The sequence below is a fragment of the Crenobacter cavernae genome (assembly GCF_003355495.1).
Lineage (GTDB): Bacteria > Pseudomonadota > Gammaproteobacteria > Burkholderiales > Chromobacteriaceae > Crenobacter > Crenobacter cavernae.
The window spans coordinates 507,949-564,379 of the sequence record NZ_CP031337.1; the positions used below are offsets into that span (position 1 = coordinate 507,949).

Below are 56,431 nucleotides of genomic sequence, written 5' to 3' on the forward strand. Positions count from 1 at the left end.
AGGACCTATTCGAAGCCCTAGAAGACGAAGGCGCGCGGGCCCTTGCGACGCGCTCACGCACGATGAAGCACAGCCGGCGAGCTCTCGACCGCCGGAACGTTGGCCGAAGCGCGGCGGCGCCGTTCATCACGCCGAGCAGGCTCATGTCGACCAGAAGGTGCGCCGTCCCGGCAGTCAGCTAACCCGTGCGCCCCCTTGTCGTCGCCGGCGCGCACACGCGCCGGCCGCGACTACCGCTTTCTCCCTAGCAGCGATTCGCGCAAGTCGGGCTCGCTCGTCGCCGCGTCGAGCCAGATGCCGAAAAAACGGCGCGCGAACGCCGGCTCGTTCACGCGCCCGAGAAAGCGGCCGTTGTGCCAGAACGCGACGCCGCCCGCGTCCATCGCGCCGACGATCACGTCGCCGGCGTTCAAGCTGGGAAACAGGCGGCGTACCGCCGCCGACCAGCGCGAACGCTGGTCCGGCGTCGGCCGGACGCGGTCGATCTCGCCGCGGCTCACCTCGGCGATCTGGTCGCCGTCGAAGTCGCGCGCGCAGCGCAACTCGAGCGCGAACGGCCGCGCCCAGTCGAACACGCCGCCCGCTTCGGTATAGAGCGTCGCTTCGTAGAGTTTGAACCCGGCCCAGCGCATATCGCCGCTGCCGCGCGCCTTCAGCGACGGCTGACGGCCGGCCAGCGGCGGAGGCAGCGCCGCCCACACGGGCGTGATCGCCGCCACGAGCGCGAGGCTAAGGACGATGGATTTCCAGCTACCAGACATCGGTACGTCCGCTCGAGAAGCCGGCCTCGCAGCAAGCCGGGTAAAAGCGCCACAGCGGCACGAAGGCCTCGTCGAAACCGCGCACATGCACGCTGGGCAAGGCGTCTTCAAAGGCCTGCGCCCAGCGGCGCAGCGTTTCGGCGTAGTCGTGGCCGAAGGCGAAACGGTTGACAAGGCTGAGGCCCGCCGTGGCGATCTCGTTCGCGAGTACCGTCGGCGACGGCAGCATGCCGCCCGGGAAGAGGTACTGTGGGATGAAGCCGATGCCGCGCCGGTAGCGCGTGAAGTGTTCGTCGGCGATGGTGACCCCCTGCCCCCGTGCGCTACCGCCCGGCTTCATCCATTTGCGCAGCACGCCGAAGCCGGTCGGCCACCCCCGCTCGCCGGCCGCTTCGAGCATCTCGATCGACACGACGTGGTCGTAGCGGCCCTTGATGTCGCGGCAGTCGATCTGACCGGCGCGGTAGGCCTCGGCCAGACCGATGTCGCCCGATAGCACGCTGTGCCGGACGGCCGCCCAGTCACGTATCGTCAGTTCGGCGCTACGCCCGGGCAGGCGGCCGGTAAAGCGGTGGCTGCCCCTGTCCGGCGTCAGCAGCGCCAGCTCGCCGCGCAGCATCCGCTCCAGGAGGGGGCGCGGCGCGTGAGAGGCGACGAGCGGTCGGGTCGAAGGGGGGCTCATCCAGTCCTCCGCTTGAATGGGGTTTCGTCTGCCGAAAAATGGGCACCCGTTTCGCGAGCGGCCACAGCGCTTGCCGGTGATCCTCAGCCAGACGGTGAGGGGCAGGCGAACATCAGCCGCATGAGTACAAGCTTAATCAACGCTTGCGGCCGACCGGTGACTCGTGGCCGGCCCGGGCAAGCACGACAAGCCGGCGATGCCGGACCCGACAAGGCCACTCTCGTAGCAGGCCTTTCCGACGCTTTTCGACGAACGGGCCTCGACGATCCGGTTTTTGGGGCGGTGCTTATCTTGTTATCCGACCCGCCTCCGGCCTTGTCAACGAGTCGTCCTATACAAGGGACGGGCACAAAAAAACGGCAGCGGGAATCCCGCCGCCGTTCTTAAACCGTTCCCGACACCCTAATCTCGGGCCTACACCACCCGCCTCAGGCTCTCCCCCGCGACAAACGCCTCGATGTTTTCCGCGACCTGCGTCGCCAGCGCCCGCATCGCCTGCTGGCTCGTCCACGCGACGTGCGGCGTGACGATCAGGTGCGGCAGCCGCGACTTCAAGAGCACGTTGCCGTTGCGCGGCGGCTCTTCAGACAGCACGTCGACGCCGGCGCCGCCGAGCTGGCCGTACTTGAGCGCGGCGATCAGCGCGTTCTCGTCGATCAGCCCGCCGCGTGCGGTGTTGATCAGCACCGCGCCCGGCTTCATCGCGACCAGCTCGGCCTCGCCGATCAAGTGCTCGGTCGCCGCGTTGAGCGGGCAATGCAGCGAGATCACGTCGGCCGAGGCCAGCACCTCGTCGAACGCGGTATAGCCGTCGCGTACCGACGTCGCGCCCTTGTGCTCGGCAAAGAGCACAGTCATGCCGAAGGCGCGCGCACGCTCGGCCAAGGCCTGGCCGATGCCGCCCGCGCCGACGATGGCGAGCGTCGCGCCGGCCAGGTCGCGCACCGGCGCGCCGAAGTGACAGAACTGCGGCGCGTTCTCCCACAGCCCGGCGGCCACGTCGCGCTGATACGCCGGCAGGTTGCGCATCAGCGCCATCATCAGCATGAAAGCGTGCTCGGCGACCGCCTGGTCGCCGTACTGGCGCACGTTGGCGACCGCGACACCGCGCTCTTTGCAAGCGGCCAGGTCGATCATGTTCACGCCGGTCGCGGCGACGGCGAGCATCTTCAGATTTGGCAGTTGCTCGAGCGTCGCGCGACTGAACGGCACCTTGTTGGTGATGACGATGTCGGCAGCGGCGAGGCGCTCGGCCAACTCTTCGGGGCGGCTCGCCGGGTAGTCGCGATATTCGTGGGGGAAGCCCGAAATGGAAATCGGGACAGGCAGGCTGTCCCGATCGACAAAGACGATACGGTGTGGAGTCATCGGCGGCTCATTGGTCGAGTTCGTAGGCGATCAGATCCCGGTAAGCATGCCAAGAGGCCAGAGCCACGATCGGGATCAAGAACAAGAGGCCGACATAGTAGGTCAAGAAGCCGATTACCGTCATCGCGACGATGATAGCGGCCCACAGCAGCATCGTCAGCAGGTTCTTGTAGACGGCGACGAGGCTGGTGACCATCGCGCTGATGGTGTCGATCTCCTTGTCGAGCATCATCGGGATCGACACCGCGCTGATCGCATACACCAAGAGGGCGAAGAAGAAGCCGGTGCCGAAATAGGCGACGAGGAAACCGATGTTATCGACGGTGAACGATGCCGACACGACCTGGTCGAGCGAGGGCAGCGGGCCTTCGAAGAACAGCGCGAACATCAACAGCGACACGCGGAACCAGCCGAACACCAGCACGGTGAGCAGGGCCGCGTACAGTGTGAACGCCGGCATGTTGACCCGCCACGAGGTGATGGTATGCATCAGGTTGACGCGACCGCCGAACGCTTCGAGCTGGCGTGCCACGTCGTAGAGCCCGAGCGCGAGGAATGGCCCTGCCAGCAGAAAGATCGTCGAGAAGGTGATCACGTACTCCGGCGCCTGGTCGAAGTAGAACGCCAGGAAGAAGCCCATCAGCACGAAGATGATGCCGTAGAACGCGCAGTCGGCCGGCGCGCGCTTGAAGTCCTTGTAGCCCATCTTGAGCCAGCGCAGCGTGTGCGCCGGCGTGACATGACGGACGACGGGATGGTCGTGCGAAGGAAGGTGCGTGATGTCCATGGAGGTTCCCCTTGCAGAAAAGTACGACACGGTGGGTAGGCCCGAACTTCTTTCCTTTATAAGCAAGCGCTCATCCGATTGCCATCAAGAGCGATATGCAGATTGCGCTGCTACAATGCCGGCAGGACCCACCATGAGGACAAGAAGCAATGAGCACTGAACTGATTATCGAAGACCTGATCGTCGGCGACGGCGCCGAAGCGAAAGTCGGCCAGGAAGTCACCGTGCACTACACCGGCTGGCTGACCGACGGCACCAAGTTCGACTCGAGCAAGGACCGCTCGCAGCCGTTTAGCTTCCCGCTCGGCGCCGGCCACGTCATCAAGGGCTGGGACCAGGGCGTGCAGGGCATGAAGATCGGCGGCAAGCGCAAGCTGACCATCCCGGCCGAACTCGGCTACGGCGCGCGCGGCGCCGGCGGCGTGATCCCGCCGAATGCGACGCTGGTTTTCGAAGTGGAGCTGCTGTCGCTCGGCTGAGCCGGCACGACGTCCAAATAGAAAAAGCCACCCGAGGGTGGCTTTTTCTATCGAATCAAACGGGGGCGCTTTCTTTAGAAAGCTCGGCCAACGTGGGATTATTTATGGATGGTGTCGGAAGCCGTTTCACGCGCGCGGTGTTTCTTCCAGATGAAGACCGCCAGCGCGATCGCCATCAGGCCGACGGCGATCAACAGCCCGGACTGGCCGCGGTGCACCATCGTCATCAGCCAGTCGCGGTTGTACGCGCCGAAGTGACCGAGGTAGACCCACACCGGGACCGAGATCAGCGCGGCGAAGCCGTCGAGCGCGAAGAAGCGCCAGACCGGCACGCGGCGGGTCATGCCGGCAGTCAGGAAAATCGGCGAGCGCAGGCCGGGCAGGAAGCGCGCGACGAACAGCACCCAGTTGCCGTACTTGGCGAATTTTTCCTGCACCTGGTGGAAGCGCTCTTCGGTGAGGATCTTGGCCACCGGCCGGATGCGCAGCACCTTGTGGCCGTAGATACGGCCGAGCGCGAACATCACGCCGTCGCCGATCAAGACGCCGGCCATACCGACGACGAACATGGTGTGGACGTTGGCGTAGCCCAGGCCGGAGATGATGCCGCCGGCGACCAGGGTGATGTCTTCGGGGATGGGGACGCCAAAGCCACAGGCCAGCAGGACCAGGAACACGGCCAAGTAGCCGTAACCGGTGAAGAAGTCGATGAGAATCTGCAGGATATCCATTTTGTCCCGGCTGTCGCTGCCGCTTGGGCCCGGTGCGCGGGCCCGGTATTGAGCCCGGCTTGAGCGGCCTATAATAGCACACCTCGTTCCGGGACCAATCTCATGACGCGCCCCATCCGGGTCGAAATCTTCCTCGACGCCATCCGCCACAACTATCTGTTCGCCAAGCAGAAAGCGCCGAAAAGCCGCGCCTGGGCGGTGGTCAAGGCCGACGCCTACGGTCACGGCATCCGCCGGGTCGCCGCGGCGCTCGCCGACGTCGCGGACGGTTTTGCGCTCTTGAACGTCGAGGACGCGCTCGCGCTGCGCGCTGACGGTGTCACCGCGCCTATCATGCTGCTCGAGGGGCCGTTCGACGCGGGCGAGGTGAAAACGATGGCCGATTACCTGCTGTCGGGCGCGGTGCACGGCGTGCATCAACTGTCATGGCTGGCGGCCGCCCCGGGCCCGGTCGAGGTCTGGCCCAAGGTCAACAGCGGCATGAACCGCCTGGGCTTTCGGCCGGCAGAACTGGCCGCCGTGTTGGCCGAGCTCGCCGCGATGCCACAGGTCAGCATCGGCGCGCTGATGACCCACTTCGCCACCGCCGACGATACGGCGGGGGTCGAAGAACAATGGGCGACGTTCGAGCCGCTGGTGCGCGGGCTCGGCCTGCCGGTCAGCGCGGCCAATTCGGCGGCGCTGTGGGACTTCCCCGCCACGCACTGCGACTGGGTGCGCCCCGGCATCTGCCTCTATGGCTGCTCTCCGTTCGCCGACCGGCTCGGGGGCGAGATGGGCCTGAAGGCCGCGATGCGGCTGTCGGCCGACGTGATCGCCGTGCAGACGCTGGCGGCCGGCGAAGCGGTCGGCTACGGACGTCGCTTTATTGCAGACAAGCCGATGCGCGTCGGCATCGTCGCCTGCGGTTATGCCGACGGCTACCCGCGCGTGGCGGACAACGGCACGCCGGTGGCGGTCGACGGCGTGCCGTCGGGCCTCGTCGGCCGCGTGTCGATGGACATGCTCGCGGTCGATCTGAGCGATCTTCCGACCGCCGGCGTCGGCAGCACGGTCGAATTGTGGGGACCGAACGTGCCGATCGAGACGGTCGCCGCATCCGCCGGCACCATCGGCTACGAGCTGATGTGCGCGATCGCGCCGCGCGTGCCGCGAGTGTACTCGGATGCGGGGCTCGGCCAAGCATGAGTCGGTCCAAGCTTTGTGTCCGCCCGCACACACAAAAAACCGCAGCCAGGGCTGCGGTTTTTTCATGGGCCTAAAGCTCGGCCAACGTTGGCCGAGCCTCCCGAATCAGGCCGCATCCTCGATCGCGCCGGCGATCGCCTTGGCCCAGCGGTTGGCAAGATCGGCCTCGTCGGCTTCGACCATCACGCGCACCACCGGCTCGGTCCCGGACGGGCGCAGCACCACGCGGCCCCGACCGGCGAGCGCGGCCTCGGCTTCGGCGAGCGGCGCGGCCGACGCGGCCTTCCAGTCCTGGCCGTTCAGGCGCACGTTGATCAAGGTCTGCGGGAACGGCTGCCAGTCGCGGCCGATGTCGGCGAGCGTCATGTCAAGTTCCGCCAGGCTCTTCAAGACCTGCAGCGCCGAGATGATGCCGTCGCCGGTGCTGTGCTTGTCGAGGCACAGCACGTGGCCGGACGCCTCGCCGCCGACTTCCCAACCGCTGGCGTGCAGCATTTCCAGCACGTAGCGGTCGCCGACCTTGGCGCGGCCGAAGCCGATGCCGCGCGCCTCGAGCGCCAGCTCCATCGCCAGGTTGGTCATCACCGTGCCGACCACGCCGCCCTCGAGTTCGCCCTTCGCGGCCCGCGCCTTGGCGATGGTGTAGATCAGCATGTCGCCGTCGTAGGCTTGGCCACGGCTGTCGACCATGATCAGCCGATCACCGTCGCCGTCGAGCGCGATGCCGTAGTCGGCTTCGTGCTGCAGCACCGCCGCCTGCAGCGTCTTCGGATAGGTCGCGCCGACCTTCTCGTTGATGTTGAAGCCGTTCGGCTCGCCGCCGATGGTGATCACCTCGGCGCCCAGCTCGTGGAACACCTTGGGCGCGATGTGATAAGTGGCACCGTTCGCGCAGTCGATCACCAGCTTCAGGCCCTTGAGGTCGCGCTCGTTCGGGAAGGTGCTCTTGCAGAACTCGATGTAGCGCTCGGCAGCGCCCTCGATGCGGCGCGCGCGGCCGAGTTCGCGCGACGACAGCGTAGTCAGAGGCTGCTCGAGCATCGCCTCGATGTCGAGTTCGACCGCGTCGTCGAGCTTCTTGCCGCCCTCGGCGAAGAACTTGATGCCATTATCCTGGTACGGGTTGTGCGACGCCGAGATCATCACGCCGGCCGACAGGCGCAGCGCGCGCGTCAGGTAGGCGATGCCCGGCGTCGGCAGCGGGCCGGTCAGCAGCACGTTCACGCCGGCGGCGGTAAAGCCCGCCTGCAGCGCGGCCTCCAGCATGTAGCCGGAGATGCGCGTGTCCTTGCCGATCAGCACCGTCGGGTGCGCGTGGCGTTCGCGGTCGACCAGCACGCGGCCGGCGGCGTAGCCGAGTCTCAGCACGAATTCCGGGGTGATCGGCGACTTGCCGACCTCGCCGCGGACGCCGTCGGTGCCGAAGTATTTTCTGCTCATGGGTATCTCCTTCGCGGCCGGCGCTCGGCCAACCTCGTTCTTCGTGTTCAGAGGGTGCCGCGCCACGCCTGCCACACGTCCAGCGCCTGGCGCGTCGCCTTCACGTCGTGCACGCGCACGATGCGCACGCCCCGTTCGGCCGCCAACAGGGCACCTGCGACGCTCGCGCCGAGCCGCTCGGCCGGCACCGCTTCGCCGGTGATCGCGCCGAGCATCGACTTTCTCGACAGGCCGATCAGTATCGGCACGCCGGCCGCTTCTTCAAGCGCCGGCACGTGTTTCAGCAGCGCAAGATTATGCTCCAAGGTTTTGCCAAAGCCCAAGCCCGGGTCACCTAGCAGACGCTCTCGCGCGATGCCCGCATCGCGACACAGCGCCACGCGACGCGCGAGATAGGCGCCGACCTCGGCGACCACGTCGGCATAGTTCGGATCGGCCTGCATCGTATCCGGGTTGCCCTGCTTGTGCATCAGGCAGACGGCGACGTTGGCCGAGGCCAGCAAGTTGAGCGCGCCGTCGTCCTCGAGCGCTGACACGTCGTTGATCAGGTCGACGCCGCCGGAGGCGAGCGCCTCCTTCATCACCCGCGTGCGCCGCGTATCGAGCGAAATCGGCACGCCGAGCTCGGCCAACCTCGGCAGCACCGGCAGCACGCGCGCGAGCTCTTCCTCGGGGCTGACAAAGGGCGCATTAGGGCGCGTCGATTCGCCGCCGATGTCGATGATGTCGGCCCCCTCCCCCAGCATCTGGCGCGCGCGCTCGAGCGCCGCGCCGACGCGGTCGAAACGACCGCCGTCCGAGAAGGAGTCGGGGGTCACGTTGAGGATGCCCATCACCAAGGGGCGATCGAGCGATAGTCGGAAACGGCCGCAGAGCAATTCGGGCATGGGAAGTGGAAAAAGAGAAAGGCGGCAGCGTCGCTGCCGCCTCGTTGCGGGACGTCGACCGGCGGCGCCGGATCAGACTTCTTGAGCCGGGGCCGTCGTCGGCGCCGGAGCCGGACCGGACGGCGTGTCACCGCTCTTAGGCGTCGTCACGTTGTTGCCGTTCGGCTTCGGCGGACGCGGCGGGCGACCCGCCATGATGTCGTCGATCTGCTCGGCGTCGATGGTTTCCCACTCCAGCAGCGCGGCGGTCATCGCCTCGACCTTGTCGCGGTTCTCTTCGAGCAGGCGACGCGCGAGGCCGTACTGCTCGTCGATGATGCGGCGGATCTCGGAGTCGACCTGCTGCATCGTCGCTTCCGACACGTTCTTGTGCGTGGTGATCGAGCGGCCGAGGAAGACTTCGCCCTCGTTCTCGCCGTACACCATCGGGCCGAGCTTGTCGGACATGCCGTAGCGGGTCACCATGTCGCGCGCCATCTGCGTCGCGCGTTCGAAGTCGTTCGAGGCGCCGGTGGTCATCTGGTTCATGAACAGCTCTTCGGCGATGCGGCCGCCGAACAGGATCGCGATCCGGTCGAGCAGGTAGCCGCGGTCGTAGGCGTAACGGTCCCCCTCCGGCAGCTGCATCGTCACGCCCAGCGCGCGACCGCGCGGGATGATAGTGACCTTGTGCACCGGGTCGGACTTCGGCAACAGCTTGGCGACCACCGCGTGACCCGACTCGTGGTAGGCGGTGTTCTTCTTCTCTTCCTCGCTCATCACCATGCTGCGACGCTCGGCGCCCATCATGATCTTGTCCTTGGCGGCCTCGAAGTCGAGCATGTCGACCAGGCGCTTGTTGCGGCGCGCGGCGAACAGCGCGGCCTCGTTCACCAGGTTGGCGAGGTCGGCACCGGAGAAGCCCGGCGTACCGCGCGCGATCACGTTGCCGTCTACGTCGGCGGCGATCGGCACCTTGCGCATGTGCACGTTCAGGATCTGCTCGCGGCCACGGATGTCGGGCAGCGGCACGACGACCTGGCGGTCGAAGCGGCCCGGGCGCTGCAGCGCCGGGTCGAGCACGTCCGGACGGTTGGTCGCGGCGATCACGATCACCGTACTGTTGGTATCGAAGCCATCCATTTCGACCAAGAGCTGGTTCAGCGTCTGTTCGCGTTCGTCGTTGCCGCCGCCGAGGCCGGCGCCGCGCTGACGGCCTACCGCGTCGATCTCGTCGATGAAGATGATGCACGGCGAGTTTTTCTTCGCCTGCTCGAACATGTCGCGCACGCGCGCCGCGCCGACGCCGACGAACATCTCGACGAAGTCGGAACCCGAAATGCTGAAGAACGGCACCTTCGCTTCGCCGGCGATCGCCTTGGCGAGCAAGGTCTTGCCGGTACCCGGCGAGCCGCACAAGAGGATGCCGCGCGGGATCCGGCCACCGAGGGTCTGGTATTTGGACGGATCGCGCAGGTAGTCGACGATCTCCTTCACCTCTTCCTTCGCCTCGTCGCAACCGGCGACGTCGACGAAGGTGACGGTGTTGGTGTCCTGGTCGAGCAGGCGTGCCTTGCTCTTGCCGAACGAGAACGCGCCGCCCTTGCCGCCGCCCTGCATCTGCCGCATGAAGAAGATCCACACGCCGATCAGGAGCAGCATCGGGAACCAGCTGATGAAGATGTTCATCAGCATGCTCGGCTCTTCTTCGGGCTTGGCCGAGAAGCGCACGTTGTTCTTGATCAGGTCGTCGACCAGTTGCGGATCGTACGGGGAGTAGGTCGCGAAGGTGGTGCCGTCGGTCCGTTTCCCTTTGAGCCATTGGCCGCGCAGCGGATGGCCTTCGATGGTCAGCGACTGCACCTTGCCCGTCTCGACGTCGCTGATGAACTGCGAATACTCGATCTGGTTCTGGGCTTCCTGGCGCTTGTTGAACTGGTTGAACACCGTCATGAGCACCAGGCCGATGATGACCCAGATGGCGATGTTTTTGAGGATGCTATTGTTCACGCGAACGGACTCCTATGTGCGCTGACGTTGCTTGCCCGTATATATGTGTTTCGATTGTAAACCCGACCCATCCGCTTGTCAGCGCCGCCCCTTGCCCAACAGGTAGATCTCGTTGGAACGGTCGCGCGACGCCTTCGGCTTGCGGGTCTGCACTTCGGCGAAGGTTTCCCGCATCGCTTTCAGGTAGGACTGGAATTCACTTCCCTGAAAAACTTTGACGAGGAAGTGACCGCCGGGTTTCAGATGCTCACGCGCAAATTCGAGCGCAAGTTCCGTCAGGTGAAAGCTTCTCGCCTGGTCGATGGCGTTCATGCCGGAGATATTGGGGGCCATATCCGAAATTACAAGATCGAGCGCGCGCCCGTCCAGCAGGCGCACGAACTCGTCGAGCACCGCGTCTTCACGGAAGTCGCCCTGGATGAAGTCGACACCGGCGATCGCGTTCATCGGCAGGATGTCGAGCGCGAACACGCGCCCCTTGTCGCCGACGAGGCGCGCGGCCACCTGAGACCAGCTGCCCGGCGCGCTGCCGAGGTCGGCGATGATCCCACCCGGACGGATCAACTTGTCCTTCTCATTGATTTCGAGCAATTTGTAGGCGGCGCGCGAGCGGTAGCCGTCCTTCTGTGCCTGGTGAACGTAGTGGTCGTTCACGTGTTCCTGCAACCAGCCCTTGCTGGTCTTGCTGCGTGCCATAGTGCGCCTTCGTTCGATCTGCCTTGAGCGGCGGCGACGCGCGCCGCGCCTCGCCCCACGCTGACATGATACCCGTGGAGCGCCGCCAAAACAGCACGCACCGAGCGGCGATGCACGCCCATTGTTGGGAAAAACCCGAAAAAAACGCCGAAGTTTAGTAAAATCGACTTTTGCCTCGAATACCCAGCCATGAAAATCGAACTCAACCCGGTCGAGCGTAAGTACCTGAAAGCGCTCGCCCATCACCTCGACCCGGTGGTCACCGTCGGCAACAACGGTCTGACCGAGTCGGTCGTCCGCGAAATCGCCATCAGCCTCGACGCCCACGAACTGATCAAGGTCCGCGTCGCCGGCGACGACCGCGAAGCGCGCGTCGCCCTCTATGAGAAGATCTGCGACGAACTCGGCGCCGCACAGGTCCAGCATATCGGCAAGCTCTTGGTGCTCTGGCGCCCGTCGGACAAGCAGCGCATCGTCCCGCCCAAGACCAAGAAGCAGGCCAAGTAAACCCGTCTGCACGTCGAAAAAAAACGGTGGCCAAGGGCCACCGTTTTTCATGCCCGCTGCCAGCGTCGTGTTGGCGCGTGCAGGCGCCGGGCCAGCCGGTCGAGTTGTGGCACAAGCAGGTTGCCGGTGAGGATGGCAAAACACAGGCCGTCGGCGTAGAGCCCAAATTCGCGCACCATTTCCGTCACGGCACCGATGAGCACACCAAACAGGACGCGCCCAAGACGGCTATCCGGGCTGGTCACCGGATCGGTAGCAATGAAGAAGGCAGCGAACAGGTAACCGCCCAGTGTCAGGCTATGCAAGCCCTCGACAAAGCTATGGCCAGCCAGCATACACAACAGCGTCGAGCTGGCCATCATCGCCAGCGGAATTTCCAGACGGATCACGCGGATCACCGCGAGCAGCACGCCACCGGCCAGGTAGCCTATCCAGGACAGGTAGTGTGCCGCCTCGTCCAGCAACCCTGTGGCCAACGGGGTCGCGCTGCTGAGCGCATCCATCTGCAGGCGCGGCGCGAGCATCAGCTGCTGGGCCAGCACCTCGGCCAGGCCCAGTTCGCGCGTCCACGGCGCCAGCAACGAAGGGGCGGGATAGAGCAGTTGGTAGAAGCACACGGCGATCACGCCGAGCCCCGCCATCACCGGATTCAAGCGGTTGCGCCCCAAACCGCCGCTGCCGTGTTTGACGATCCCCAAGGCCACCACCATCGCCAGCAGCATCATCCATACCGGCACCATGACCGGCAGCGCGCGGGCCATCAGCCATCCGCTGACGAGCCAGCTCAGGTCGGCCAAGCCGCGACGCAACGGCAGCCCGCGCAAGCGCAGACAGCCCGCCTCCACCAGCCACGCAAACAGCACGCACCAGGCGGTTTGCATCAGCACGACCGTGCCGAATTGCCAGGCGTGCAGCGCGGTACCGGGCAACAGCGCCAGCACCACGGCCAGCATGATGCCCGGCACCGTGGCAGGCCGCCAGCTCATTGCCGTGCCCCCAAGTAGATCGTGCGCTTGGCGGTACGGAAACTGTCGCGCAGCGGCAGATTGCTCGGGCAGACATAACTGCACGCGCCGCATTCGATACACGCGCCGAGTTGCTCCTGCTGCAGGGCTAGGCGGTCACCGCGCTCGAAGGCGTCATAGAGCTTGAGCGGCTGCAGCGCCATAGGGCAGACGTCCACACAACGGTTGCAACGAATGCAGTCGCCGGCCTCGGCGCGCTCAGGAAACAACGCGTCCGAGCGCGCGATCAGGCAAGAAGTGGTTTTGGCGATCACCGCTTCGGGGTGGGACAGCAGCCGCCCCATCATCGGCCCGCCGACCTGCACGCCACGGCCACCGTCGCGCGGAGAGGCGAGTTCCAGCAGCTTCGCCACCGGCACGCCGATAGCCACCTCGACATTGCCGGGATGGTCGACATGGCCGGTCACCGTCACCACCCGGGAAACCAGCGGTTCGCCGAGTAAGGCCGCCCGACCCAGGGCGTAGACGGTGGCGACATTCAGCACCATCACGCCGATTTCGGCGGGCAGCATGCCCGGCGCCAGGGTGCGCCCGCTCAGGCTTTTCACCAGCAGCGGCTGACCGCCGGCAGGATAGCGATGCGGCAACTCGCATACGTCGACCCGGCTGCCCGCCGAGGCCGCCGCCGCGCGCAGGCTGGCGATCGCCTCGGGTTTGTTGGGCTCCACCCCGATGCGCACCTGCCCGACCTCCATCACGTCGGCCAGATAGTCCGCCGCGGCGACGATGTCGGCGGCGCGTTCGCGCATCAGCCTGTCGTCGCAGCTCATGAAGGGTTCGCACTCGGCGCCGTTGATCAAGAGGACATCGGGGCTGCTGGCCCCTGCCAGCTTCAGCCCAGTCGGGAAACCCGCGCCACCGAGCCCGACCAAGCCCATCTCCAGCGCGAACTCGGCGAACTCGGTCGGGCTGACCTTGCTGCCCAGTGCGCGCCTCGTTCCCCATTCGTCCAACCCATCCGCTTCGATGCTGACGCAGGGCACCGCTTCGTCCGCATCCGCCAGATGGCAGAGGCCGATGTCGCAGACCGTGCCGGATGTCGACGCATGCACCCAGACCGTACCGGCAGGACCGCGCCCGATCACCTCGCCCTTGAGTACCCGCTGCCCCACGCTCACACAGGCCTCTGCCCGACTGCGACCGTTGACCAGCGGAATGTCCAGCCGGTAGCCGGCTAGCGCCAGCGACTGGATCGGGGCCTGGCTGGAGAGCGCCTTGTGCTCGGGCAGCTTGACCCCGCCACTCCAGCCACGGCCTCGCCTGCGAAGGGGCTGCAGCAGGCGCTGCAGCCACGGAATGGCGCTGCCTTTGGCAAACAAGACTGGACTGGTAGACGGCACGGCAAGGTTCCACGACAAGGGTTTCGGATCGGTCTACGGCCCGCCGCGCGAACGGTGGACCGCAATTTTGCGAATAATATCTATTATCATTTGCAAATACAACCCATTCCCATTTTCACACTCGGCACAGACAACGAAAAAGGGGAAACCCTGAGGTTTCCCCTTTTGCATCCGGCAAGCCGCGCGCTATTCCTTGCGCAGCACGAACACTAGTCCCATCAGGCTTTGCACCAGGTAGATCAGGCTGGAGATGGTGTGCCAGGTGGCGAAGCCGCCGCCGAACGCGCCGGTTGCGGCCTGACTCATCTGCGCCTTCAGGTTGGCGATGATCGGCGTGACCGCGAAGTGGTTGATCAGCGTACACGCGAGCATGCCGACGATCAGCCAGAGCGCGAGCGTCTTGAACGCGCGCACGCCGTTCTGCCACACCGAATCGACCAGCAGCAAGGTGCCGCAGATCAGCCCTACCCACGCGATCGCGGCGAACAGTCGGCCGGCGACCATGCCGGCGGTGGCCTTGTCGAGGTGGGAAAACAACACCGGCGCCACCACCAGACCAACGACCCACATGCCGCCGATCCAGAAGGTGATCGCGATCGCCCGCACTCCGTTCATGCTCACTCCCCTTGCGCGCCAGCCGGTGCGGTGGCTCAGATGTAGTGGACGTCCAGCACTTCGTATTCGCGGATGCCGCCCGGCGCCATCACCTCGGCGACGTCGCCGGCTTCCTTGCCGATCAGCGCGCGCGCGATCGGCGAGTTCACTGAAACCATGCCGGACTTGATGTCGGCCTCGTCGTCGCCGACGATCTGGTAGCGGACGGCTTCTTCGCTCTCCAGGTCCATCAGCTGGACGGTCGCGCCGAACACGATGCGGCCGTCGGCGTCGAGCTCGACCGGATTGATGACCTGCGCGTTCGACAGCTTGCCTTCGAGATCGGCGATACGGCCTTCGACGAAGCCCTGACGTTCCTTGGCGGCGTCGTATTCGGCGTTCTCCGACAGGTCGCCGTGCGAGCGCGCCTCGGCGATCGCGGCGATCACGCTGGGACGCTCGACGCTCTTCAGACGCTGCAGCTCTTGCTTAAGAAGGTCCGCCCCGCGAACGGTCAACGGCACTTTGATCATGGTTCTCTCCCGAAGGCGGCCCGGCCGCCTTGCAAAAACGGAAGCCGCCGTACGGGACGGCGGCTTTGGAAATCGGTTAATTCGGCAGCATTCTAACGAGAAATCGCGCCCGGTTCAAAGGTTGGCCGAGCGCGACTCGTTTTTACGGGTTCAGGCGTTAAGCTGGGCGTGCAGTTCCTGCACGCTGTACACGTCGAAATCGTCGTGCGCGAGGCCCACCGCGACCGCCTTGGCACCGGCCAGCGTGGTGTATTGCGGGATGCGCGCCTGCAGGGCCGAGCGGCGCAGCGTGTGGCTGTCCTGGATCGCCTGGCGCTTCTCTTCGACGGTGTTGATCAGCAGCGTCACCTCGCCGTTCTTGATGAAGTCGGCGACGTGCGGACGGCCCTCGTTCACCTTGTTGACGATCTCGACCTCGACCCCAGCGTCGGCGAGCGCCTTCGCGGTGCCGCGCGTCGCGCACAGCTTGAAGCCCAGACGCGCCAGTTCCTTGGCGACGTCGACCGCGCCGGCCTTATCGCTGTCGCGTACCGAGATGAACACCTTGCCCTGTTTCGGCAGGCGGTCGCCGGCGGCCATCTGGCTCTTCACGAACGCTTCGGCGAAGGTCTTGCCCACGCCCATCACCTCGCCGGTCGACTTCATTTCCGGGCCGAGGATGGTGTCGACGCCCGGGAACTTGATGAACGGGAACACCGCTTCCTTGACCGCGTAGTACGGCGGGACGATTTCGGCGGTGAAGCCCTGCTCGGCCAACGTGATGCCGGCCATCGCACGCGCGGCGATCTTCGCCAGCGGCGCGCCGGTGACCTTGGACACGAACGGCACGGTACGCGACGCGCGCGGGTTCACTTCGAGCACGAAGATGGTCTCGCCCTGCACCGCGAACTGCACGTTCATCAGGCCGACCACGTTGAGCGCCTTGGCCATCGCGACGGTCTGGCGGCGAATCTCGTCCTGGATCGACGCCGGCAGGCTGTACGGCGGCAGCGAGCACGCCGAGTCGCCCGAGTGGACGCCGGCCTGTTCGATGTGCTGCATGATGCCGCCGATCACGACCTGCTCACCGTCGGACACCGCGTCGACGTCGACCTCGATCGCGTCGTTCAGGAAGCGGTCGAGCAGCACCGGGCTGTCGTTCGACACCTTGACCGCCTCGCGCATATAGCGCTCGAGGTCGGCCGGCTCGTGGACGATCTCCATCGCGCGGCCGCCGAGCACGTAGGACGGGCGGACGACCAGCGGGTAGCCGATTTCCTCGGCCAACTTCATCGCGTCGGCCGGCGTGCGCGCGGTGCGGTTAGGCGGCTGTTTCAGGCCGAGTTCCTGCAACAGCTTCTGGAAGCGCTCGCGGTCTTCGGCGGCGTCGATCATGTCCGGCGTGGTGCCGATAATCGGCACGCCGTTCGCTTCGAGCGCGCGCGCCAGTTTCAGCGGCGTCTGGCCGCCGTACTGCACGATCACGCCGTACGGCTTCTCGACGCGACAGATCTCGAGCACGTCTTCGAGCGTCAGCGGCTCGAAGTACAGGCGGTCGGAGATGTCGTAGTCGGTCGACACGGTTTCCGGGTTGCAGTTGACCATGATGGTCTCGAAACCCGATTCACGCAGGCTCAGCGCCGCGTGCACGCAGCAGTAGTCGAACTCGATACCCTGGCCGATGCGGTTGGGACCGCCGCCGAGTACCATGATCTTCTTCTTGTCGGTCGGCTGCGACTCGCACTCTTCGTCGTAGGTCGAGTACATGTACGCGGTGTTGGTCGCGAACTCGGCCGCGCAGGTGTCGACGCGCTTGTAGACGGGATGAAGGTTCAGCCCCCAGCGACGGGCGCGCACCGCGCCCTGCTCGGTATTCAGCAGTTGCGCCAGACGGCGGTCGGAGAAGCCCTTGCGCTTCAGGCGACGCAGTTCGGCGAATTCGAGGCTGTCGACCTTGCGGCCGGCCAAGGCCTTTTCTTCGCCGACGATGTCTTCGATCTGCGCGAGGAACCACGGGTCGATCTTGCTGACCGCGAAGATGTCGTCGCGCGACAGGCCGGCGCGGAAGGCGTCGGCGACGTAGAGGATGCGCTCCGGACCCGGCGTGCCGAGTTCGTGGCGGATCTCGGTCAGGTCGGTGGTGCGCTCGTCAAAGCCGGACAGGCCGGTCTCGAGGCCGCGCAGCGCCTTCTGCATCGATTCCTGCAGCGTGCGGCCCATCGCCATCACCTCGCCGACCGACTTCATCTGCGTGGTCAGCCGGTCGTCGGCCTGCGGGAACTTCTCGAACGCAAAGCGCGGGATCTTGGTGACGACGTAGTCGATCGACGGCTCGAACGACGCCGGCGTATTGCCGCCGGTGATGTCGTTCTTCAGTTCGTCGAGCGTGAAGCCGACCGCCAGCTTGGCGGCGATCTTGGCGATCGGGAAGCCGGTGGCTTTCGAAGCCAAGGCAGACGAACGCGACACGCGCGGGTTCATCTCGATCACGATCATCTCGCCGGTGTCCGGGTTGGTCGCGAACTGGACGTTGGAGCCGCCGGTGTCGACGCCGATCTCGCGCAGCACCGCTAAGCTAGCGTTGCGCATGATCTGGTATTCCTTGTCGGTCAGCGTTTGCGCCGGAGCCACGGTGATCGAGTCGCCGGTGTGGACGCCCATCGGGTCGAAGTTCTCGATCGAGCAGATGATGATGCAGTTGTCGTGCTTATCGCGCACGACTTCCATCTCGTACTCTTTCCAGCCGAGTACCGATTGCTCGATCAACAGTTCGTGCGTCGGGCTCGCCTCGAAGCCGCGTTCGCAGATCGCGAGGAATTCTTCGCCGTTGTAGGCGATGCCGCCGCCCGAACCGCCCATGGTGAACGACGGGCGGATCAGCGTCGGGAAGCCGACCTTGACCTGCGCTTCGAGCGCCTCTTCCATGGTGTGCGCGACGAAGGACAGCGGGCACGACAGGCCGATCTTGGCCATCGCCTCCTTGAAGCGGCCGCGGTCCTCGGCCTTGTCGATCGCGTCTTCGGTCGCGCCGATCAGCTCGACCTTGTATTTTTCCAGCACGCCGTTCTTCGCCAGATCGAGCGCGCAGTTCAGCGCGGTCTGGCCGCCCATCGTCGGCAGGATCGCATCCGGTCGCTCCTTGGCGATGATCTTCTCGACCACCTGCCAGTTGATCGGCTCGATGTAGGTGACGTCGGCCATGTTCGGGTCGGTCATGATGGTGGCCGGGTTGCTGTTCACCAGGATGACCTTGTAACCCTCTTCGCGCAGGGCTTTACATGCCTGTGCGCCGGAGTAGTCGAATTCGCAGGCCTGGCCGATGACGATCGGGCCGGCGCCGATGATCAGGATGCTCTTGATATCTGTGCGTTTTGGCATTGCTTCACTCAATAATCGGGTTAATTCATGCTGGCGGTGGCGAGCTTGGCGCCAAAGCCGATAAACATTGCGCCGACGCCGCCGCTCATCGAGGCGGCGAGCCTCTGGCGGCGTCGGAATTCGTCGGCCACGCGCACGCCGATGAAGATCACGGCGGTCAGGTACAGCGCGCTGAAGGTCTGCACGATGACGCCCAGCACCGCGAAGGTGAGCACCGGATGCGGATAGCCCGGGTCGACGAACTGGATGAAGAAGGACACAAAGAACAGGATCGCCTTCGGGTTCAACAGGCTGATGACGAGCGCCTTCCTGAACGGGTCGCTGCTGTCGACCTTGCCCGCGGCGACCTCGGCCAACCCTTGCGGATGGCGCAGGCGCTTGTACGCGCCGATCAGCATCTGGATGCCGACCCACGCGAGATAGGCCGCGCCGGCGTACTTCAGGACGAAGAACAGCCCCGGGTTGGCCTTCAGCACACCGGCCACGCCGGTCGCCGACAGCACCATCAGGATGAAGTCGCCCAGAAAGATGCCACAGGCCCCCTGGTAGCCCTTCTTCACGCCGCGCTGCGCCGCCACCGACAGCACGTACAGCGAGTTGGGCCCCGGCAGCAGGATGATCGCGATCGTTCCCAGAACGTAGGTGGCCAGGTCGGTGACGCCGAACATGTTTGCCTCTCTTTCGTTGAAGGTTGAATCCCGTCCCGCGCGGGGCCGCTTGCGCTTAAGCCTTGTCGTCCATCGCCTTGATGAAGCGGTCGAACAGGTAGGCGACGTCTTCCGGGCCCGGGCTCGCTTCCGGGTGGCCCTGGAAGGAGAACGCCGGGCGGTCGGTCAGCGCGATGCCCTGCACGGTGCCGTCGAACAGCGAGCGGTGCGTGACGCGCACGTTGGCCGGCAGGCTGGTCTCGTCGACCTGGAAGCCGTGGTTCTGGCTGGTGATCATCACGCGGCCGGAATCGAGGTCCTGCACCGGGTGGTTCGCACCGTGGTGGCCGAACTTCATCTTCGACGTCTGGCCGCCAGTCGCCAGGCCCAAGAGCTGGTGACCGAGGCAGATGCCGAACACCGGCAGGCGGGTCTCGACGATCTCCTTGATCGCAGCGATCGCGTAGTCGCACGGCTCGGGGTCGCCCGGGCCGTTCGACAGGAACACGCCGTCCGGATTGAGCGCCAGCACGTCCTTCGCGGGGGTCTCGGCCGGGACCACGGTCAGCTTGCAGCCGCGCTCGGCCAACATGCGCAGGATGTTGTGCTTCACGCCGAAGTCGTAGGCGACCACGTGGTATTTCGGCTCGGTCTGGGCGGTGTAGCCCTGGCCGAGGCGCCATTCGCGGTCGGTCCACGCGTACGGCTCGGTGCAGCTGACGACCTTGGCGAGGTCCTGGCCGGCCATCGAGCCGAAGCCCTTGGCCAGTTCGACCGCGCGCGCCGGATCGATGTCGTCGCCGGCCATGATGCAGCCGGCCTGCGCGCCTTTTTCGCGCAGCAGGCGGGTCAGCTTGCGCGTGTCGATGTCGGCGATCGCGACGACATTGTGCTGTTTCAGGTAATCGGACAGCGACACTTCGGCGCGGAAGTTGCTGTGCAGCAACGGCAGATCACGGATGATCAGGCCGGCCGCAAAAACGGCGCGGGACTCGGTATCTTCCGAATTCGCGCCGACGTTGCCGATATGGGGGTAGGTCAGGGTAACGATCTGCCTGGTGTAGGACGGATCGGTGAGGATCTCCTGATACCCGGTGATGGCGGTGTTGAACACCACTTCGCCGACGGTGTGGCCGGTGGCTCCGATGGCACTGCCGGTAAAGAGGGTACCGTCAGCCAAGGCAAGGATCGCGGGTACGGTTGACACTGGCTGGCTCCTGTCTGCTATCTGCACTGCGTGTATTTTTTCGGATTATGGATGTGAAGAACGGGACCGGGCATCGGCCCAATCCCGTTTGGTTAAACTTTTCAATCTTAACGCTTTTCTGCTTTTCGATCAAGGCCGAAACCCGTGACGCGCGCCGACCGCACCCCCACAACGGCGCGCCCCGAGCAAGGCCGAGGCGACGCTCAGAACGCCGCTTCGTCGAAGGCGAGCACCGAATCGGCGCCCTTGAGCACCGTCTCGGCGTACGCCGCCGCCTGCGGCAGCAGGTGCGCGCCGAAGAAGACCGCGGTCGCGCGCTTGGCGTTGAGGAACGATACGTCGGCACCGTCCTCGGCCAACCTTTCCTTGGCGATCAGCGCCGCGCGGCCCATCTGCCAGCCGCCGAGCAGCAGACCGAAGAACTTGAGGTAGGCGACCGATCCGGCGGCCGGGCGGCGCGCGTCGCGCGCGAACTCGTCGACGACGTAGGCGACGCAGGCCTCGGCCAACCTGGCGTTCCTCAGCAGCTCGTCGGCGAGCGGCTGCATTTGGGCGTCGGCAGACAGCGCCTCGGCGGTGCGGCACACCTCGCCGATCAGCGTGCGTGCGACCCGGCCGCCGTCGGCGGCGGTCTTGCGGCCGATCAGGTCGAGCGCCTGGATGCCGGTCGTGCCCTCGTAGATCGCGGTGATGCGCGCGTCGCGGTAGTACTGCGCGACGCCGGTCTCCTCGATGTAGCCCATGCCGCCGTGCACCTGCAGCGCCAGGCTGGTGATGTCGTTGGCCGCCTCGGTGTTCCAGCCCTTGACGATGGGGATCAGGAAATTCACCAGCGCCTGGTTGCGCGCCTTCTCTTCCGGGTCAGGGTGACGGCTCGCCCTATCCAGCGCAGTCGCGGCGACGCAGGTCAGCGCGCGCTGCGCCTCGATCTGCGCCCTCATCGTCAGCAGCATGCGGCGCACGTCCGGGTGCTGGATGATCGCGACCGGGGTCGCGTCGGCACCGGCGATGTCGCGGCTCTGCACGCGGTCGCGCGCGTACTCGACCGCCTTCTGGTAGGCGCGCTCGGACAGCGCCAGCCCCTCGACGCCGACGCCGAGCCGCGCGTGGTTCATCATCGTGAACATGTAGGTGAGGCCCTTGTTCGCCTCGCCGACCAGATACCCCGCCGCGCCGCCGTTGTCGCCGTAGCTCATCACCGCGGTCGGGCTGCCGTGGATACCCATCTTGTGCTCGAGCGACACGCAGCGCACGTCGTTGCGCGCGCCGACGCTGCCGTCTTCGCCCACCAAGAACTTGGGCACCACGAACAGCGAGATGCCCTTCACCCCTTCGGGCGCGTCCGGCAGGCGCGCGAGCACCAGGTGGACGATGTTGTCTGCGAGGTCGTGGTCGCCCCAGGTGATGAAGATCTTCTGGCCGGTGATCTTGTAGCTGCCGTCGGGCTGCGGCACGGCGCGGGTGCGCACCTGAGCGAGGTCGGAGCCGGCCTGCGGCTCGGTCAGGTTCATCGTGCCGGTCCACTCGCCGCTGGCGAGTTTGGGCAGGTAGATGTTTTTCAGTTCGTCGCTCGCGTGCTGTGCGAAGGCCTCTACCGTGCCGAGCGTCAGCATCGGCGCCAGCGAGAACGCGAGGTTGGCCGAGCACCACATCTCCTCGGTGGCGAGCGCGACCAGCGCCGGCAGGCCCTGGCCGCCGAAGTCCTGCGGCGCCCTCAGGCCGATCCAGCCGGCGTCGACGTATTCGCGCCACGCGGCCTTGAACGCGTCCGGCGTCTTCACTTCGCCGTCGACGAGGCGGCTGCCGGCGTCGCCGGCGCGGTTGGTCGGCGCGAGCACGTTCTCGGCGAACTTGGCGGCCTCGTCGAGGATCGCCTCGGTCAACTCGACGCTGCACTCCTCGTAGCCGGGCAAGGCGCACACGGCCGGCAGCTCGGCCAGCTCGCCCAGCACGAACAGCATGTCCTTAAGGGGGGCGTGATAGATCATGTCGGCTCCTTTGTAGCGACCGCCCACTGGACGGCCTTTCCTCGTTAGACGGCCCCTGAGGTCGGCCGAGGCTCGGCCAACCCTGCCGGTTTTTTGTATGGCGGGGTCCGGATGCAAAACCGCCCGGGAGCGTTGGCTCGCGGGCGGCGGGTCTGGCTTACTTCGACAACTCTTTCAGCAATTCGGGCACGACGGTGAACAGGTCGCCGACGATGCCGTAGTCGGCCACCTGGAAGATCGGCGCCTCCTCGTCCTTGTTGATCGCGACGATCACCTTCGAGTCCTTCATGCCGGCCAGGTGCTGGATCGCGCCCGAGATGCCGATCGCGACGTACAGTTCCGGCGCGACCACCTTGCCGGTCTGGCCGACCTGGTAGTCGTTCGGCGCGTAGCCGGCATCGACCGCCGCGCGCGACGCGCCGACGGCGGCGCCGAGCTTGTCGGCCAGCGGTTCGAGCAGGCCGTGGAACTGCTCGGACGAGCCGAGCGCGCGACCGCCGGACACGATCACCTTGGCCGAGGTCAGCTCGGGGCGGTCGGACACGGTCAGCTCGGCGTTCACGAAACGCGAGACGCCGGCGTCGTGCGTGGCGGCTACCGCTTCGATCGAAGCGCTGCCGGTCTCCAAGGCGGCGTCGAACGCGGTGGTGCGCACGGTGACGACCTTGACCGGGTCGTTCGACTTGACGGTCGCCAGCACGTTGCCGGCGTAGATCGGGCGCACGAAGGTGTCGGCCGCTTCTACGGCGACGACGTCGGACAGCTGCATCACGTCGAGCAAGGCGGCGACGCGCGGCAGCAGGTTCTTGCCGGCGGTGGTCGCCGGCGCGAACACGTGGCCGTAGTCGCGCGCGAGCTCTGCCACCAGCGGCGCGACGTTCTCGGCGAGGTTGTGCGCGTAGGCGGCGTTGTCGGCGACCAGCACCTTGGTCACACCAGCGATCTTCGCGGCGGCGGCGGCGATGGCAGCGACGTTCTGGCCGGCGACCAGCACGTGGATGTCGCCGCCGATCTTGGCGGCCGCGCTCACCGCGTGGTGGGTGGCGGACTTCAGTTGCTTATTGTCGTGTTCGGCGATGAGGAGAATGGCCATGTCAGAGCACCTTCGCTTCGTTTTTCAGTTTGGCGACCAGCTCGGCGGCGTTCGCCACCTTGATGCCGGCCTTGCGGCCCGCCGGCTCGGCGACCTTGAGCACGGTCAGGCGCGGCGTGATGTCGACGCCGAGCGCTTCGACGCTCAGCTTGTCGAGCGGCTTCTTCTTGGCGGCCATGATGTTCGGCAGCTTCACGTAGCGCGGCTCGTTCAGGCGCAGGTCGGTGGTGACCAGCGCCGGCAGTTTCAGCTCTACGGTCTCGAGGCCGCCGTCGACCTCGCGGGTGACGGCGATCGCGCCGCCGGCCACTTCGACCTTGGACGCGAAGGTGCCCTGCGGCCAGCCGAGCAGCGCGGCCAGCATCTGGCCGGTCTGGTTGGCGTCGTCGTCGATCGCCTGCTTGCCGACGATGACGAGCTGCGGTTGCTCCTTGTCGGCTATAGCCTTGAGCAACTTGGCGACGGCCAGCGGTTCGAGTTGCGCGTCGGTCTCGACGTGCACGGCGCGGTCAGCGCCCATCGCCAGCGCGGTGCGCAGCGTTTCCTCGCAGCCTTTCACGCCGAGCGAGACGACGACCACTTCGCTCACCTTGCCGGCTTCTTTCAGCCGCACGGCTTCCTCGACGGCGATTTCGTCGAAGGGGTTCATGGACATTTTGACGTTGGCGATGTCCACATCGGAACCATCGGCCTTGGCGCGGACCTTGACGTTGAAGTCCACCACGCGTTTGACGGCGACCAGCGCTTTCATAGGATTGACAGCCTCCCGGAATGAGGGGAATTGACGATTGATGAACGTCCTTCGCCAGAGAGGAGAAGGACGTCGCCTTGAACCGATTGTTGCCCAACCACCGAAATCAAACAATCGTTTGATTGGTGTCGTCCCGGCCGCGTGGCGAAAACGCAACGCGGCGCGATCAAACGTTTACCCTGCTGCCCGTAGGCGCGCGGCTTGGGCAGAATGGGGACTCTTTGACCTGGAACGAAAGGGGCGCGTTTGTGAAAGTGTACTTCGAAGACATCCAGTTGGGCGATTTTGCCGAATACGCCAAGACCGTCACCGAGGCCGACATCCTGATGTTCGCCGCGGTTTCGGGCGACGACAACCCGGTCCACATCAACCAGGAATACGCCGAAACGACGCCGTTCAAGTCGCGCATCGCGCACGGCATGCTGACCGCGAGCTTCATCTCGACCATCCTCGGCACGCGGCTGCCGGGCGAAGGCTGCATCTACCTGTCGCAGTCGACGCGCTTCAAGGCGGCGGTGAAGATCGGCGACACGGTGCACGCGAAGGCGACGGTGATCGAGCTCGACCCGGCCAAGAAACGCGTGAAGCTCGCGACCGAGTGCCGCGTGCGCGACACCGTGGTGCTCGACGGCGAATCGCTGGTGATCGCTCCGTCGCGCGGCTGATACGCTTCCCCCACGAAAAAGCTCGGCCAACCATTGAACAGGTTGGCCGAGCTCTTTTCATCGACGCCCCGCGTCGGCCTAACCGAGCTTGACCATCTCCAGGTCGCGCATGCTGCGGCCGAGAAAGCGCTCGCCTATGGTCTGGAAGCGCAAGGGGATGTCGGACACGTAGAAGTGGTAGTCGGGCACGCCGCGCGAGCGGTTCAACAGGCCGGCTTCGGCCAACCTCTGCGCGGTCGCCTCGGCCGTCGTCACCGCCGAGTCGACCAGCGTGATGCGGCCTTCGGTCACGTCGGTCAGCAGCGGTTTGAGCAGCGGGTAGTGCGTGCAGCCGAGCACGACGGTGTCGACATCCTCGACCAGCACCGACTTCATGTATTCGAGCGCGGTCAGCCGCGTGACCTCGTGGTCGAGCCAGCCCTCTTCGACCAGCGGCACGAACAGCGGACACGCCTGCGAGTAGACGCGGGTATTCGGGTTCAGGTGATGGATGGCGCGCGCGTAGGCGTTGCTGTTGACCGTGGTAGACGTCGCGATCACGCCGATGTCGCCGGTCTTGGTCGCCTCGACGGCGGCGAGCGCGCCGGCCTCGATCACGTCGAGCACCGGGATGCCGCCGGCCATCTGGCGCACGCGGTCGGCGGCGACCGCGGCGATGGTGTTGCACGCGATGATCAGCGCCTTCACCTCGCGCTTGAGCAGGAATTCGACGATCTGCTGCGTGAACTGCTCGATCGTGCCGACCGACTTCACGCCGTAGGGCACGCGCGCGGTGTCGCCGAAGTAGACGATGTTCTCGAACGGCAGGCGGTCCATCAACGCCCGCACCACCGTCAGCCCGCCGACGCCGGAATCGAACACCCCGATCGGGCGGCAGTCCATCGTATTCATGCCGAGTCTCCGTGCACCAAAGGCCGCATCATACCACGACGCCGTGCCGCCCCAGCGCCCAGCGGACATGCTCGGAAACCGGCATCGACGGGGAGTCGAGCCGGGTTTTCAGCGCCGCGATTACCGCGTCGGACGTCGGTGCATTGCCGAGGCCGATCGCGAGATTCGACAGCCATTTCTCGTAGCCGATTCTATAGATCGGGCTGCCGGCCATCTTTTGCTTGAACTCCTCCTCGCTCCACGCGAACAGCTCGACGAGGCTGACGTCGTCGAGGCCGTGGCGCACCGCGAAGTCGGCCTCGGCGGAATCGATCGCGAAGCGGTTCCACGGACAGACGAGCTGGCAATCGTCGCAGCCGTACACGCGGTTGCCGATCAACGGGCGCAGCTCCTCTGGGATCGCACCCTTCAGTTCGATCGTCAGGTAGGAGATGCAGCGTCGCGCGTCGACCTTGTACGGCGCGACGATGGCGCCGGTAGGGCAGACGTCGAGGCACCGTTTGCAGCGACCGCAGTGGCCTTCCTCGGTCGGCGCATCGGCCGGAAGAGGCAAGTCGGTGAACAGCTCGCCGAGGAAGAACAGCGAGCCCTGCTCGCGGTTGATCAGCAAGGTATGCTTGCCGCGCCAGCCCAGGCCCGCCTGCTGCGCCGCCTCGACCTCCATCACCGGCGCGCTGTCGGTGAAGACCCGATATCCATAGCCGCCGATGGCCGCCTCAACGCGCTCGGCCAACGCTTGCAGCCGGTTGCGCAGCACCTTGTGGTAGTCGCGGCCCAGCGCGTAGCGGGACAGATAGGCGGCGTTGCCATCCCCGAGCACCGCCTCGGCGTCGCGCGCAGCGCCCGGCCAGTAGTTCATGCGCACGCTGATGACGCTCAAGGTGCCGGGCACCAGTTCGTACGGCCGCGCGCGCTTCAGGCCGTGCTGTTCCATATACGCCATCTCGCCGTGGCAGCCCTCGGCCAGCCAGGCTTCGAGGCGCGGCTCGACCCCGTCCGGCAGCGTCGCCGGCCCGATGCGAGCGTCGGCGAAACCCAATTCGCGCGCCCACGCTTTGATTTGCTCCGCCAATTCGCGATAATTTGGCGGGTTTTCGATAGCTTCCTGCATGATATGAATGATAACAGCCTCGAGTCCGGTCACCTCACCGACGAAGCCGCCACGCTGGCCTTGGGCGGCGCGTTCGCCCGCGCCGTCGCGCCGGGCACGGTAATCTATCTCGAAGGCGAGCTGGGCGCCGGCAAGACGACGTTCACGCGCGGCCTGATGCGCGGCCTCGGCCACCAGGGCCGGGTGAAGAGCCCGACCTACACGCTGGTCGAGAGCTACCCGTTGGGTACGCTTACGGTGCACCACTTCGACCTCTACCGCATGGCCGACCCCGAGGAATGGGAAGACGCCGGCTTTCGCGAACTGTTCGACGAGGCGAGCGTCTGTCTGGTCGAGTGGCCGGACAAGGCCGCAGGCCTCGTGCCGCCGCCCGACATCGTGCTGTCGCTCGTCATCGACGGTGACGCCCGCCGCTACCACCTCCACGCAATCACACCGATCGGACACGCATGCCTGAATCGACTTTCGACCCCGCGCGCCGGCGCCTAGTCGGCCTGGCCGCCGCCAGCTGCCTGTTGACGGTCAGCCGCGTCGGCGAGGCCGCCGCCCCGCAGATCGTCGCGGTGCGCGTGTGGCCGTCGTCCACCTACACCCGCGTCACGCTCGAAGCGAGCGAGAGCCTGCGCTTCAAGACGACGACGCTCGCCAACCCGAACCGGCTGGTGATCGATATCGACGGCGTCGAGCTGAACAGCCTGTTGAAGGACCTCGGCGGCCAGGTCGCCGGCGGCGACCCCTTCATCAAGACCGCGCGCGCCGGCCAATTCAACGCCGACACCGTGCGCCTGGTGCTCGACCTGAAGACCGACGTCAAGCCTCAGGTGTTCACGTTGAAACCGGTCGCCGAATACCAGCACCGGCTGGTGGTCGACCTCTACCCGACCCGGTCGCAGGACGACCCGCTGCTGGCTCTGCTCGAGGACTACAACAAGGGCGGCGCCGCCGCCGCGCCTTCCAGGCCGCAGAAGGGCCGCGCCGGCGCCGACCGGCCCATCGTCATCGTGCTCGACCCGGGCCACGGCGGAGAGGACCCCGGTGCGGTCGGCCCGTCCGGCGTGCGCGAAAAGGACGTGGTGCTGAAGATCGCCCGCGAGCTGAAACGGCTGATCGAGCGCGAGCGCAATATGAAGGTCTACCTGACGCGCGACGAGGACGTGTTCATCCCGCTCGGCGTGCGCGTCGCCAAGGCGAGGAGGCTGAACGCCGACCTCTTCGTGTCGATCCACGCCGACGCCTTCATCAGCCCGACCGCGCGCGGCTCGTCGGTGTTCGCGCTGTCGGAAAAGGGGGCGACCAGTACCGCTGCGCGCTACCTCGCGCAGACGCAGAACGACGCCGACCTGATCGGCGGCGTGAAGATCGCCACCCGCGACCGCTACCTCGCGCACACTCTCTTGGACCTCACGCAGACGGCGACGATCAACGACAGCCTCAAGCTCGGCAAGGCGGTGCTCGGCCAGATCGGCGGCCTGAACACGCTGCACAAGAACCAGGTCGAGCAGGCGAGCTTCGCCGTGCTCAAGGCGCCGGACATCCCGTCGATCCTTGTCGAAACGGCCTTCATCAGCCACCCGGACGAGGAAAAGCGCCTGATCGACCCGGCGTTCCAGCAGAAGATGGCCGAGGCCATCCTCGGCGGCGTGAAGCACTACTTCTCGCAGGGCGCGGCACTGGCGCGGCTGTAAGGGCACCACACAAGGCAAACGGCCCCGCATCTTGTCGATGCGGGGCCGTTGAGCTCGGCCAACCTTTAAAACTTCAAGGTTGGCCGAACCTCGGGATTTCAATGGCCGAGCGAGCGGAGGTCTTCTTCGTTCAGCTCGGTCTCTTCGGCGCGCAGCCGGAACGACTCGGTCGCCCAAGCGCCGAGGTCGATCAGCTTGCAGCGCTCGCTGCAGAACGGGCGGTAGCGGCTTTCGGGCGTCCATTCGACGGCCTTGCCGCAGCTCGGGCAATTGACGCTGCGCACGGTAGAAGCTTTCATATCAGAACTTGCAGAAGGTCAGCTCGAAGTCGACGTCGGCGTCGGTCTGGCGCGCGCGCACCTCGCCGGTCACCGCCGACACGAAACGGATGTTGAGCGCGTACTTGTTGGCCGACAGCTCGGGTAGCACGCCGAGGCTCTCGTCGAAGGACACGCGGATCAGCTGCACCACCTTGCCGCCCGACATCTGCTGGAACATGCCCTTGCGCGCGAGGTAATGGTGGGTCTTGCCGCTGTCGCGCAGGAGTTTGAGCAGGATGCGCGCGGCGCCGGCGGTCGGCATCAACGGCGCGGCCCAGCGGTTCAGGTCGGCGCGTCGCTCCTCGGCCGGTTTCAGCTGCCACAGGAAGTAGGACGGCAGGTCGAACTGGCAGGTGCCGCCGGGGATGCCGGCGCGCTGCTTGATCGCCATCAGCCACTCGTTCTCGCGCAGATGCTGGCCGAACTTGCCGGTCAGCTCCAACAGCCGCGACGTGGTCAGCTCGATCTCGTCGAGCAGGCCGTCGAGCGTGTGCTGCTCGATCGCCGGGTTGTCGTGCAGCGGTTCGAGCAGCTGTTTCTGGCGCTCGAGCTCCTGCAAGAGGTCGGCCTTCAGGTCGGCGCGCGACGCCGTCTCCATCAACTCGAACAGCGTCAGCAAGGCGCTGTGGTGCTCGTTGGCATGTTCGCCGTCGACGAAATACGCCAGGCGCCGATACAACTGCTCGAGGCGCAGCAGGCTGCGGGTGCGTTCGTTGACGGGAAACTCGAAACTGATCACAACGACGTCTGCCTGTTGTTGGGGGGGTGGGCCGAAGGTCTATTGTGCTGGCGTTGCCAGCTTCGCAAGATAATAGCGGTGTTTCGCGTCCACTTGAAGCGCCAGACCGGCCAGATCATCATTATTAACAATCACGGCGTCGGCGCGGCGCCGCCGCTCGTCGCGCGGCAACTGCGCGGCCATGATCGCGCGCACCGCGTCGGGCGTCAGACCGCTGCGGGCGACCACGCGCGCCACCTGCGTGGCTTCGTCGGCGTCGACGAGCAAGGTGGTCGCGACGTCGTCAAGGAAGGCCGGCGTCTCGAACAAGAGCGGCACGACGAGGATCGCGTAAGGGCCGGAGAGCTCGGCCAACCTGGCACGGCTCTCGGCGAGGATCATCGGGTGCAGGATGCCCTCCAGCCGCGAGCGCGCCACCGGGTCGGCGAACACCTTGTCGCGCATCGCCGCGCGGTCGAGCGCACCGTCGGCGCGTCGGACCGCCTCGCCGAAAGCCGCGGCCAGCGCCGGCATCGCCGCGCCGCCGGGACCGGTCAGCGCGTGCGCGACGTCGTCGGTGTCGACGACCGGCACGCCGAGATCGGCGAACATTCTCGCGACCGTGCTCTTGCCCGAGCCGACGCCGCCGGTCAGGCCGACGAGTTTAAGCGCCATGCAGATACCAGCCCATGATGGACGGCCCCCAGACGTAGGCGATCCAGCCCGCGGCGGCCAGGTAGGGGCCGAACGGCAAGGGCTGGCCGCGACCATGGCGCGACAGGGCCATCAGCACGATGCCGGCGATCGCGCCGACCAGCGACGACAGCAGGATCACCAGCGGCAGCATCGTCCAGCCCAGCCACGCGCCGAGCGCGGCCAAGAGCTTGAAGTCGCCGAAGCCCATCCCCTCCTTGCCGGTCGCCAGCTTGAACAGCCAGTACACCGACCACAACGACAGATAGCCGCCGATCGCGCCCCACAGCGCGTCGGCCAGCGGCAGCGTGCCGGTGACGAGATGGAAGATGAGGCCGGCCCACAACAGCGGCAAGGTCAGGTTGTCGGGCAAGAGCTGGGTATCGGCGTCGATGAAGGTCAGCGCGACGAGAACCGACGTCAGCAGCAGCCCGCCGGCGAGCGCCGGCCCGGCACCGAAGTGCGCGCCGAGCACGGCGAACAGCGTGGCGGTCAGCAACTCGACCAGCGGGTAGCGCGGACTGATAGACGTGTGGCAGTTGCCGCAACGGCCGCGCAGCGCGAGGTAGCTGATCACCGGCACGTTCTGCAGCGCGGTGATCGCCGAGCCGCAGCCCGGGCACGCCGAGCGCGGCACCATCAGGTTGTAGCGCGGCTTGTCTTCCGGCAGCGGTTGGCCGAGGTATTCGGCGCATTCGGCACGCCAGTCCGCCTCGAGCATCTTCGGCAGACGGTGAATGACCACGTTGAGAAAGCTGCCGACCAGGAGGCCGAACAGCGCGAGCAATACCACCAAGCCAGCCGGTGACCCGGCCCAGAAATCGAACATCGACATCATGCTTAACCCACCACCTGACCCATCTTGAAGATCGGCAGGTACATCGCGATCACCAGGCCGCCGATCAGCACGCCGAGGATGACCATGATCATCGGCTCCAACAGGCTGGACAGCGCGGCGACCGCGTTGTCGACCTCTTCCTCGTAGAAGTCGGCGACCTTGTCGAGCATCGCATCGAGCGAGCCCGATTCCTCGCCGATCGCCGTCATCTGCAGCGCCATGTTCGGGAACAGGTTGGTGCGCAGCATCGAATCCTTGAGGCTGGAGCCGGCGCTGACGTCGGCCTGGATGCGACGCGTCGCGTCCGAATACACCTGGTTGCCCGACGCGCCGGCGACCGAGTCGAGCGCCTCGACCAGCGGCACGCCGGCGGCGAACAGCGTCGACAAGGTGCGCGACCAGCGCGCGATGGTCGCCTTGCGCACCACGTCGCCGAGCACCGGCACCTTGAGCACGATGCGATCGAGCCTCTCCTGCATGCGCGGCGAGCGCTTCACCGCGTACAGCGTGCCGAAGATCGCGCCGCCGATCGCGCCGAAGATCAGCCACCAGTAGCTGACGAAGAAGTCGGACAGCCAGATCACGATCTGCGTCGGCGCGGGCAGTTCGGCGCCGAAGCTCGAGAACAGATCCTTGAACGCCGGGATCACGTACAACATGATGACGGTGGTGATCACGAACGCGGTCGCGATGATCGCCGACGGGTAGATCATCGCCGACTTGATCTTGCCCTTGATCGCCATCACCTTTTCTTTATACGTGGCGAGCTTTTCGAGCAAGGAATCGAGCACGCCGCCGGTCTCGCCGGCGGCGATGATGCTGCAGAACAGTTTATCGAAGTACAGCGGACGCCGGCGGAACGCGTCGGCCAGGCTCATGCCGGTCTCGACGTCGGCGCGCACCTCGAGCAGCATCTTCGTCACCGCCGGATTGCCGTGCCCCTTGGCCGAGATGTCGAACGCCTGCAGCAGCGGCACGCCGGCCTTCATCATCGTCGCGAGCTGACGCGTGAACAGCGTGATGTCCTTCTCGCTGATGCGACGGCCGAAACCGGCGCGGCGCTTGGTCACCTTGGTGACGGCGATGCCCTGCCGGCGCAACTGGGTCTTGGCCACTGCCTCCGACTCCGCACGCACCTCGCCGCGGATCACCTTGCCGGCCCTGTCCTTGCCTTCCCACTGCCAGACGTAGCCGGGGCTGGGCTTCTTGTTTACCGTGGCCATACGCTCTCAAGACTTCCTTATTGTTTTCATTCGTTGGTCACCGCCTCGACCTCGGCCAAGGAGGTGATGCCGCGCTTGACCTTGATCAGGCCGGAGTGCCTGAGGTCGATCATGCCCTCCAGGAGGGCCTGGTCGGCGATATCGATCGCCGTGCCGTTCTTCATGATCAGGCGCGTGATCGCGTCGGAAATCGGCATCACTTCGTAGATGCCGGTGCGGCCCTTGTAGCCGGAGCCGCGACACTCGTCGCAGCCGACCGGCGCGTAAGGCTGCCAGCTGCCGTCGAGCTCTTCCTCGGCAAAGCCCGCGGCCAGCAGCGCTTCTTTCGGGATATCGACCGGCTTCTTGCAATGGTTGCAGAGGCGCCGTGCGAGGCGCTGCGCCATGATCAGCAGCACCGAGCTGGCGACGTTGAACGGCGCGACGCCCATGTTCAGCAAACGCGTCAGCGTCGACGGCGCGTCGTTGGTGTGCAGGGTCGAGAACACCATGTGGCCGGTCTGCGCGGCCTTGATCGCGATGTCGGCGGTCTCGTAGTCGCGGATCTCGCCGACCATCAGCACGTCCGGATCCTGACGCAGGAAGGCGCGCAGCGCCGACGCGAAGGTCAGCCCCGCCTTCTCGTTGACGTTGACCTGGTTGATGCCCGCCAGGTTGATCTCGACCGGGTCCTCCGCGGTCGAGATATTGCGGTCGGGCTGGTTGAGAAGATTCAGGAAGGTATAGAGCGACACGGTCTTGCCGCTGCCGGTCGGGCCGGTCACCAGCACCATGCCGTAAGGCCGGGCGACCGCGGCCATGATCGCCTGCTTCTGCTCGGGCTCGAAGCCGAGCTGTTCGATGTCGAGCGAGGCGGCCGACTGGTCGAGAATACGCAGCACGATTTTTTCGCCGTACAGCGTCGGCAGCGTGCTGACGCGAAAGTCGACCGTGCGGTGCTTGTCGATCGACAGTTTGATCCGGCCGTCCTGCGGGACGCGCTTTTCGGAAATATCGAGCCGCGACATCACCTTGATGCGACTGGCGAGCTTGTCTTTCAGCACCTGAGGCGGGCGCACCACCTCGCGCAACTCGCCGTCGACCCGGTAGCGGATGCGGTAGAACTTCTCATACGGCTCGAAATGGATGTCCGACGCGCCGCCGCGGATACCGTCGAGCAGGATTTTCTGGATGAATTTGACCACCGGCGCGTCGTCGACGTCGGGCTGATGACCGACGGCGTCGGGGTCGACCACCTCGATGGCGCCGTCGAGCACGTTCAGATCGTCGCGGGTGAAATCGTTGATCGCTTCGGCGACATTCTCGCGCATCCGCCCGATCAGCTTCGTCAGCTGCTCGTCCTCGACCACCACCACTTCGACGGCCAGGCCGGTCTTGAACGTGATCGCGTGAAAGGCCGAGGTCTGCGTCGGGTCGGACGTGCCGACGAACAGCTTGTTGCCGCGCTTGTAGAGCGGCACTAGCCGCCTGCTCGGCAGCAAAGCCTCGTCGACCACGTTCTTGGGCAGCACCGACGGATTGACCGCCGTGATGTCGAACAGGGGAACGCCGAAGGTGCGCGCGGCAAACATCGCCACGTCGCGCGACGCCATTTTCCGGCTCAGCACCAGCTGCTCGACGAAGCCGATATGGGCGCTCGAAGCCTGCTGCTGGATCGCCTCGGCGTCCTGCAGCAGCAGCAAATTGTTCTGTACCAGGGCACGGCCGAGACCGGAGATACCCGCGCTAGCTTCCATGGCGACCCTTAACGGACGGAGCGAAAATCGACGCGCTAATGATAATGTGATTATGACAACTTGGCATCAGCGATCTGGGTTCCCGCGCGAGTCCGGCCGTGAAATAAAAAAAGGCTGCCGAAGCAGCCTTTTTCGAGATCGCGGGTTCGATTAGAACTGGTGGATCATTTGCACGCCTGCAGCGCGCTGGTCCGGCTCGCCGTAGTTCTTGTCGTTGTCCAGCTTGCCGAAGGACACGCCGGCGGTGGTGCGCTTGGACAGCGCGTAGTCCACGCCCACGATCCACTGGTCGTAGCCGGTATCCGGGGCGCTCACGCCTGCGGATTTCGTGTCCCAGCCCTTGCCGTAGGAGAACTTCGGCGTGAAGGCGCCGACGGCGTAGGTCGCGGTCACAGCAGCCTGACGGTCCTTGATCTTGCTGCCATCAACTTCTTTGTCATTATTCTGCGAGTAGGCGCCGACCAGGCCGAGGCCGAAGTCGAAGTTGTAGCCGACTTCCGCGCGCTGGTAGCGGGTGTTATCCAGATCGTTGGCAGCACCGTTCCGGAAGTCCGCACGGGCGAACACATACTTGGCGGTCAGGCCGCCGGCGGTGTAGCCCAGGCCGACGATGTTCACGCGGCGGTTATCCGAATCGCCAACGATGGTCGAGTTCCTAGCCTCGTTCACGCCGTGCTGCAGCGAGAAGTCGAAGCCGCCGAAGTTCGGGCTGTCGTAGCGGACCGAGTTCTTCAGGCGGGTATCCAGCGGCGAGCGGTTGTTGCCGATCTCCAGCTGCAGCGCAGCGGCTTCGCTCTCCCACGGGTTCACGATGGCCATGTCGCTGTCGGCGTAGTCGGACACGTTGCCCAGACGCACCTTACCGAAGCCGCCCTGCAGGCCGATGAAGGTGTTGCGCGAACCGAAGGTGTTGCGAGTGGTATCGTCGCCGGTCAGGCTGGCGCGGGACTGAATCTGCCAGATGGCCTTCAGGCCGTTGCCCAGGTCTTCGTTGCCCTTGAAGCCGATGCGCGAACCGAAGTCGGCGACGTTGTTGACGGAGCTCGAGCCCTTGTCTTTCACGTTCTCGAAGCCGGCCTTCAGGGTGCCGAAGATGGTCACGTCGGCCATAGCCGCAGCCGGCAGAGCGGCCAGCACCAGAGCGATCAGCTTTTTATTCATCGCCATTTCCTTTTCGAAGTCAGTCTAAATGTTACCCGCTTGGGCAATGCGGTTTGCATTACTGCAGGCTTTTCTTCACCGCCAGCGAATGCCGGGCCGGTTTCTGGAGGCACTATAAATCGGGCGTTGTGAAAATACAAAAACGTCACTCCCTCGCCACCGCCCATTGTGGCCGCCGCCCCAAAAACAGGAAGTAAGCAATTGATTTTCATATAAAAACAAAAAAACAACACCGGTTGCATATTTGCAACACCAGTGCGTACCTTCACCTGAACTGTTGCAAAAAAACACTATTTTTAGCCGACAGCACGGCGTAGCGCCCCCTTCTTCCACCGCTTTGTCTAGTACAAAATCACACCGTGAAGAAAGGCTTCATGACCTCGCCCGACTACAGCCGTCGACGCGTGCCGACGCCGTCCGGCAGGCACGATTCTCAGCGCCGGAAGACCGCGCGCAAAAAAGCCACCCGCTCGGGGTGGCTTTTTTTTGTGATCGCGTACGCTTACGGCTTCGGCGCAGGCTCTGCCGGCTTGGCCTTGCCGTCGGCTGGCTTGGCTGCCGGTTTGGTCTTACCGTCCGCCGGTTTGGCGCCGGTCACCGCTTTGGTGGTGGCAGGCTTGGCGTCGGTCGCCGGTTTGGCCGCAGTGGCCGGCTTACCGGCCGGCTTGGCCGGGAGGGTCGTCTGGCCGCTGGTCGAAATATCCTTGCGCAGCTTCTCCAGCGTCTTGTCGCCGATGCCCGGCACGTTTTTCAGGTCGTCGACCGTCTTGAACGGGCCGTTCTTGGTGCGGTAGTCGAGGATGGCCTTGGCCTTGGCCGGGCCGATGCCGTTCAGCGCTTCGAGCTCTTGCTGATTGGCGGTGTTCAGGTTGACCGCCGCGAAGGCGATGTTGAAGAAGAACAGACTCAGTACAACGGCCAGCAGTTTTTTCATGACAGCACGCTCCCTTGGGTTGTGTGAATGCGCAGGCGCATCCTCACTATGACATAGGGCTAAATCCTGTGCAAAATCAATTCCAGAACCACTTTGCTGCCGATATACGCAAACAGCAGCAAGGCGAAACTCGCCAGCGTCCAGCGTATCGCGAGCCTACCGCGCCAGCCGTAGCGGCGACGACCGATCAACAGCCCGCCGAACAACAGCCACGACAGCACACCGAACACCGTCTTGTGGTTGAACGTGACCGGCACGCCGAACAGTTGCTCGGAGAAAAGCACGCCGCTCGCCAGCGTCAGCGTCAAGAGCACGAAACCCCAGCCTATCGCCTGGAACATCAATTGCTCCAGGCTCAACAGCGGCGGCAGGTTGCGCATCAGCGGCGAGCGCTGCTTCTGGTGCAAGGCGCGTTCCAGCACCAGCATCAACAGCGCCAGCAAGGCACCGATCGCCAACAGGCTGTACGCCAGCATCGACACGATCAGGTGCAGCGCGAAGTCGGGCGTATTCAGATGGTAGGGAATCGGCCGGCCAGGCAACAGCAGCGTCAACAGCACCGCCAGCGCGGCAAACGGCAGGATGAATAGCGGCAGCCCGTCGAGCTTGTAGAAGAAGCTGCCGGTCCAGTAGATGACGAGCATCAGCCACATCACCATCGACAGCGCCTGGCCGACGCCGAGCACCGCCGGTCCGGCATGCGACCACGGGACGAACAGCAACCAGGCGTGGACCAGCAACAAGCCGCCGAGCAGCGCCTGCTCGACACGCGGCCGGCGCGGCCAGGTCGCCACGCCGCGCCAGCGGCCGAAGTCGTGCCAGGAAAGGCCGGCATAGGCGGCGATCAGCAACAGAGAAAGTAAAAACGGGTATCCAGTCATCGGGGCAACGGCCCAACCGGACGCAGCGCCGGTGGCTCGTGTAAAATGTCAGCTTCGAAAAGGATACACCAACCTCGTCGCACGTTGGCATACCGAAGGACCCACCATGCTAGACAACCTGACCTCGCGCCTCTCCGGCGTGATCAAAAACCTGAAGGGCCAGGCACGCCTCTCCGAATCGAACATCCAGGACGCGATGCGCGAAGTGCGCATGGCGCTGTTGGAGGCCGACGTCGCGCTGCCGGTGGTGAAGACCTTCGTCGCCCACGTGAAAGAGCGCGCGCTCGGCCAGGAAGTGATCGGCAGCCTGACGCCGGGCCAGGCACTGGTCGGCGTCGTCAACGACGAGCTTGTCAAGCTGATGGGCGCAACCTGCGACTCGCTCAACCTCGCCGCGGTGCCGCCGGCGATCGTGCTGATGGCCGGCCTGCAGGGCGCGGGCAAGACGACCACCGTCGGCAAGCTCGCCAAGCATCTTAAGGAACAGCACAAGAAGAAGGTGCTGGTGGTGTCGGCCGACGTCTACCGTCCGGCCGCCATCGAGCAACTGAAACTGTTGGCCGAGCAGGTCGGCGTAGAGTGGTTCCCGTCTGCCGGCGATGAGAAGCCCGAGGCGATCGCGCGCGCCGCCATCGACCATGCCAAACGCCACTTCTTCGACGTGCTGCTGGTCGACACCGCCGGTCGCCTCGCGATCGACGAGGCGATGATGGCCGAGATCAAGGAACTGCACGCCGCGCTGAACCCGATCGAGACGCTGTTCGTCGTCGACGCGATGCAGGGCCAGGACGCGGTCAACACCGCGCAGGCGTTCAACGAGACGCTGCCCTTGACCGGCGTGATCCTGACCAAGATGGACGGCGACGCGCGCGGCGGCGCGGCGCTGTCGGTGCGCCACGTCACCGGCAAGCCGATCAAGTTCATCGGCGTCGGCGAGAAACTGACCGGCCTCGAGCCGTTCTACCCGGACCGGATCGCCAGCCGCATCCTCGGCATGGGCGACGTGCTCTCGCTGATCGAGGACGTGCAGAAGGGCATCGACCAGGAAGAAGCGGCCAAGATGGCCAAGAAGCTGAAGTCCGGCAAGGGCTTCGACCTCGAGGACTTCAAGGCGCAGATCCAGCAGATGAAGAAGATGGGCGGCATGGCCAGCCTGATGGAAAAGATGCCGGGCCAGATCGGCCAGATGGCCAAGGGCGTGCAGGGCGCCGAGGCCGACAAGGCCACCCGTCGTATCGAGGGCATCATCAACTCGATGACGATGGCGGAACGCCGCAAGCCCGAACTCTTGAAGGCCAGCCGCAAGCGCCGCATCGCCGCCGGCTCGGGCGTGACGGTGCAGGAAGTGAACAAGCTCTTGAACCAGTTCGAGCAGACGCAAAAGATGATGAAGCAGTTCTCGTCCAAGGGCGGGATGATGAAGCTGATGCGCGGCATGAAGGGCGGACTGCCCGGCATGTAAAGCGGGCGGGCGTGCCAATCGTCGGGCGGGGCTCGGCCAACCTTGCAAAGCAGAACGGCAACACGAAGGAAGATCATGCAGTACGACGCCGTGGTCCTCACCGAGGGCCGCTACCTCGCCGCCGACGAGACTTGCTGGTACACGCGCCAGATCCACCACGAGGACAATCTCGTCGCCGACGCGCTGCGCCGCCGGGGCTTCAAGGTCGCAAGACTCGACTGGGCCGACCCCGAATTCGACTGGTCTGAGACGCGCTCGGCTGTGTTCCGCACCACCTGGGACTACTTCCACCGCTTCGCCGAGTTCGCGCCGTGGCTGGCCAAAGTGGGCCAAGCCACGCGGCTCTTCAACGAGGCGGCGCTGATCCACTGGAACCTCGACAAGCACTACCTCGGCCAACTCGCCGAGGCCGGGATCAATATCGTCCCGACTCGCTTCATCGAGGTCGGCGACGCACGAACGTTGGCCGAGGCCATCGCCGATAGTGGCTGGACCGATGTCATCCTGAAACCGGCGATCTCGGGCGGCGCGCGCCATACCTACCGGCTGAAACCGGAAGACACCACAGCACACGAAGCCACGTTTGCCGAGCTTGTCGCCGCCGAGGCGCTGATGCTGCAACCGTTCCAGCGCAACATCACCGGTGAGGGCGAGCTGTCGCTGATGGTGATCGACGGCCACGTCACGCACGCGATCCGCAAGACCGCAAAGGCCGGCGACTTCCGCGTGCAGGACGACTGGGGCGGCATGGTGCACCCGCATGAGCCCGACGCGGAAGAGATCGCCTTCGCCGAGGCCGCGGTCGCCGCGGTGCCGTTCGACGTGCTGTACGCGCGCGTCGACGCGGTCCGCGACAACGACGGACGCCTCGCGCTGATGGAACTGGAAATGGTCGAACCCGAGCTGTTCTTCCGCTTCCACCCCGAAGCTGCCGATACCTTGGCCGAGGGCCTCGCGCGGCGCCTGGCCGCCTTAAGCGACTGAAATCAAGGGTTATACGGCATGGCGCGCGGCGCGCGCCGGTGCCATCATTACGGGTTTCGCGGCAGCCTCATCTTGCCCGGACCGCATGCCGGCCTCCCGCCGGCGCCAACGAAAGCAGGAATAGCATGAACCAGACCCCGCTCCTCGCCCTCTCCCCGCTCGACGGCCGTTACGCCGGCCAGGTTGATCCGCTGCGCGGCTTGTTCTCCGAATACGGCCTGATGAAATTCCGCATCAAGGTCGAGCTCGAATGGCTGAAGATGCTGGCCGCCGAGCCGGGCATCGAGGAAGTGAAGCCGTTCTCCGAGTCGACGATCCGCGAGATCGACGACCTGATCGCCGAATTCAGCCTCGAACACGCCGAGGCGATCAAGGCGATCGAGGCGCGCACCAACCACGACGTGAAGGCGATCGAGTACTGGCTGAAAGAGCGGCTGTCGGACAACCCGGAAGTGGTCGCCGCCAGCGAGTTCATCCACTTCGCGTGCACGTCGGAAGACATCAACAACCTCAGCCACGCGCTGATGCTGAAGACCGCGCGCAACACCGTGATGCTGCCGGCGCTCGACGAACTGATCGGCCGCTACACCGAGCTCGCGCATGACCTCGCCGCGCTGCCGATGATGAGCCGCACGCACGGCCAGCCGGCGACGCCGAGCACCCTGGGCAAGGAGATGGCCAACGTCGTCTACCGCCTGAAGCGCCAGCGCGAACAGCTGGTCAAGCAGGAACTGTTGGGCAAGATCAACGGCGCGGTCGGCAACTACAACGCCCACCTCGCCGCCTACCCGCTGGTCGACTGGGAAAGCCTCGCTGAGCGTTTCGTGTCGGGCCTCGGCCTCACCTTCAACCCGTACACGATCCAGATCGAACCGCACGACTACATGGCCGAGCTGTTCCAGATCCAGACGCGCGTGAACACCATCCTGATCGACGCCAACCGCGACATCTGGGGCTACATCTCGCTCGGCTACTTCAAGCAGAAGGTCAAGGCCGGCGAAGTCGGCAGCTCGACCATGCCGCACAAGGTCAACCCGATCGACTTCGAGAACTCGGAAGGCAACCTCGGCATCGCCAACGCACTGTTGTCGCACCTGGCCGAGAAGCTGCCGCTGTCGCGCTGGCAGCGCGACCTGACCGACTCGACCGTGCTGCGCAATATGGGCGTCGCCTTCGGCTACAGCCTGCTCGGCTACAAGTCCTGCCAGCGCGGCCTCTCCAAGCTCGAAGCCAACCCCGCCGCGCTGAAGGCCGACCTCGACGCGACCTGGGAGCTGTTGGCCGAGCCGATTCAGACCGTGATGCGCCGCTACGGCATCGCCAACCCGTACGAGCAGCTCAAGGAGCTGACGCGCGGCAAAGACGGCATCAGCCGCGACGCGCTGGCCGCCTTCATCAAGACGCTCGAGATCCCCGAAGCGGAAAAAGAGCGCCTCTTGACGCTGTCGCCGGACAGCTACCTCGGCAAGGCCGAAGAGCTCGCGCGCCGCATCTGAGCGCGTTTCGCCCCACAAAAAAGCGCCTGCTCATGCAGGCGCTTTTTTTGGGCCCGATGAAACGGGCCAACGGGCCTAAGCCGAAAAAAGGCATGAAAAAACCCGCGCTGTCTTGGCGACAGCGCGGGTTTTTCTGTATTTGGTTGCGGGGGCAGGATTTGAACCTACGACCTTCGGGTTATGAGCCCGACGAGCTACCAGACTGCTCCACCCCGCGTCAGAGAAGACAAAATATACGGCAAGGATCGCTTACCGTCAAGAACTATCTCAAACCGTCCAGTCGACCCAGCCGAACTTCCATGACAGCAGGATGAACAGGCCGAACACGATGCGGTACCACGCGAACGGCACGTAGTTGTGGCCGGACACGAAGCGGATCAGGCCGCGCACCGCGACGAAGGCGCTGAGGAAGGCCGCGACGAAGCCGACGCCGATCACCGAGAGGTTGGCCGAGCCGAACAGTTCGTGGTGCTTGTAGACGTCGTAGAAGGTCGCCGCGAACATCACCGGCACCGCGAGGAAGAACGAGAACTCGGTCGCCGCCTGGCGCGACAGGCCGAAGGCGATGCCGCCGATGATGGTCGACCCCGAACGCGACGTCCCCGGGATCAGCGCCAGCATCTGCGCGAGGCCGACCTTCAGCGCGTCCAGCGGACGCATCTCGTCGACCGAGCGCACGCGCACATGGTTGTCGCGCCGCTCCACCCACAGAATGACCAGACCGCCGACGACCAGCGCGGTCGCGACGCTGACCGCGTTGAATAGGTGCGCCTTGATCGGCTTGATGAACAGCGCTCCCATGATCGCCGCCGGCAGGAAGGCGATGAAAAGGTTCAGCACGAAGCGGTTGGCCAGGCGGTCGCGCCCGAGGCCGCGCGCCACGCCGATGAAGCGCGCGCGGTATTCCCACACGATGGCGAGAATGGCGCCCAGCTGGATCACCACCTCGAACACCTTGCCGTCGTTCTGGAAGTTGATCAGGTCGCCGATCACGATCAGGTGGCCGGTACTGGAAATCGGCAGGAACTCGGTCAGGCCTTCGACAAAGCCAAGAAGCAGCGCCTTGGCCAACATCAGAATATCCACGTGTAATTCTCGGTCGGATTCGAAATAAAGAAAGGCAGCCTATGCTGCCCCTGGCAGGATCAAACCGGTCTTACCGGCTTACTTTTTCCGTTCCTGGCGCGCCTTGGCGACGAGCTCGTCGACGACCTGCATCAGACGGGCCGGCTCGGCCGGCAGCGTCGCGTACTTGCCGGCGACAACGATGGTCGGCGTGCCCTCGATCGCATAGTCACGCGTCATTTTGCTTGCACGCTTCACTTGAGCGTTGATGCCGAAAGACTTGTAGGTCTGCATGAACTTGCCCGCATCGGCACCCGCTTGCTGCTTGATCCAGCCGGACAGCACCGCCTCGTCGCCGAGGTTGGTCTTCTGCTTCAGCACCGCCTCGAAGGCCGGCTGGTGCAGCTTGCCGAGCAGGCCGCTGACGTTCAGCGTCGAGTAAAGGCGCGCGAAGCCTTCCATGCTCTGGCCCCAGACGATCTGCTCACGGCGGAAATCCACGTCGGCCGGGCGCTTCTTCTCCCACGCCGAGAGCGTCGGCTCGAGGTGGTAGCAATGGATGCAGGTGTAGGAGAAGAACTCGATCACTTCGACCTTTTTCGGGTTGGCGACCGGCTGCGGCTTGGCGAGCACGGTGTAGTCCTTACCCAGGGTGATTGCCGCCTGCGCGAACGAAGTGGCGCACAGCAACGCCACGAGCGCGAGTTTCTTCATCAAATCTTCTCCGCGATTGGGTAAATCACGCCGCCAGCCGGCGGCGCTTTCGATTAATTGTCGACCTTGACGACGGCGGTATCGATGCCGTCCTGTTTGAGCTGGGAACGGACGCGCTCGAGGTCTTCGGGGCGGCTGAACGGACCGACGCGCACACGGTGCACGAGCCCCTTGTCCGGCACATTGACCGACTGGATCTTTGCCTCGACGCCGAGCAGCGCCAGCTTGGCCTTCAGGTTGTCAGCCTCCGTCTCGTGCTGGAAGGCCCCTGCCTGCAGGTAGGACTTTTTGGCCGCGGCCGGCGCCGAAGGTTCCTTGCCATTTTTCCCGCCCTCGCCCGGCACGGCGTCGAGCTGGCCCGGCAAGATCTTGTAGAAGTCGAACTGCGGCTCTTCCTCTTTCGGCGCGGCCGGCTGCTTCGGTGTTTCGGCCTTGGCGACAGGCTGCGGCGCGGTGGCGGGCGCCTGCGTGGCGGCCGGCGCGGGCACGGCGCTAGGCTGGGAAGCGGTCTCCGGGATGGCCTCGGCGATCCGCGTGCCCGGCGCGAGGATTTCGGGCTTGTCGTCCGCGCCCGCGGCCTCTTCGCGCTGGTTCTTTTCCAGGTTGCTGAACGGCGTCGACACCCGGTTGAAATACATCACCGCGCCGACGACCACGGCGACGCCGATAATGAGGCCGATCAGCAGACCGGCGAGGATGCCGCCCCCTCCTTTGCTGGAAGCGGCCTTGCCACGGGGACGCGAAGACGACGAGCGGGAGGTGTTCTTGAAATCGCGATTGCTCATGCAACCTTTACCAAACAATGTTTCATCGATATGCCCGCCCTAGTCGTTGACCAGGGCGCGGCGCAACTGGATCGCCTGCAATACATGGGCCCGGCCAACGTTGGCCGAGCCTTCGAGGTCGGCCACGGTACGGGCGACCCGCCACACGCGGTGAAAACTTCTGACCGACAGACCGAGTTTTTCGCTCGCCCTGGTGAGCGTCGCGAGCGCTTCGGGTTCGGCCTGGCTCGATTTTTCGAGCTCGCTGCCGCCGAGCCAGGCGTTCGGCTTGCCCTGACGCGCCAATTGTCGCTCGCGTGCCGCCTCGACCCGTTCGCGAACCACCGCACTCGTTTCACCGCTCGACGCGGCCTGCAACTCCTGCGGCGCGAGGCTGGGCACTTCGACCGCGAGGTCGATGCGGTCGAGCAAAGGCCCGGAGATTCTACCGCGATAGCGGCCAAGCTGCTCGGGCGTGCAACGGCAACGTCCGGACGGATGACCGTAAAACCCGCACGGGCAAGGGTTCATCGCCGCGACCAGCTGGAAACGCGCCGGATAGGTCGCCTGACGCGCCGCGCGCGAGATATGGATCTGGCCGTTTTCCAACGGCTCGCGCAGCACTTCGAGCACCTTCCTGTCGAACTCGGGGAGTTCGTCGAGGAAGAGGACGCCGTGGTGCGCGAGGCTGATTTCGCCGGGGCGCGGGTCGGAGTGTAAAAACCAATAGTAATTGCGACTAGCCACTTTTACAGGAACAATCAATGCGACTAAAAGATGCTTGGGTGCTAAACGTGGGTACGCCCGAATCTGTTCGCCGCATCCCGATCAATGCTATCAGCTTGACCGGTGAACTGCTCGGCAAAGAGTTCGAATCCTCGCTCGAGCGCGACCTGATCATAGTTATGGCATGGAACAACGAGCTCGACTGGTTCCAGGTCCAGCCGGTCAAGATCCCGTTTCAGGGCCAGGATGGTCGACGACACACCTATACGCCGGACCTGCTGGCCAGCTTTGTCTCCGATGCCGCGACTGGAGTTCCCGTCCGCAAGCCTGTGTTGTGCGAGGTGAAGTACCGCGACGAGCTCGCCCGCAACTGGAAGACGCTGAAGCCCAAGTTCAAGGCCGCGCGCGCGTATGCAAGGGAACGGGGCTGGGAATTCCGCCTTTTTACCGAAAGCCGCATCCGCACGGTCTTGCTGCAGAACATCCAGTTCCTCTGGCCCTATCGTTTCGCGCCGGAGCATCACGGCCATCGCGCCCGCCTAGTGCGCATGCTGGACGACATGGAAGAAACCAGCATCGGCGGTCTGCTCGAGGCGTGCTATCTCGCCGAGAACCGCGCCGGCCGTGGCGAAGGACTGTGGACGCTGTGGTGCCTGATCGCCAAGCAGAGCGTGTTGTGCGATCTGAGCCTTCCCTTGTCGATGGAAACGCGGATCTGGCTGCACCCCATCCTGCAAGCGGATGCGCCGGCGAACGAGAACAATTGAAGATGGCCACTCTCCCCATGCTCCGTTTGCTTCCCGGCTTGGTGGTCTACGATGCCGAGCGCCGCTATGTCGTCGTCGACCTACTGAATGCAACGACGGTGCTGGTCGAAGACGACCACGGCCAACGCCACACCCGGCCCGCTGCCGAACTGCAGCCCGACCTCTCGCCGGCGCACGGCGATCGCCCCCACCGCGACCTGCTGACGATTCCACGCGAAGAATGGGAGTGCGCCTGCGAAATCGCCTCGGCCTTGCAGCCGCTGGTCGAGAAAGGCCGTGGCCAGCGTACCCGCGCCGACGTCAATGCCTTGGCCGAGCGCTTGCATAAGCATCCGGCCACGGTCTATCGCTGGTTGCTCGACTACGAAAACAGCGGCCTCGTCTCGTCCCTGTTGCGCAAGCCACGTAAGGACAAGGGTGAGCGTCGTCTCGACCCGCAAGTCGAAGATGTCATCAAGAGCTGCATCGAAACGTTTTATCTCACCAGCCAACGACGCACCCCGGCCAAGACAGCGTTCGAAGTCCGCAAGCGCTGCCTGGCGGCGGGACTGACGCCGCCGGACCCGAATACGGTCCGCAACCGGATTCTCGCCATCGACGAATCCCTCCGCGTCCGCAAGCGGGAGGGTTACAAAGCCGCCAACGAGAAATTTCAGCCGATCCTGGGCAGTTTTCCGGGGGCGGACTATCCCTTGGCCGTGGTGCAGATCGACCATACCCCGATGGATGTGATCGTCGTGGACGATGTGCATCGCCTGCCGATCGGTCGTCCCTATCTGACCCTGGCCGTCGACGTCTTCAGCAAGATGGTGATGGGGTTTTACATCTCGCTCGATCCGGCCGGCGCGTTGTCGACCGGCTTGTGTCTCTCGCGTGCCATCCTCGGCAAGGAAGCCTATCTGCAGCACCTAGGCATCGATGATCTGGACTGGTCCTGCTGGGGGCTGATGCGCACGATCCATACCGACAACGCCAAGGAGTTCCGCGGCACCATGCTGGGGCGGGCTGCACAGGAGTACGGCATCATCGCCCAGCGGCGCCCGAAGGGCCGCCCCCAGTATGGCGGCCATGTCGAGCGGGCATTCCGCACCTACATGGGTGAAGTGCACAACGAGCTACCCGGCACCACTTTCTCCAACCCCAGGATGCGGCGCGACTACGATGCAGAGGGGCGCGCGGTCATGACGCTCGACGCGCTGGAGATCTGGTTCACCCGCTTCTTGCTCGGCTGTTACCACCAGCGCCCCCACAAGGGCAACGACGGTCGCTCGCCGCAGTCCCAGTGGGAACTCGGGCTGTTGGGCAACGGCTCGACCGTTCTGGGACGAGGTATCCCGGCCCGTTATCCCGACGAGGAGCGTTTGCGACTCGACTTCCTGCCCTACGCCGAACGCACAGTGCAGGAATATGGCATTGCCTTCGAGGGCGTGACCTATTGGTCGGATGCGCTGCGACGCCTCGTACACGCCAAGGATCCGGCTAGCCAGAAGCTTAAGCGGCAGTTCGTCTGCCGTTACGATCCGCGCGACCTGAGCCGGATCTGGCTGTTCGAACCGGACGGCCGGCATTACCTCGAACTGCCCTATCGCAATCTGGCTCGCCCATCGATCAGCCTGTGGGAGCTGCGCCAAGCGAAGAAACAGCTCCGTGCGGAGTCCACCTCGAACACCAACGAGGAGCTGATTTTCCGGACCATCGACCAGATGCGCGAATTGGTGGCCCGCGAGGCGCAGAAGACCAAGGCCGCCCGGCGCATGCAGCAGCGCCAGAAAGGGTGGGGCAAACCTCGCAGCCAGTCCCACTCGGCCCCCCCGCCAACCGAGGTCCCCTCTCGACCGCTCCCGCCGGAGCCCGATGAGGACATCCTCCCCTTCGACGACATCCGGGAAGCCTGACCTTCATGACGTCCTCCCCACGCAAACTGTCCGCTCGCGCAGCTTCGCTGCTGAACGCGCCGCCCGAGGAGCGGATTGCCCACATCGACGCCCCCTTGTTCATCCCCTATCCGAGGGCCGCGGAAATCCTGGCCGAGATGGAGGACCTGCTGGTGCATCCGCGCAGCAACCGGATGCCAAACCTGTTGCTGGTAGGCCGGTCGAACAACGGCAAGACGGAGATCCTGCGCGAATTCCTGAAGCGCCATCCGGCAGACGAACAACTCGACCTCGACACCATCTATGCGCCGGTGGTCTACATCCAGTCACCGCCGGGCCCAAGCGAACACATTTTCTTGAACAAGATGCTGATGATGCTGGGCATCACGGTGAAGTCCAACGAGGCCGCCGACCGCAAGCTCTTGCAGCTGATGGAGGTGCTCAGGCAGGTACAGACCCGCATCCTGTTGATTGATGAGCTCAACGCTCTGCTGGCCGGTAGCGTGACCAAGCAGCGCTTCTTTCTAAACATGCTGAAATACCTGAGCAACGAGCTGCAGATCAGCATCGTCGCGGCCGGCACGCCCGACGCGATGCAGGCCGTCCGGAGCGACGCGCAAATCGAAAGCCGCTTCCCGATCCGCACCTTGCCTCGCTGGCAGGAAGGCGAGCCCTTCCGTCGCTTGCTGTTCAGCTTCGAATACACCTTGCCCCTGCGGGAACCCTCGGATATCTACAAGGGAGAGTTGGCGCGCAAGCTGTTCGGCATGAGTGAGGGCGTGATCGGCGAGCTGGCCAAGATCCTGCGCAGCGCCGCGCAACAGGCGATCCGCAGCGACGTCGAGCGCATTACCCCGGAGGTGATCGATGCCTGCCCATACGTCGCGCGACGCGTCAGCCAGGGAGAGGAACCCCTCTGAGCGCTTGGCGGGGCTGCCGGAAGGACGGCTGCCCCTCCACCTGAAACCCCGTGACGACGAGCTGCTCAGCTCGTGGCTGGTCCGTCTCGCCCATGCCCACCAACTCAAGGTCGAGAGCCTGTGCACGATGCTGTTCGGCCAAGGCAGTCCGATCTGGAACCGGGATATTGATCGGCTGGCTCCCGACGGGGTGCTGGCCAGGCTCAGCCTGGCCACGGGAGCCCCGGTCGAGCAAACGCGCCGGACCACCTTGGTCGACTTGGAAGGATGGCTGAGCGAAACCATCGCGAGTCATGGCCATAGCCATTGGATCGTGCCGCTCGGCGTTTTCCACCGCAATCGTCGCCATCCCGGCCTGATGTACTGCCCTGCCTGTCTGACCGAAGAATCGGACCGTTACTACCGGCGACTATGGCGGATCGCCTGGGCAAGCGTCTGCGTGAAGCACCGTTGTGAGCTGGTCGACCGCTGCCCCAGTTGCGGCGCCCCGGTAGCGCCACATCGAACGGACATGAAGGCCCGCTGCCTGATTCCAACACCTGTGACCTTGATACGTTGCCACGCCTGCCAGGGATGGCTGACTCAGCAGCCCCTAGCGCCGGCGAGCGCCGCGCTTGTGGCCTTCCAAAGCCGGCTGGAGCAGGCCCTTGCCCAGGGTTACATCGACTGGGACGACAATCCCTCGCTCCATTCCGTGCTGTTCTTCGAAGGCTTGCGCGCGCTGCTGAGCAATGGCTTACGCGGGCTCAACCGCATGGTCCCTGGCACCGCGCGCCGCGCGGTATTCGAGACCAGGTCTCTCGAGGACAGGCGCGCCGACCTGCTGCAGCTCTGCGAATGGCTGGAACACTGGCCGCAGCACTTCCTGGACACGATCGCGACCAAGCGATTGCGCGGAGCCGAGCTGTGTTCAGCGACCCGCCCCCTACCGTACTGGTACTTCCGCGTCGTACATCCCTTGGCTCACCTAAGCGCACCGACCTTGGAACCGGAAGCCGAAGCGATCATGTCTGTTATTACGAAACACACGGGCACGCACAATTTGCGGGCCGCCCGCCGTCTGGCCGGCAAGGACATCACGACGGCCTGGCGGCACACCCATGTGCGCCGCCGGCCAAGCCTGGACGATTACGAACTGGCAGTGGTGACCGTCGACCACCACATCGCCGCGACCCTCGAGCCCAGCCAACGACTCACGCTCCTGCGCCAGAAATTCATGCTGGTCGCCCGCTACGGATTGCGGTTGAGTGGCGTGGCCTTGGCACAACTCACACTGGCCGATGTGCGGGCCAGAGTCCCCAACATGCCTCCCGTCAGTTTCTATGACGTGCCCCACACGCCGTCGCAAGCGGCCGCCTGGCTGTTGTGGTACTGCCGGCACGTGCGGCCGCAACTGCATCCGGCCGCCGACGAGCCGCGGCTGTTCGTTAACGCGCGGACCGGCAAAGGACTTGGCGCGAATGCCTGCCGCCAATGGACTACCATTCCGCCACATCGATCTTGAGCGGTTTCCGCCCCTCCTAACAGGGTCGAATCCCGCCGGAGAAACGCCCGCACCGGCACGCTCTTTCCTGGCAGACACAGAAACCGGGCCACGCCCGAAGGCGCGGCCCGGTGCTCAACCCTTGACCCGTCCTGTTCGGGGCCGGTCAAGGCCGATGACGTATGAAAGCGTCCCCCGCCAAGCTTCAAGCGGCGCCGAACGCCCCCTCGGTGCAGAAGCGATTCATCGTCTCGATGTAGTGGAGCAGCGTGTATTCCTTGACGTCGGCCGGCTGGATGTTTTGTCGCCGGTTATAGGCGTCGATCAGCAACTTGCAACCATGCGAGTCCAGCCAGACCTCGGGATGGTCGCGCTTGAAGGTGACGAGTTTTTCGGCGGCCAACAGGAACAGTTCGGAGTAGGCCACACGCGGCACGTCCACGATCGGCCCACCGACGAAGTGCTGCATCCAGACCTCTTCCTCCCCTTGCGGGAGATAACCGAGGTGGAGCGCCGCGGCTTTCGGCGACATGGCGCCGTTGGACGGGAACGATTTGGTTTCGATCAAGTAGTCGGCGAAGCCAGCCACCTCCGCGCGCCGTACCTGGCTCGGCAGGTCGTGGAGACGATAAGGCGTTTCGCTGTATTTCTGGTTACTGCCTGTTTTGACGAAGGCATCGCGCAGCAGCACCGTGTGCCCTTGCGACAAGAATAGACGCCGGTAAGCACGGCTGGTCGCATTATCGTCAAAGACGTGGAACTCGATCTCGCTGGCCGCAAGCAAGGCGCGAAGCGGCTCGGCCTCGAGCATGCAGGCGTGAATGACTGCCTTGACGGGCTGGACGCTGAGGACATGCTGCACCGCCTCGAGGTCGAACGGCTCGCGGATCAACAGCGTCGGGAGCAGCGCGTTGTCGTCGATGCGGCTCTGATCCAACAGGCCGGCCTGGTTGATCTCGGCATAGCTGATGATCGGCGCACCACCTTCGAAATCGTTCTGGTAGGGATTAACGATCAGCAACGCCCGGCGCCCGCCGCTCAACCATTGCGACAGGCCGAACCACTGCGTGTGCCATGTCCGCGAGACGGGTTCGATGATCGGGATCACCGGGGCCGCCGGAGGAAGAATATCGTTTGCCCGGGCGAGACTGGCCCCTTCGCGCTCGCGCGACAGCAAGTACGGCATGTAGATCACTTGGCATCCTTTCAGTTTCCGGTGGGTGGCCAAGCGATGATATGTCTTTATTCTGAATTTATGCCAACGCTATAACGTGGACGCCATCATCGCCCGACTGAATTGCAGCGAGGCTTGACGGGTCAACTTGCTACTGAGCCCGAAATGCGCCATCGACTTGGGCAGGGAACGGGTATAGAGATCGCGGCTGTGCAATCGGTCACGCCGCTTGAGCAGGTTCACCATCATCTCGTGAACCAGCTGGGCCGGCAGTTCGGCAAAGCGCTGAGCACACGCCCGCATCTGCAGCGCCGGCGCGGCAGCAGGCAATTCCCCGTCGACGGCCATCAGTACCGCTTCGTATTCGGCTTGGCGCAGCGAATAGAAGATCGCCCGTGACGACACCTCGTCGAGGTTGCTGGCCGCCTCACGGACCTCGACGAAACGACCGTCCACATCTAGCGCCAATAGCCCCACCCTCGCCGGCAAGCGTTTCAGGAAAACCTCCGCACAGCTGTGGTGTGTGACCACATTCACCCGGTCGAAGATCTTCAGATAATCGTCTAGCTGCTTGTCCAGACGGGAGAGGTTGTCCAATTCGGACTTGATCTCGTAGACGGTCGAGGTACCGTTGAGGATGACCAGATCCGCCAGCGACTCGTAGGCGCGGAATTCGGACAGCAGGACCGCCTCACCCGGCGCATGCCGCTCGAGCATCAGCTGGCGGGCGATCAAGTTCTTGTAGACGTACTCGTTGCGATAGTCTTGCACCAAGATATCGAATCCCTGATCCAGCAAGGCGCCGATGGTCATCCCGCTCTTGCCCGCCTCATGCAGCAGCCCGCTGCGTTGTGCCAACGCGCGGAAAGCACTCAGCCCGTCCTCTTCGGACAATCCTTTGAGCGCCCCCCGGGAAAACAACCTGGCAACAGCCCGCAGATCCATGATGATCCAACCCATGCATTAACACGATGCATTCTAGTATATCATTAATGCATCAAATGCATTATTCGAATTGGATTTTTGCCACATGAATTTCACCTCCCCTGCCGAACTCGTTCGCCAAGCGCGATATCTCTCCGACAAGAATCAACAAGAATTCGGAGCCCTGCTCGGCAAAGACCAAAGCCTGATCTCCCGCTACGAGCGCGGCCGGAGCGTGCCGCCGACTGAGGTGACTATGCACTGCATGCATATTTTGAATGCGGCCACACCCAGCAAGGAGGAGGTCTCCCTGGAAACGCTCCTTACAACCATCCGTCAGCGCCTGGCTGCGCCGTCCCACGCCCGGGCACGGGCGCTATTGTTCGAACTGCTGAATGAATTGACCGCACCGCGCAATGCCTAGAGGAAGATATTGGCACATGGGCACCCCGCCCTAACCAACAGAAATAACGAAGACATCGAGTCCACATCTGGCCCGCCCCACAGAATCCTTGAGAAACCCATGAAAAACTGATTGCTCTTCTACATGGCGGGGGGAGGCGAACAAGGCGGAGACTCGTGTTGGGCGCCCAGCCATTCGCGCCACACCGCGAGCAGTACGGCGAGAATGACGGGCCCGATGAACAGGCCAATCGGACCGAACGTGGCCAGCCCTCCAAGGACGCCAAACATTACCAGCAAGAACGGGATGTCGGTGGCTCCGCTGATGACAAGCGGACGGACTACGTTGTCAATCCAACTCACGACCGTTATCCCCCAAAGCAGAAGGCCGGTTCCGGTCATGGTTTCGCCGCTGATGAGCAGCCAAATCCCGATCGATCCCCAGATAAGTGGTGCGCCAAATGGAATCAGCGCAATGATGGCCGTGACGACGCCCCAGAACACCGGCGCATCAACGCCGGCGACCCAGTAGCCGATTCCGGCACAGCTTCCTTGGGCGATTGCGGCGAGAAACAAGCCAAATACGACCGCCCGCGTGGTATTGCCGACGGCAACGAAATAGTTCTGTGCCCGTGGGCCGAGTAATCCTTCTAGTGCCTGGCGGAATTGTTCGATCAGGCGCTCCCCATCCCGGAAGAAGAAAAAGGCAGTCAGCAGCGCCAAACCCAGTAGCACCGCATTGAGCCCTACATCGCCGGCCAGACTCGCGAGTTCGCCCCCCCAGCGCTTGACCAAGGCCGCTATCTGCGCACGAAGTGCTTCGCGGTCGCCGAGCAGGGCCGATAGCCATTCCTGCAGCCAGGCGCCGATCCAAGGCAAACGCGTAAGCGACTCAGGCACCGCCTCCTGAACGTTCATCAGCATGGTCACCTCGCGATAGGCGGCGACCACTTCACCCCGCAACAGGACCGTCAGTCCGATGAGCGGGATACCAAGGGCCGCGGCAAGCACTAGCGTGGATAGAAACGCGGCCCACGCTCGACGCTGGCGCAGCACGCGTCGCAGCCATTCGTTGAGTGGCCATGTGACATAGACAAGGATCCCGGCCCAAGCCAGTGGGACAAGAAACGGCCGCAGGATGACAAAGGAGAGAACGAGCAATCCACCCAGCAGGAAAATCAGAAGGGCGCGCCGCACCCATAAGGCGGTTTTGACATCGGTGGCCATAAAGATGAGGTCCGGAACGCACGCTCTTTGGGAGTGCCCGTTGGGGAAGGGGTCAACTGCTTCTCGGCATGCGCTGTTTTCTTTGTAGAATGAAATTGCCTTACCCAGTGAAAGGAGTCTCCGGGTGCTGCCCGGTGCACTATGGACGGCCCCGGTAGTCGAAGGTGTTCGTCGTTTAGGCTCGCTGCCCGGTTGGGAGCTTCTGTTGTACGCGGTTTCGGACGCGGGGCATTCACCGCTTTCTCCTCCCAAGCGAAAACGCCTGACCAGCCCGATGGCCGAAATGCCGGAGTGTGGGCGGGGCTGCCCGCTGCTTGCCGGATAGCCGAACCATTCTCCCGCGTCGCGCTGCGGCCGTTGCCGCGGTGCATCTGCTCATCCGCAGTCCCTCCATCCACACGGTTCCACCGGCCTGTCGGCGTCTGCGGGGCCGGAACGGTCCCACGACGACCGCTGCGGGTGTCGGTCCAACGGAGGTCGCAGTGACGACCGGGAACGTTGACTGGCATGCCGCTAGCGTCGGGCAGCTCTTTGAGCTCCTGAACAGTTCAGCAGCGGGACTGACCGGAGCCGAGGCGCAAGAGCGCCTGCATCGTCATGGGCCGAACCGTCTGCAGCGGCGCAAGCGTGACAGCGGGCTGCTGATCCTTTTTCGGCAACTCAACAATCCGCTGGTCTATGTCCTGTTGGTCGCGGCGATTCTGGCCGTGCTCATGGGGAAGATGACGGACGGCTTTGTCGTGCTGGCCGTGGTGGTCCTCAACACCCTGATCGGCTTCGTCCAGGAGTCCAGGGCGAGCAGGGCAATCGAGGCCCTGACACGCATGGTGCCAGAACAGGCGACCGTCTTGCGCGAAGGCGGGCCGGCTGAGATTCCGACCCATGACATCGTGCCGGGCGACATCGTGCTGCTCGAACCCGGAGACAAGGTTCCGGCCGATTTGCGCCTGATCGAAGCCCGGAGTCTGCAGATCGAAGAGGCTGCACTCACCGGCGAGTCGCTGCCGGCGACCAAACAGGTTGAGCCGGTAGCGGCCGATGCCGGTGTTGGCGACCGCCTCTGCATGGCTTTTGGCGGAACCCTCGTTACCTCCGGGGCTGCTGTCGGCCTCGTCGTCGCGACGGGGGGAGCCACCGAATTGGGGCGCATCTCCGGCCTGTTGCACGAGACGACAGCGCCGCAGACGCCGATGGAGCGCCGTCTCGGTGGGCTCGCCCGACACATCACATTGGGCATCCTGCTCGTCGCCACCCTCATCTGTGCTGTCGGGGTGCTGCGGGGTGCCGCCTTTCTTGACAGTGCTTTCGCGGCCATAACGCTGGCCGTCGCCTCGATTCCCGAGGGACTTCCGGCCGTCGTCACCATCGCCTCCGCCCTTGGCGTACGTATGATGGCCCGTAGAAACGTCATCATTCGTTACCTGCCCGCCGTAGAAACGCTGGGCAGCACGACCGTCATCTGTACCGATAAGACCGGCACGCTCACCCGCAATGAAATGACAGTCCAAGTGTTGTGGACGTCAACCGGAGAATACGGTCTCAGCGGTGCCGGCTATATCCCACACGGCACCCTGAGCCGGGACGGCGCGCAAATCATGGATCCACCGCCCGACGTCGACGAACTGCTCCGTTCAGGCGTGCTGTGCAACGATGCCACGTTGGCCGAGGCTTCGGGGAGCTGGACTATCGGCGGCGATCCCACCGAGGGGGCGCTGTTGGTCGCTGCGCGAAAGCTCGGCATGGACGAAGCCGCGCTACGCGAGGCATGGCCCCGCCGAGACGTCGTGCCTTTCGACTCGCAACGCCGATACATGGCGAGCCTGCATGCCAGCCCCTCCGGCGGCACAGTGGTTTGTCTAAAGGGGGCTCCCGAGATGGTGTCCGGAATGTGCTCCAGCTTTGCCGACGGCAGTGCACTGCAGCCGGCGCGCATCCACGACGCCGTGGAAGAGTTTGCGGCCCGTGGCATGCGTGTGCTGGCAGTCGCTTCCGGCGTGATGGCCGGGGGAGCGATGAGACTTGACCCGGAAACCTTGGGTCAGTCGTTACGTTTCCTTGGTCTGGTCGGCATGATCGACCCCTTGCGTGATGAGGCCATCGGCGCGGTGCGTGCTTGTCATCGGGCCGGCATCACCGTCAAGATGGTCACAGGCGATCACCCGGCAACCGCCAGCGCGGTTGCGGTGCAACTGGGTCTGCTGGATCGTACGCCGGGGCATGAGGTCGTTGTCGGAAATCGCCTGGCCGGCACGAGCGATCAAGAACTCGAGCGTTTGGTCGGGCGCAGCAACGTCTTCGCCCGTGTCGCCCCCGAGCACAAGCTGCGATTGGTCAAAGCCTTGCAGGCCAATGGCGAGGTCGTCGCGATGACGGGCGACGGGGTGAACGATGCTCCCGCTCTCAAGCGGGCCGACATCGGCGTCGCGATGGGGATTGGCGGCACCGCCGTCGCCAAGGAGGCGGCCGACATGGTGTTGGCCGACGACAATTTCGCGTCTATCGCCGCGGCAGTGGAGGAAGGACGACGCGTCTATGACAATCTAATCAAGTCGCTCGCCTTCATCCTGCCGACCAGCCTGGGGCAGGCCATGCTCATTCTAGTCGCGGTGCTTTTTTTCCCTGAGCAGCAGGGGCACCTGCTGATGCCGATCGAACCGGTGCAGATACTGTGGGTCAACCTTGTGGTCGCCATCGCATTGGCGTTGCCGCTCGCCTTCGAAGCGAAGGAGCCTGATGTCATGCACCGCCCTCCTCGAGCACCGAATGCGCCGCTGCTGAGTTGCTTCATCGTCGTCCGCACGTTCCTGGTTGCCACGTTGATGACGGGGGGCGCCGTTGCTTTATTCTTCTATGAATACCTGCCCGATCTGGAGCGCGGGATCCTGCCGGCCGCAGCGCTTGCAGAGTCCCAAACGGTGGTGGTGACCACCATCATCGTCTTCCAGGCCATCTATCTGCTGAACTGCCGCTCGCTAACGAACTCGGTCTGGCATATCGGCTTGTTTGCTAACCGACATGTGTATGAGGGCATCGTCACCACGCTCGCGCTGCAGCTGGCACTTGTCTACATGCCATCGCTGAACCATTTGTTCCACACTTCTCCGCTCGACCCGGAGGATTGGATCGCACCCGTCCTGGCGGGACTCATCGGCCTGCCGGTTATTGCATTCGAAAAGCGTTGCTGGCGCCTGAGAGAACAGGGCAAACGCGCATAGTGCGCTTGGGGACGTACGCTCGCTCTTGGGAAGCGGCGATGGCCGGATGGCCCGGTCGGGGCGCGGCAATCGCCGCCGGGGTTCAGCCGTCGCAAGCCAGGGGTTACAAGCCGTTACAAAAGTGTTTATCGCCCCCCGGTTTGCCGATAAGATGAGGGCCCTTTGTTGCCTCAGGAGGTTTGGGACGCCGTCCCGCCACTATGGACTGTTCTCGACGTTGCTGCTTGACGTTCCCGCCGCTCCCTTCCCGCGTTGCACAGTGCGCCCTGTCCGCGCCCCCCTTTGGGGCTTGCGCTTCTACTGAACTCGCCCGCCAGCACGCTACCGT

Annotated in this window: 52 protein-coding genes, 1 tRNA gene and 1 pseudogene; 15 read left to right on the forward strand and 39 right to left on the reverse strand. The window is 64.7% G+C overall.

The window, feature by feature from the left end; all coding sequences use genetic code 11:
• Positions 1-230: 230 nt before the first annotated feature.
• The 4 genes from DWG20_RS02400 to DWG20_RS02415 all read right to left on the reverse strand — a co-directional run bounded on the left by DWG20_RS02400 (position 231) and on the right by DWG20_RS02415 (position 3,598).
• The gene (locus DWG20_RS02400; RefSeq protein WP_181880956.1) at positions 231-761 is read right to left on the reverse strand and encodes a chalcone isomerase family protein; all 531 of its coding nucleotides are present in this window, start codon (positions 759-761) and stop codon (positions 231-233) included.
• Positions 751-1,443: a class I SAM-dependent methyltransferase gene (locus DWG20_RS02405; protein WP_115432251.1), complete on the reverse strand. Its 693-nt coding sequence runs from the start codon at positions 1,441-1,443 to the stop codon at positions 751-753. The genes DWG20_RS02400 and DWG20_RS02405 overlap by 11 nt, the downstream gene beginning before the upstream one ends.
• A gap of 414 nt (positions 1,444-1,857) precedes the next feature.
• Positions 1,858-2,811 carry a D-2-hydroxyacid dehydrogenase gene (locus DWG20_RS02410; protein WP_115432252.1) on the reverse strand — a complete coding sequence of 318 codons (954 nt, stop codon included), beginning with the start codon at positions 2,809-2,811 and terminating at the stop codon, positions 1,858-1,860.
• 7 nt (positions 2,812-2,818) lie between these two features.
• Positions 2,819-3,598 (reverse strand): DUF2189 domain-containing protein, encoded by a 780-nt coding sequence (locus tag DWG20_RS02415; protein ID WP_115432253.1) that lies wholly within the window; start codon positions 3,596-3,598, stop codon positions 2,819-2,821.
• 149 nt (positions 3,599-3,747) lie between these two features.
• Here DWG20_RS02415 and DWG20_RS02420 point away from each other — a divergent pair, with 149 nt between their 5' ends.
• Positions 3,748-4,077 (forward strand): FKBP-type peptidyl-prolyl cis-trans isomerase, encoded by a 330-nt coding sequence (locus DWG20_RS02420; protein WP_115432254.1) that lies wholly within the window; start codon positions 3,748-3,750, stop codon positions 4,075-4,077.
• 98 nt (positions 4,078-4,175) lie between these two features.
• On the opposite strand, the gene DWG20_RS02425 is transcribed toward DWG20_RS02420, so the two are convergent.
• On the reverse strand, positions 4,176-4,808 hold the full coding sequence (locus tag DWG20_RS02425; RefSeq protein ID WP_115432255.1) for a DedA family protein: 633 nt from the start codon (positions 4,806-4,808) through the stop codon (positions 4,176-4,178).
• Positions 4,809-4,910: 102 nt separating this feature from the next.
• On the opposite strand from DWG20_RS02425, the gene alr reads away from it, so the two are divergent.
• Positions 4,911-5,996, forward strand: a complete 1,086-nt coding sequence (gene alr, locus DWG20_RS02430; RefSeq protein WP_115432256.1) for an alanine racemase — start codon at positions 4,911-4,913, stop codon at positions 5,994-5,996.
• 105 nt (positions 5,997-6,101) lie between these two features.
• Here the strand turns inward: alr and glmM are convergent, their stop codons facing one another.
• The 4 genes from glmM to rlmE form a co-directional block, all read right to left on the reverse strand.
• Positions 6,102-7,436 carry a phosphoglucosamine mutase gene (gene glmM, locus DWG20_RS02435; protein ID WP_115432257.1) on the reverse strand — a complete coding sequence of 445 codons (1,335 nt, stop codon included), beginning with the start codon at positions 7,434-7,436 and terminating at the stop codon, positions 6,102-6,104.
• Positions 7,437-7,483: 47 nt separating this feature from the next.
• The gene (gene folP / locus DWG20_RS02440; RefSeq protein ID WP_115432258.1) at positions 7,484-8,323 is read right to left on the reverse strand and encodes a dihydropteroate synthase; all 840 of its coding nucleotides are present in this window, start codon (positions 8,321-8,323) and stop codon (positions 7,484-7,486) included.
• A gap of 72 nt (positions 8,324-8,395) precedes the next feature.
• The gene (gene ftsH / locus DWG20_RS02445) at positions 8,396-10,312 is read right to left on the reverse strand and encodes an ATP-dependent zinc metalloprotease FtsH (protein WP_281269936.1); all 1,917 of its coding nucleotides are present in this window, start codon (positions 10,310-10,312) and stop codon (positions 8,396-8,398) included.
• Positions 10,313-10,390: 78 nt separating this feature from the next.
• Positions 10,391-11,008: a 23S rRNA (uridine(2552)-2'-O)-methyltransferase RlmE gene (rlmE, locus tag DWG20_RS02450; RefSeq protein ID WP_115432259.1), complete on the reverse strand. Its 618-nt coding sequence runs from the start codon at positions 11,006-11,008 to the stop codon at positions 10,391-10,393.
• 189 nt (positions 11,009-11,197) lie between these two features.
• Here rlmE and yhbY point away from each other — a divergent pair, with 189 nt between their 5' ends.
• Positions 11,198-11,515, forward strand: a complete 318-nt coding sequence (yhbY, locus tag DWG20_RS02455; protein WP_115432260.1) for a ribosome assembly RNA-binding protein YhbY — start codon at positions 11,198-11,200, stop codon at positions 11,513-11,515.
• A 47-nt stretch (positions 11,516-11,562) separates the two neighbouring features.
• On the opposite strand, the gene DWG20_RS02460 is transcribed toward yhbY, so the two are convergent.
• From DWG20_RS02460 to DWG20_RS02505, 10 genes are all read right to left on the reverse strand, one after another.
• The gene (locus tag DWG20_RS02460; RefSeq protein WP_342767282.1) at positions 11,563-12,594 is read right to left on the reverse strand and encodes an RnfABCDGE type electron transport complex subunit D; all 1,032 of its coding nucleotides are present in this window, start codon (positions 12,592-12,594) and stop codon (positions 11,563-11,565) included.
• Positions 12,498-13,859, reverse strand: a complete 1,362-nt coding sequence (gene rsxC, locus DWG20_RS02465) for an electron transport complex subunit RsxC (RefSeq protein WP_220271999.1) — start codon at positions 13,857-13,859, stop codon at positions 12,498-12,500. The genes DWG20_RS02460 and rsxC overlap by 97 nt, the downstream gene beginning before the upstream one ends.
• Before the next feature lie 207 nt (positions 13,860-14,066).
• The gene (locus DWG20_RS02470) at positions 14,067-14,495 is read right to left on the reverse strand and encodes a DUF4149 domain-containing protein (RefSeq protein ID WP_115432262.1); all 429 of its coding nucleotides are present in this window, start codon (positions 14,493-14,495) and stop codon (positions 14,067-14,069) included.
• 35 nt (positions 14,496-14,530) lie between these two features.
• On the reverse strand, positions 14,531-15,007 hold the full coding sequence (gene greA, locus DWG20_RS02475) for a transcription elongation factor GreA (RefSeq protein WP_115432263.1): 477 nt from the start codon (positions 15,005-15,007) through the stop codon (positions 14,531-14,533).
• Positions 15,008-15,157: 150 nt separating this feature from the next.
• The gene (gene carB / locus DWG20_RS02480) at positions 15,158-18,364 is read right to left on the reverse strand and encodes a carbamoyl-phosphate synthase large subunit (protein ID WP_115432265.1); all 3,207 of its coding nucleotides are present in this window, start codon (positions 18,362-18,364) and stop codon (positions 15,158-15,160) included.
• A 20-nt stretch (positions 18,365-18,384) separates the two neighbouring features.
• Positions 18,385-19,032 carry a leucine efflux protein LeuE gene (gene leuE, locus DWG20_RS02485; RefSeq protein ID WP_115432267.1) on the reverse strand — a complete coding sequence of 216 codons (648 nt, stop codon included), beginning with the start codon at positions 19,030-19,032 and terminating at the stop codon, positions 18,385-18,387.
• Positions 19,033-19,087: 55 nt separating this feature from the next.
• Entirely contained in the window at positions 19,088-20,218 is a 1,131-nt protein-coding gene (gene carA, locus DWG20_RS02490) for a glutamine-hydrolyzing carbamoyl-phosphate synthase small subunit (RefSeq protein ID WP_115432268.1), read from the reverse strand.
• A 203-nt stretch (positions 20,219-20,421) separates the two neighbouring features.
• Positions 20,422-22,206 carry an acyl-CoA dehydrogenase gene (locus DWG20_RS02495; RefSeq protein ID WP_115432270.1) on the reverse strand — a complete coding sequence of 595 codons (1,785 nt, stop codon included), beginning with the start codon at positions 22,204-22,206 and terminating at the stop codon, positions 20,422-20,424.
• Positions 22,207-22,363: 157 nt separating this feature from the next.
• Positions 22,364-23,299, reverse strand: coding sequence for an electron transfer flavoprotein subunit alpha/FixB family protein (locus DWG20_RS02500; protein ID WP_115432272.1), 936 nt, complete (start codon positions 23,297-23,299; stop codon positions 22,364-22,366).
• Between the two features lies 1 nt (position 23,300).
• A complete protein-coding gene (locus DWG20_RS02505; RefSeq protein ID WP_115432274.1) occupies positions 23,301-24,050 on the reverse strand; it encodes an electron transfer flavoprotein subunit beta/FixA family protein in 750 nt (249 codons plus the stop codon).
• A gap of 248 nt (positions 24,051-24,298) precedes the next feature.
• Between DWG20_RS02505 and DWG20_RS02510 the strand changes: the two genes are divergently transcribed.
• Positions 24,299-24,715: a MaoC family dehydratase gene (locus DWG20_RS02510; RefSeq protein WP_115432276.1), complete on the forward strand. Its 417-nt coding sequence runs from the start codon at positions 24,299-24,301 to the stop codon at positions 24,713-24,715.
• Between the two features lie 78 nt (positions 24,716-24,793).
• On the opposite strand, the gene murI is transcribed toward DWG20_RS02510, so the two are convergent.
• A complete protein-coding gene (gene murI / locus DWG20_RS02515) occupies positions 24,794-25,606 on the reverse strand; it encodes a glutamate racemase (RefSeq protein WP_115432278.1) in 813 nt (270 codons plus the stop codon).
• A 28-nt stretch (positions 25,607-25,634) separates the two neighbouring features.
• Positions 25,635-26,717: a tRNA epoxyqueuosine(34) reductase QueG gene (gene queG, locus DWG20_RS02520; RefSeq protein WP_115432280.1), complete on the reverse strand. Its 1,083-nt coding sequence runs from the start codon at positions 26,715-26,717 to the stop codon at positions 25,635-25,637.
• Positions 26,718-26,720: 3 nt separating this feature from the next.
• On the opposite strand from queG, the gene tsaE reads away from it, so the two are divergent.
• Together tsaE and DWG20_RS02530 are read left to right on the forward strand one after the other, a co-directional pair.
• Positions 26,721-27,206 carry a tRNA (adenosine(37)-N6)-threonylcarbamoyltransferase complex ATPase subunit type 1 TsaE gene (gene tsaE, locus DWG20_RS02525; protein WP_115432282.1) on the forward strand — a complete coding sequence of 162 codons (486 nt, stop codon included), beginning with the start codon at positions 26,721-26,723 and terminating at the stop codon, positions 27,204-27,206.
• The gene (locus DWG20_RS02530; protein ID WP_115432283.1) at positions 27,167-28,402 is read left to right on the forward strand and encodes an N-acetylmuramoyl-L-alanine amidase; all 1,236 of its coding nucleotides are present in this window, start codon (positions 27,167-27,169) and stop codon (positions 28,400-28,402) included. The genes tsaE and DWG20_RS02530 overlap by 40 nt, the downstream gene beginning before the upstream one ends.
• Positions 28,403-28,500: 98 nt before the next feature.
• Here DWG20_RS02530 and yacG read toward each other — a convergent pair whose 3' ends face one another.
• The 10 genes from yacG to DWG20_RS02575 form a co-directional block, all read right to left on the reverse strand.
• Positions 28,501-28,701, reverse strand: coding sequence for a DNA gyrase inhibitor YacG (gene yacG / locus DWG20_RS02535; RefSeq protein WP_115432285.1), 201 nt, complete (start codon positions 28,699-28,701; stop codon positions 28,501-28,503).
• A gap of 1 nt (position 28,702) precedes the next feature.
• Entirely contained in the window at positions 28,703-29,461 is a 759-nt protein-coding gene (gene zapD / locus DWG20_RS02540) for a cell division protein ZapD (protein WP_115432287.1), read from the reverse strand.
• Positions 29,462-29,500: 39 nt separating this feature from the next.
• A complete protein-coding gene (gene coaE / locus DWG20_RS02545; protein WP_115432289.1) occupies positions 29,501-30,115 on the reverse strand; it encodes a dephospho-CoA kinase in 615 nt (204 codons plus the stop codon).
• Entirely contained in the window at positions 30,105-30,971 is an 867-nt protein-coding gene (locus tag DWG20_RS02550) for a prepilin peptidase (RefSeq protein WP_281269937.1), read from the reverse strand. Before DWG20_RS02550 ends, coaE begins: the two co-directional genes overlap by 11 nt.
• Positions 30,972-30,973: 2 nt before the next feature.
• The gene (locus DWG20_RS02555; RefSeq protein WP_115432290.1) at positions 30,974-32,194 is read right to left on the reverse strand and encodes a type II secretion system F family protein; all 1,221 of its coding nucleotides are present in this window, start codon (positions 32,192-32,194) and stop codon (positions 30,974-30,976) included.
• A gap of 26 nt (positions 32,195-32,220) precedes the next feature.
• Positions 32,221-33,930, reverse strand: a complete 1,710-nt coding sequence (pilB, locus tag DWG20_RS02560; protein WP_115432292.1) for a type IV-A pilus assembly ATPase PilB — start codon at positions 33,928-33,930, stop codon at positions 32,221-32,223.
• A gap of 150 nt (positions 33,931-34,080) precedes the next feature.
• Positions 34,081-35,091 carry a porin gene (locus DWG20_RS02565; RefSeq protein WP_181880957.1) on the reverse strand — a complete coding sequence of 337 codons (1,011 nt, stop codon included), beginning with the start codon at positions 35,089-35,091 and terminating at the stop codon, positions 34,081-34,083.
• Positions 35,088-35,360 (reverse strand): hypothetical protein, encoded by a 273-nt coding sequence (locus tag DWG20_RS15870; RefSeq protein WP_147289901.1) that lies wholly within the window; start codon positions 35,358-35,360, stop codon positions 35,088-35,090. The genes DWG20_RS02565 and DWG20_RS15870 overlap by 4 nt, the downstream gene beginning before the upstream one ends.
• A gap of 233 nt (positions 35,361-35,593) precedes the next feature.
• Complete coding sequence (locus tag DWG20_RS02570; RefSeq protein WP_115432296.1) at positions 35,594-36,025, reverse strand: ComEA family DNA-binding protein; 432 nt, start codon at positions 36,023-36,025, stop codon at positions 35,594-35,596.
• A 59-nt stretch (positions 36,026-36,084) separates the two neighbouring features.
• Entirely contained in the window at positions 36,085-36,906 is an 822-nt protein-coding gene (locus DWG20_RS02575) for a cytochrome C assembly family protein (RefSeq protein ID WP_115432297.1), read from the reverse strand.
• A 106-nt stretch (positions 36,907-37,012) separates the two neighbouring features.
• Between DWG20_RS02575 and ffh the strand changes: the two genes are divergently transcribed.
• The 3 genes from ffh (at position 37,013) to purB (ending at position 40,848) form a co-directional block, all read left to right on the forward strand.
• Entirely contained in the window at positions 37,013-38,368 is a 1,356-nt protein-coding gene (ffh, locus tag DWG20_RS02580) for a signal recognition particle protein (RefSeq protein WP_115432299.1), read from the forward strand.
• Between the two features lie 75 nt (positions 38,369-38,443).
• Positions 38,444-39,352 carry an ATP-grasp domain-containing protein gene (locus DWG20_RS02585; protein ID WP_115432301.1) on the forward strand — a complete coding sequence of 303 codons (909 nt, stop codon included), beginning with the start codon at positions 38,444-38,446 and terminating at the stop codon, positions 39,350-39,352.
• Positions 39,353-39,477: 125 nt separating this feature from the next.
• Positions 39,478-40,848 (forward strand): adenylosuccinate lyase, encoded by a 1,371-nt coding sequence (purB, locus tag DWG20_RS02590; protein ID WP_115432302.1) that lies wholly within the window; start codon positions 39,478-39,480, stop codon positions 40,846-40,848.
• A 140-nt stretch (positions 40,849-40,988) separates the two neighbouring features.
• Here the strand turns inward: purB and DWG20_RS02595 are convergent.
• The 5 genes and pseudogenes from DWG20_RS02595 to DWG20_RS02615 form a co-directional block, all read right to left on the reverse strand.
• Positions 40,989-41,065 (reverse strand) — tRNA-Met (locus tag DWG20_RS02595).
• 50 nt (positions 41,066-41,115) lie between these two features.
• Positions 41,116-41,934 (reverse strand): undecaprenyl-diphosphate phosphatase, encoded by an 819-nt coding sequence (locus DWG20_RS02600; protein ID WP_115432304.1) that lies wholly within the window; start codon positions 41,932-41,934, stop codon positions 41,116-41,118.
• A gap of 78 nt (positions 41,935-42,012) precedes the next feature.
• Positions 42,013-42,627 carry a thiol:disulfide interchange protein DsbA/DsbL gene (locus DWG20_RS02605; RefSeq protein ID WP_115432306.1) on the reverse strand — a complete coding sequence of 205 codons (615 nt, stop codon included), beginning with the start codon at positions 42,625-42,627 and terminating at the stop codon, positions 42,013-42,015.
• 53 nt (positions 42,628-42,680) lie between these two features.
• The gene (locus DWG20_RS02610) at positions 42,681-43,412 is read right to left on the reverse strand and encodes an SPOR domain-containing protein (protein ID WP_115432308.1); all 732 of its coding nucleotides are present in this window, start codon (positions 43,410-43,412) and stop codon (positions 42,681-42,683) included.
• A 39-nt stretch (positions 43,413-43,451) separates the two neighbouring features.
• A pseudogene (locus DWG20_RS02615) lies at positions 43,452-44,105 on the reverse strand (ATP-binding protein); the annotation flags it as partial.
• Between the two features lie 50 nt (positions 44,106-44,155).
• On the opposite strand from DWG20_RS02615, the gene DWG20_RS02620 reads away from it, so the two are divergent.
• Genes DWG20_RS02620 through DWG20_RS02635 form a run of 4 tightly spaced genes read left to right on the forward strand, consistent with a single transcriptional unit; the run spans position 44,156 to position 49,182 of the window.
• On the forward strand, positions 44,156-44,884 hold the full coding sequence (locus DWG20_RS02620; protein ID WP_115432311.1) for a TnsA endonuclease N-terminal domain-containing protein: 729 nt from the start codon (positions 44,156-44,158) through the stop codon (positions 44,882-44,884).
• Between the two features lie 2 nt (positions 44,885-44,886).
• On the forward strand, positions 44,887-46,779 hold the full coding sequence (locus DWG20_RS02625) for a Mu transposase C-terminal domain-containing protein (protein WP_115432313.1): 1,893 nt from the start codon (positions 44,887-44,889) through the stop codon (positions 46,777-46,779).
• A 5-nt stretch (positions 46,780-46,784) separates the two neighbouring features.
• Positions 46,785-47,678, forward strand: coding sequence for a TniB family NTP-binding protein (locus DWG20_RS02630; RefSeq protein WP_115432315.1), 894 nt, complete (start codon positions 46,785-46,787; stop codon positions 47,676-47,678).
• A gap of 4 nt (positions 47,679-47,682) precedes the next feature.
• Positions 47,683-49,182, forward strand: a complete 1,500-nt coding sequence (locus DWG20_RS02635) for a TniQ family protein (RefSeq protein ID WP_181880958.1) — start codon at positions 47,683-47,685, stop codon at positions 49,180-49,182.
• 184 nt (positions 49,183-49,366) lie between these two features.
• Here DWG20_RS02635 and DWG20_RS02640 read toward each other — a convergent pair whose 3' ends face one another.
• Positions 49,367-50,347, reverse strand: coding sequence for a sce7725 family protein (locus DWG20_RS02640; protein ID WP_245944801.1), 981 nt, complete (start codon positions 50,345-50,347; stop codon positions 49,367-49,369).
• 78 nt (positions 50,348-50,425) lie between these two features.
• A complete protein-coding gene (locus DWG20_RS02645; RefSeq protein ID WP_115432320.1) occupies positions 50,426-51,295 on the reverse strand; it encodes a sce7726 family protein in 870 nt (289 codons plus the stop codon).
• A 70-nt stretch (positions 51,296-51,365) separates the two neighbouring features.
• Here DWG20_RS02645 and DWG20_RS02650 point away from each other — a divergent pair, with 70 nt between their 5' ends.
• Positions 51,366-51,683 (forward strand): helix-turn-helix domain-containing protein, encoded by a 318-nt coding sequence (locus tag DWG20_RS02650; RefSeq protein WP_115432322.1) that lies wholly within the window; start codon positions 51,366-51,368, stop codon positions 51,681-51,683.
• 119 nt (positions 51,684-51,802) lie between these two features.
• Here DWG20_RS02650 and DWG20_RS02655 read toward each other — a convergent pair whose 3' ends face one another.
• Positions 51,803-52,888 (reverse strand): AI-2E family transporter, encoded by a 1,086-nt coding sequence (locus DWG20_RS02655; protein WP_115432324.1) that lies wholly within the window; start codon positions 52,886-52,888, stop codon positions 51,803-51,805.
• 482 nt (positions 52,889-53,370) lie between these two features.
• Between DWG20_RS02655 and DWG20_RS02660 the strand changes: the two genes are divergently transcribed.
• Positions 53,371-56,103 (forward strand): cation-translocating P-type ATPase, encoded by a 2,733-nt coding sequence (locus DWG20_RS02660; RefSeq protein WP_115432325.1) that lies wholly within the window; start codon positions 53,371-53,373, stop codon positions 56,101-56,103.
• Positions 56,104-56,431 lie beyond the last annotated feature (328 nt).

Excerpts from the sequence above, each read along its gene's own strand:
- DWG20_RS02640 (WP_245944801.1), bottom strand. The coding sequence starts at position 50,347 with ATGCCGTACTTGCTGTCGCGCGAGCGCGAAGGGGCCAGTCTCGCCCGG.
- rlmE (WP_115432259.1), bottom strand. The coding sequence starts at position 11,008 with ATGGCACGCAGCAAGACCAGCAAGGGCTGGTTGCAGGAACACGTGAAC.
- DWG20_RS02630 (WP_115432315.1), top strand. The coding sequence starts at position 46,785 with ATGACGTCCTCCCCACGCAAACTGTCCGCTCGCGCAGCTTCGCTGCTG.
- DWG20_RS02400 (WP_181880956.1), bottom strand. The coding sequence starts at position 761 with ATGTCTGGTAGCTGGAAATCCATCGTCCTTAGCCTCGCGCTCGTGGCG.
- murI (WP_115432278.1), bottom strand. The coding sequence starts at position 25,606 with ATGAATACGATGGACTGCCGCCCGATCGGGGTGTTCGATTCCGGCGTC.
- DWG20_RS02470 (WP_115432262.1), bottom strand. The coding sequence starts at position 14,495 with ATGAACGGAGTGCGGGCGATCGCGATCACCTTCTGGATCGGCGGCATG.
- DWG20_RS02570 (WP_115432296.1), bottom strand. The coding sequence starts at position 36,025 with ATGAAAAAACTGCTGGCCGTTGTACTGAGTCTGTTCTTCTTCAACATC.
- DWG20_RS02585 (WP_115432301.1), top strand. The coding sequence starts at position 38,444 with ATGCAGTACGACGCCGTGGTCCTCACCGAGGGCCGCTACCTCGCCGCC.
- DWG20_RS02650 (WP_115432322.1), top strand. The coding sequence starts at position 51,366 with ATGAATTTCACCTCCCCTGCCGAACTCGTTCGCCAAGCGCGATATCTC.
- carB (WP_115432265.1), bottom strand. The coding sequence starts at position 18,364 with ATGCCAAAACGCACAGATATCAAGAGCATCCTGATCATCGGCGCCGGC.
- folP (WP_115432258.1), bottom strand. The coding sequence starts at position 8,323 with ATGCCCGAATTGCTCTGCGGCCGTTTCCGACTATCGCTCGATCGCCCC.
- pilB (WP_115432292.1), bottom strand. The coding sequence starts at position 33,930 with ATGGAAGCTAGCGCGGGTATCTCCGGTCTCGGCCGTGCCCTGGTACAG.
- DWG20_RS02500 (WP_115432272.1), bottom strand. The coding sequence starts at position 23,299 with ATGGCCATTCTCCTCATCGCCGAACACGACAATAAGCAACTGAAGTCC.
- DWG20_RS02605 (WP_115432306.1), bottom strand. The coding sequence starts at position 42,627 with ATGAAGAAACTCGCGCTCGTGGCGTTGCTGTGCGCCACTTCGTTCGCG.
- DWG20_RS02575 (WP_115432297.1), bottom strand. The coding sequence starts at position 36,906 with ATGACTGGATACCCGTTTTTACTTTCTCTGTTGCTGATCGCCGCCTAT.
- leuE (WP_115432267.1), bottom strand. The coding sequence starts at position 19,032 with ATGTTCGGCGTCACCGACCTGGCCACCTACGTTCTGGGAACGATCGCG.
- DWG20_RS02495 (WP_115432270.1), bottom strand. The coding sequence starts at position 22,206 with ATGATCTATCACGCCCCCCTTAAGGACATGCTGTTCGTGCTGGGCGAG.
- DWG20_RS02610 (WP_115432308.1), bottom strand. The coding sequence starts at position 43,412 with ATGAGCAATCGCGATTTCAAGAACACCTCCCGCTCGTCGTCTTCGCGT.
- glmM (WP_115432257.1), bottom strand. The coding sequence starts at position 7,436 with ATGAGCAGAAAATACTTCGGCACCGACGGCGTCCGCGGCGAGGTCGGC.
- DWG20_RS02410 (WP_115432252.1), bottom strand. The coding sequence starts at position 2,811 with ATGACTCCACACCGTATCGTCTTTGTCGATCGGGACAGCCTGCCTGTC.
- coaE (WP_115432289.1), bottom strand. The coding sequence starts at position 30,115 with ATGGCGCTTAAACTCGTCGGCCTGACCGGCGGCGTCGGCTCGGGCAAG.
- DWG20_RS02625 (WP_115432313.1), top strand. The coding sequence starts at position 44,887 with ATGGCCACTCTCCCCATGCTCCGTTTGCTTCCCGGCTTGGTGGTCTAC.
- purB (WP_115432302.1), top strand. The coding sequence starts at position 39,478 with ATGAACCAGACCCCGCTCCTCGCCCTCTCCCCGCTCGACGGCCGTTAC.
- DWG20_RS02620 (WP_115432311.1), top strand. The coding sequence starts at position 44,156 with ATGCGACTAAAAGATGCTTGGGTGCTAAACGTGGGTACGCCCGAATCT.
- DWG20_RS02655 (WP_115432324.1), bottom strand. The coding sequence starts at position 52,888 with ATGGCCACCGATGTCAAAACCGCCTTATGGGTGCGGCGCGCCCTTCTG.
- DWG20_RS02425 (WP_115432255.1), bottom strand. The coding sequence starts at position 4,808 with ATGGATATCCTGCAGATTCTCATCGACTTCTTCACCGGTTACGGCTAC.
- yhbY (WP_115432260.1), top strand. The coding sequence starts at position 11,198 with ATGAAAATCGAACTCAACCCGGTCGAGCGTAAGTACCTGAAAGCGCTC.
- ffh (WP_115432299.1), top strand. The coding sequence starts at position 37,013 with ATGCTAGACAACCTGACCTCGCGCCTCTCCGGCGTGATCAAAAACCTG.
- DWG20_RS02405 (WP_115432251.1), bottom strand. The coding sequence starts at position 1,443 with ATGAGCCCCCCTTCGACCCGACCGCTCGTCGCCTCTCACGCGCCGCGC.
- DWG20_RS02420 (WP_115432254.1), top strand. The coding sequence starts at position 3,748 with ATGAGCACTGAACTGATTATCGAAGACCTGATCGTCGGCGACGGCGCC.
- yacG (WP_115432285.1), bottom strand. The coding sequence starts at position 28,701 with ATGAAAGCTTCTACCGTGCGCAGCGTCAATTGCCCGAGCTGCGGCAAG.
- DWG20_RS02505 (WP_115432274.1), bottom strand. The coding sequence starts at position 24,050 with ATGAAAGCGCTGGTCGCCGTCAAACGCGTGGTGGACTTCAACGTCAAG.
- DWG20_RS02460 (WP_342767282.1), bottom strand. The coding sequence starts at position 12,594 with ATGCGGCGCGTGCAGTTATGTCTGCCCGAGCAATCTGCCGCTGCGCGA.
- DWG20_RS02555 (WP_115432290.1), bottom strand. The coding sequence starts at position 32,194 with ATGGCCACGGTAAACAAGAAGCCCAGCCCCGGCTACGTCTGGCAGTGG.
- queG (WP_115432280.1), bottom strand. The coding sequence starts at position 26,717 with ATGCAGGAAGCTATCGAAAACCCGCCAAATTATCGCGAATTGGCGGAG.
- DWG20_RS02565 (WP_181880957.1), bottom strand. The coding sequence starts at position 35,091 with ATGAATAAAAAGCTGATCGCTCTGGTGCTGGCCGCTCTGCCGGCTGCG.
- DWG20_RS02645 (WP_115432320.1), bottom strand. The coding sequence starts at position 51,295 with ATGGGTTGGATCATCATGGATCTGCGGGCTGTTGCCAGGTTGTTTTCC.
- DWG20_RS02415 (WP_115432253.1), bottom strand. The coding sequence starts at position 3,598 with ATGGACATCACGCACCTTCCTTCGCACGACCATCCCGTCGTCCGTCAT.
- tsaE (WP_115432282.1), top strand. The coding sequence starts at position 26,721 with ATGAATGATAACAGCCTCGAGTCCGGTCACCTCACCGACGAAGCCGCC.
- alr (WP_115432256.1), top strand. The coding sequence starts at position 4,911 with ATGACGCGCCCCATCCGGGTCGAAATCTTCCTCGACGCCATCCGCCAC.
- DWG20_RS02530 (WP_115432283.1), top strand. The coding sequence starts at position 27,167 with ATGCCTGAATCGACTTTCGACCCCGCGCGCCGGCGCCTAGTCGGCCTG.
- DWG20_RS02550 (WP_281269937.1), bottom strand. The coding sequence starts at position 30,971 with ATGATGTCGATGTTCGATTTCTGGGCCGGGTCACCGGCTGGCTTGGTG.
- greA (WP_115432263.1), bottom strand. The coding sequence starts at position 15,007 with ATGATCAAAGTGCCGTTGACCGTTCGCGGGGCGGACCTTCTTAAGCAA.